Source organism: Rahnella laticis (genome assembly GCF_015644585.1).
In the GTDB taxonomy this organism is placed as follows: Bacteria; Pseudomonadota; Gammaproteobacteria; order Enterobacterales; family Enterobacteriaceae; genus Rahnella; species Rahnella laticis.
Genome location: NZ_JADOBI010000004.1, coordinates 456,770 through 507,060, shown reverse-complemented (window position 1 = coordinate 507,060; position 50,291 = coordinate 456,770). Strand labels below are relative to the sequence as shown.

General features: G+C 52.2%; 47 protein-coding genes and 1 other RNA gene. 25 read left to right on the top strand and 23 right to left on the bottom strand.

Going from position 1 to position 50,291, the window contains the following annotated elements:
- Positions 1-233: 233 nt before the first annotated feature.
- Positions 234-809 carry a DUF3251 domain-containing protein gene (locus IV433_RS11860; RefSeq protein ID WP_101075470.1) on the bottom strand — a complete coding sequence of 192 codons (576 nt, stop codon included), beginning with the start codon at positions 807-809 and terminating at the stop codon, positions 234-236.
- A gap of 161 nt (positions 810-970) precedes the next feature.
- Between IV433_RS11860 and nrdR the strand changes: the two genes are divergently transcribed.
- The 6 genes from nrdR to pgpA all read left to right on the top strand — a co-directional run bounded on the left by nrdR (position 971) and on the right by pgpA (position 5,325).
- Complete coding sequence (nrdR, locus tag IV433_RS11855) at positions 971-1,420, top strand: transcriptional regulator NrdR (RefSeq protein ID WP_104923087.1); 450 nt, start codon at positions 971-973, stop codon at positions 1,418-1,420.
- Between the two features lie 9 nt (positions 1,421-1,429).
- Positions 1,430-2,578: a bifunctional diaminohydroxyphosphoribosylaminopyrimidine deaminase/5-amino-6-(5-phosphoribosylamino)uracil reductase RibD gene (gene ribD / locus IV433_RS11850; protein ID WP_195814323.1), complete on the top strand. Its 1,149-nt coding sequence runs from the start codon at positions 1,430-1,432 to the stop codon at positions 2,576-2,578.
- Between the two features lie 138 nt (positions 2,579-2,716).
- Entirely contained in the window at positions 2,717-3,187 is a 471-nt protein-coding gene (gene ribH, locus IV433_RS11845; RefSeq protein WP_101075472.1) for a 6,7-dimethyl-8-ribityllumazine synthase, read from the top strand.
- 20 nt (positions 3,188-3,207) lie between these two features.
- The gene (gene nusB, locus IV433_RS11840) at positions 3,208-3,621 is read left to right on the top strand and encodes a transcription antitermination factor NusB (protein WP_101075473.1); all 414 of its coding nucleotides are present in this window, start codon (positions 3,208-3,210) and stop codon (positions 3,619-3,621) included.
- Between the two features lie 166 nt (positions 3,622-3,787).
- A complete protein-coding gene (thiL, locus tag IV433_RS11835; RefSeq protein ID WP_101075474.1) occupies positions 3,788-4,774 on the top strand; it encodes a thiamine-phosphate kinase in 987 nt (328 codons plus the stop codon).
- 62 nt (positions 4,775-4,836) lie between these two features.
- Complete coding sequence (pgpA, locus tag IV433_RS11830; RefSeq protein ID WP_101075798.1) at positions 4,837-5,325, top strand: phosphatidylglycerophosphatase A; 489 nt, start codon at positions 4,837-4,839, stop codon at positions 5,323-5,325.
- 82 nt (positions 5,326-5,407) lie between these two features.
- Here the strand turns inward: pgpA and IV433_RS11825 are convergent, their stop codons facing one another.
- The 4 genes from IV433_RS11825 to xseB form a co-directional block, all read right to left on the bottom strand.
- Positions 5,408-6,382 carry an aldo/keto reductase gene (locus IV433_RS11825; RefSeq protein WP_195814322.1) on the bottom strand — a complete coding sequence of 325 codons (975 nt, stop codon included), beginning with the start codon at positions 6,380-6,382 and terminating at the stop codon, positions 5,408-5,410.
- Between the two features lie 151 nt (positions 6,383-6,533).
- Positions 6,534-8,396: a 1-deoxy-D-xylulose-5-phosphate synthase gene (gene dxs, locus IV433_RS11820; RefSeq protein ID WP_195814321.1), complete on the bottom strand. Its 1,863-nt coding sequence runs from the start codon at positions 8,394-8,396 to the stop codon at positions 6,534-6,536.
- Between the two features lie 18 nt (positions 8,397-8,414).
- Positions 8,415-9,344, bottom strand: coding sequence for a (2E,6E)-farnesyl diphosphate synthase (gene ispA, locus IV433_RS11815; RefSeq protein WP_195814320.1), 930 nt, complete (start codon positions 9,342-9,344; stop codon positions 8,415-8,417).
- A gap of 6 nt (positions 9,345-9,350) precedes the next feature.
- Positions 9,351-9,593: an exodeoxyribonuclease VII small subunit gene (gene xseB / locus IV433_RS11810; protein ID WP_013576657.1), complete on the bottom strand. Its 243-nt coding sequence runs from the start codon at positions 9,591-9,593 to the stop codon at positions 9,351-9,353.
- A gap of 275 nt (positions 9,594-9,868) precedes the next feature.
- Here xseB and thiI point away from each other — a divergent pair, with 275 nt between their 5' ends.
- On the top strand, positions 9,869-11,317 hold the full coding sequence (gene thiI / locus IV433_RS11805; protein WP_195814319.1) for a tRNA uracil 4-sulfurtransferase ThiI: 1,449 nt from the start codon (positions 9,869-9,871) through the stop codon (positions 11,315-11,317).
- Between the two features lie 67 nt (positions 11,318-11,384).
- Here the strand turns inward: thiI and yajL are convergent, their stop codons facing one another.
- Genes yajL through IV433_RS11790 form a run of 3 tightly spaced genes read right to left on the bottom strand, consistent with a single transcriptional unit; the run spans position 11,385 to position 13,079 of the window.
- A complete protein-coding gene (gene yajL / locus IV433_RS11800; protein WP_101075479.1) occupies positions 11,385-11,993 on the bottom strand; it encodes a protein deglycase YajL in 609 nt (202 codons plus the stop codon).
- Positions 11,956-12,867, bottom strand: a complete 912-nt coding sequence (panE, locus tag IV433_RS11795; RefSeq protein WP_195814318.1) for a 2-dehydropantoate 2-reductase — start codon at positions 12,865-12,867, stop codon at positions 11,956-11,958. The genes yajL and panE overlap by 38 nt, the downstream gene beginning before the upstream one ends.
- Entirely contained in the window at positions 12,864-13,079 is a 216-nt protein-coding gene (locus IV433_RS11790; RefSeq protein ID WP_157825346.1) for a hypothetical protein, read from the bottom strand. The genes panE and IV433_RS11790 overlap by 4 nt, the downstream gene beginning before the upstream one ends.
- A 48-nt stretch (positions 13,080-13,127) precedes the next feature.
- On the opposite strand from IV433_RS11790, the gene IV433_RS11785 reads away from it, so the two are divergent.
- On the top strand, positions 13,128-13,619 hold the full coding sequence (locus tag IV433_RS11785; RefSeq protein WP_195814317.1) for a YajQ family cyclic di-GMP-binding protein: 492 nt from the start codon (positions 13,128-13,130) through the stop codon (positions 13,617-13,619).
- Between the two features lie 168 nt (positions 13,620-13,787).
- Here IV433_RS11785 and IV433_RS11780 read toward each other — a convergent pair whose 3' ends face one another.
- The 9 genes from IV433_RS11780 to IV433_RS11740 all read right to left on the bottom strand — a co-directional run bounded on the left by IV433_RS11780 (position 13,788) and on the right by IV433_RS11740 (position 24,223).
- Positions 13,788-15,086, bottom strand: coding sequence for a Gfo/Idh/MocA family protein (locus IV433_RS11780; RefSeq protein ID WP_195814316.1), 1,299 nt, complete (start codon positions 15,084-15,086; stop codon positions 13,788-13,790).
- Positions 15,087-15,251: 165 nt separating this feature from the next.
- On the bottom strand, positions 15,252-16,616 hold the full coding sequence (locus tag IV433_RS11775; RefSeq protein WP_195814315.1) for an MFS transporter: 1,365 nt from the start codon (positions 16,614-16,616) through the stop codon (positions 15,252-15,254).
- Between the two features lie 174 nt (positions 16,617-16,790).
- A complete protein-coding gene (gene cyoE, locus IV433_RS11770; RefSeq protein WP_195814314.1) occupies positions 16,791-17,675 on the bottom strand; it encodes a heme o synthase in 885 nt (294 codons plus the stop codon).
- 18 nt (positions 17,676-17,693) lie between these two features.
- Positions 17,694-18,026 (bottom strand): cytochrome o ubiquinol oxidase subunit IV, encoded by a 333-nt coding sequence (locus IV433_RS11765; RefSeq protein ID WP_013576648.1) that lies wholly within the window; start codon positions 18,024-18,026, stop codon positions 17,694-17,696.
- Positions 18,026-18,640, bottom strand: a complete 615-nt coding sequence (locus IV433_RS11760) for a cytochrome o ubiquinol oxidase subunit III (protein WP_195814313.1) — start codon at positions 18,638-18,640, stop codon at positions 18,026-18,028. The genes IV433_RS11765 and IV433_RS11760 overlap by 1 nt, the downstream gene beginning before the upstream one ends.
- Complete coding sequence (cyoB, locus tag IV433_RS11755) at positions 18,630-20,621, bottom strand: cytochrome o ubiquinol oxidase subunit I (RefSeq protein ID WP_195814312.1); 1,992 nt, start codon at positions 20,619-20,621, stop codon at positions 18,630-18,632. Before cyoB ends, IV433_RS11760 begins: the two co-directional genes overlap by 11 nt.
- 3 nt (positions 20,622-20,624) lie before the next feature.
- Positions 20,625-21,584, bottom strand: coding sequence for a cytochrome o ubiquinol oxidase subunit II (gene cyoA, locus IV433_RS11750; RefSeq protein WP_195814311.1), 960 nt, complete (start codon positions 21,582-21,584; stop codon positions 20,625-20,627).
- A gap of 435 nt (positions 21,585-22,019) precedes the next feature.
- Entirely contained in the window at positions 22,020-23,498 is a 1,479-nt protein-coding gene (ampG, locus tag IV433_RS11745; RefSeq protein ID WP_195814310.1) for a muropeptide MFS transporter AmpG, read from the bottom strand.
- Positions 23,499-23,644: 146 nt separating this feature from the next.
- Entirely contained in the window at positions 23,645-24,223 is a 579-nt protein-coding gene (locus IV433_RS11740; RefSeq protein WP_195814309.1) for a lipoprotein, read from the bottom strand.
- A gap of 331 nt (positions 24,224-24,554) precedes the next feature.
- Between IV433_RS11740 and bolA the strand changes: the two genes are divergently transcribed.
- From bolA to IV433_RS11695, 9 genes are all read left to right on the top strand, one after another.
- Entirely contained in the window at positions 24,555-24,869 is a 315-nt protein-coding gene (bolA, locus tag IV433_RS11735) for a transcriptional regulator BolA (protein WP_152327873.1), read from the top strand.
- 447 nt (positions 24,870-25,316) lie between these two features.
- Positions 25,317-26,621 carry a trigger factor gene (gene tig / locus IV433_RS11730; protein ID WP_013576641.1) on the top strand — a complete coding sequence of 435 codons (1,305 nt, stop codon included), beginning with the start codon at positions 25,317-25,319 and terminating at the stop codon, positions 26,619-26,621.
- Between the two features lie 417 nt (positions 26,622-27,038).
- Positions 27,039-27,662 (top strand): ATP-dependent Clp endopeptidase proteolytic subunit ClpP, encoded by a 624-nt coding sequence (gene clpP, locus IV433_RS11725; protein WP_152327874.1) that lies wholly within the window; start codon positions 27,039-27,041, stop codon positions 27,660-27,662.
- Between the two features lie 205 nt (positions 27,663-27,867).
- Positions 27,868-29,142: an ATP-dependent protease ATP-binding subunit ClpX gene (gene clpX / locus IV433_RS11720; RefSeq protein ID WP_112287508.1), complete on the top strand. Its 1,275-nt coding sequence runs from the start codon at positions 27,868-27,870 to the stop codon at positions 29,140-29,142.
- 191 nt (positions 29,143-29,333) lie between these two features.
- Positions 29,334-31,688 (top strand): endopeptidase La, encoded by a 2,355-nt coding sequence (gene lon / locus IV433_RS11715; RefSeq protein ID WP_195814308.1) that lies wholly within the window; start codon positions 29,334-29,336, stop codon positions 31,686-31,688.
- A 216-nt stretch (positions 31,689-31,904) separates the two neighbouring features.
- Entirely contained in the window at positions 31,905-32,180 is a 276-nt protein-coding gene (hupB, locus tag IV433_RS11710) for a nucleoid-associated protein HU-beta (RefSeq protein WP_013576637.1), read from the top strand.
- A 165-nt stretch (positions 32,181-32,345) separates the two neighbouring features.
- Positions 32,346-34,226: a peptidylprolyl isomerase gene (gene ppiD, locus IV433_RS11705; RefSeq protein ID WP_195814307.1), complete on the top strand. Its 1,881-nt coding sequence runs from the start codon at positions 32,346-32,348 to the stop codon at positions 34,224-34,226.
- 138 nt (positions 34,227-34,364) lie between these two features.
- A complete protein-coding gene (locus IV433_RS11700) occupies positions 34,365-34,748 on the top strand; it encodes a ComEA family DNA-binding protein (RefSeq protein ID WP_195814306.1) in 384 nt (127 codons plus the stop codon).
- 118 nt (positions 34,749-34,866) lie between these two features.
- Positions 34,867-35,268, top strand: coding sequence for a YbgC/FadM family acyl-CoA thioesterase (locus IV433_RS11695; protein ID WP_195814305.1), 402 nt, complete (start codon positions 34,867-34,869; stop codon positions 35,266-35,268).
- Positions 35,269-35,342: 74 nt separating this feature from the next.
- Here IV433_RS11695 and queC read toward each other — a convergent pair whose 3' ends face one another.
- Both queC and IV433_RS11685 read right to left on the bottom strand, forming a co-directional pair.
- Positions 35,343-36,041 carry a 7-cyano-7-deazaguanine synthase QueC gene (gene queC / locus IV433_RS11690; RefSeq protein ID WP_195814304.1) on the bottom strand — a complete coding sequence of 233 codons (699 nt, stop codon included), beginning with the start codon at positions 36,039-36,041 and terminating at the stop codon, positions 35,343-35,345.
- Positions 36,042-36,138: 97 nt separating this feature from the next.
- Positions 36,139-37,851, bottom strand: a complete 1,713-nt coding sequence (locus tag IV433_RS11685; RefSeq protein ID WP_195814303.1) for an SgrR family transcriptional regulator — start codon at positions 37,849-37,851, stop codon at positions 36,139-36,141.
- Positions 37,852-38,043: 192 nt separating this feature from the next.
- On the opposite strand from IV433_RS11685, the gene cof reads away from it, so the two are divergent.
- Positions 38,044-38,865, top strand: coding sequence for an HMP-PP phosphatase (cof, locus tag IV433_RS11680; RefSeq protein WP_195814302.1), 822 nt, complete (start codon positions 38,044-38,046; stop codon positions 38,863-38,865).
- Between the two features lie 83 nt (positions 38,866-38,948).
- Here cof and IV433_RS11675 read toward each other — a convergent pair whose 3' ends face one another.
- The gene (locus IV433_RS11675) at positions 38,949-39,992 is read right to left on the bottom strand and encodes a PLP-dependent cysteine synthase family protein (RefSeq protein WP_195814301.1); all 1,044 of its coding nucleotides are present in this window, start codon (positions 39,990-39,992) and stop codon (positions 38,949-38,951) included.
- 120 nt (positions 39,993-40,112) lie between these two features.
- On the opposite strand from IV433_RS11675, the gene IV433_RS11670 reads away from it, so the two are divergent.
- The 5 genes from IV433_RS11670 (at position 40,113) to amtB (ending at position 46,323) form a co-directional block, all read left to right on the top strand.
- Positions 40,113-40,568 (top strand): Lrp/AsnC family transcriptional regulator, encoded by a 456-nt coding sequence (locus tag IV433_RS11670; protein WP_195814300.1) that lies wholly within the window; start codon positions 40,113-40,115, stop codon positions 40,566-40,568.
- Positions 40,569-40,703: 135 nt separating this feature from the next.
- Complete coding sequence (locus IV433_RS11665; RefSeq protein WP_195814299.1) at positions 40,704-42,476, top strand: SmdA family multidrug ABC transporter permease/ATP-binding protein; 1,773 nt, start codon at positions 40,704-40,706, stop codon at positions 42,474-42,476.
- Positions 42,469-44,268: a SmdB family multidrug efflux ABC transporter permease/ATP-binding protein gene (locus IV433_RS11660; protein WP_195814298.1), complete on the top strand. Its 1,800-nt coding sequence runs from the start codon at positions 42,469-42,471 to the stop codon at positions 44,266-44,268. The genes IV433_RS11665 and IV433_RS11660 overlap by 8 nt, the downstream gene beginning before the upstream one ends.
- 341 nt (positions 44,269-44,609) lie before the next feature.
- Positions 44,610-44,948: a P-II family nitrogen regulator gene (glnK, locus tag IV433_RS11655; protein WP_009639071.1), complete on the top strand. Its 339-nt coding sequence runs from the start codon at positions 44,610-44,612 to the stop codon at positions 44,946-44,948.
- 85 nt (positions 44,949-45,033) lie between these two features.
- Positions 45,034-46,323 carry an ammonium transporter AmtB gene (gene amtB / locus IV433_RS11650; protein ID WP_101075501.1) on the top strand — a complete coding sequence of 430 codons (1,290 nt, stop codon included), beginning with the start codon at positions 45,034-45,036 and terminating at the stop codon, positions 46,321-46,323.
- A 128-nt stretch (positions 46,324-46,451) separates the two neighbouring features.
- Here the strand turns inward: amtB and tesB are convergent, their stop codons facing one another.
- The gene (tesB, locus tag IV433_RS11645; RefSeq protein WP_165059308.1) at positions 46,452-47,318 is read right to left on the bottom strand and encodes an acyl-CoA thioesterase II; all 867 of its coding nucleotides are present in this window, start codon (positions 47,316-47,318) and stop codon (positions 46,452-46,454) included.
- 246 nt (positions 47,319-47,564) lie between these two features.
- Here tesB and IV433_RS11640 point away from each other — a divergent pair, with 246 nt between their 5' ends.
- Positions 47,565-48,143: a YbaY family lipoprotein gene (locus IV433_RS11640; RefSeq protein WP_195814297.1), complete on the top strand. Its 579-nt coding sequence runs from the start codon at positions 47,565-47,567 to the stop codon at positions 48,141-48,143.
- Positions 48,144-48,203: 60 nt separating this feature from the next.
- On the opposite strand, the gene IV433_RS11635 is transcribed toward IV433_RS11640, so the two are convergent.
- The gene (locus IV433_RS11635; RefSeq protein ID WP_195814296.1) at positions 48,204-48,512 is read right to left on the bottom strand and encodes an MGMT family protein; all 309 of its coding nucleotides are present in this window, start codon (positions 48,510-48,512) and stop codon (positions 48,204-48,206) included.
- A 194-nt stretch (positions 48,513-48,706) separates the two neighbouring features.
- Between IV433_RS11635 and ffs the strand changes: the two genes are divergently transcribed.
- An RNA gene (gene ffs, locus IV433_RS11630) (signal recognition particle sRNA small type) lies at positions 48,707-48,803 on the top strand.
- Between the two features lie 128 nt (positions 48,804-48,931).
- Here the strand turns inward: ffs and IV433_RS11625 are convergent.
- Positions 48,932-50,281 carry an NCS2 family permease gene (locus tag IV433_RS11625; RefSeq protein ID WP_195814295.1) on the bottom strand — a complete coding sequence of 450 codons (1,350 nt, stop codon included), beginning with the start codon at positions 50,279-50,281 and terminating at the stop codon, positions 48,932-48,934.
- Positions 50,282-50,291: the final 10 nt, after the last annotated feature.

The following is a 50,291-nucleotide window of genomic DNA, read 5'->3' as shown; positions in this document are numbered from 1 at the left end:
ACATGAACGGCACAGCGACCTGCGGATGAACCTGACATAAAAAATGGCTCTTTGAAGCCGTCCGTTTTTTAAGGTTCTGCAGGCGCGGACTTCATCGTGGCGCGGGCAACGTAGTGTTGCCCATCAGACGCCGTATAGATTTAAGCAAGCCCATCATAAATCAAAATCGGTGTTGCAAAAATGGGGGTGACCATAGATTTTTATGTCTGATTTCTAAAACTGAAAGCCTTTTTTTACTTTGCCGGAACCGGTTCTGCGGCCTGAGCGGGTTTCTGCGTGGCGACAATATTATGCAGATGAACAAAGCCCAGCGTTTCAACGGTCACCTGATCGAATTTCACCTCTATCGTTTTCACCGGACCTGGTAATAAATCCGGTTCAACCGTGATGGTCTGCGTTTGCATATCTACAGTCAGCGGCTTACCGGTCACCGGATCCAGCTGGCCCCAGTTCAGTGTGGCGGTAAATGCAGGCAGCGGCTGGCCGGCATTGTTTTTAATCTCTAATACGGCCTGAACGCCGCTGGCATCCGGTGCGACGCGGGTCAGTGCAAGGCTCAGTTCGCCAATTTCACTCTTCACCAGTGCAGCGCTTTTCGCCGCAGGAAGCAAATAGACCCCGTTAGTGGACTGGCGGTTCAGCGTAGTTTGCTGTTCCAGTGCTGTCGCCAGATCGGTCAGGCGGGAGAGCTTTTGGTTCAGCTGGCCGACTTCGGCTTTCAATTCCGGTAATTTGGGATCTTGCTGCGCGCAGCCCGACAGGCTGAACAATACGGCACAGGCCAGTAAGAGGCGGGGAGGTTTTGTCATATCAGAGACTTCCTTTCATCTGCCCGTTGAAACATTCGGTCCGGGCACCAATATAAGATGAGTAAGTTTAACCTGATGTCTATGAAAGTAGCGACAGCCTTTGTTGTCGGCACACTTCGGGGTAAACTGGTGTCCAATTATGCCCGCTGTCAGGAAGTGCTATGCATTGCCCATTTTGTGCCGCTGTTGATACTAAAGTCATCGATTCCCGCCTGGTAGGTGATGGATCTCAGGTCCGCCGACGCCGCCAGTGTCTGGACTGCCATGAACGCTTCACGACCTTTGAAGTGGCGGAACTGGTGATGCCGCGCGTCATTAAAAGCAATGAAGTTCGTGAACCTTTCAACGAAGACAAACTTCGCAGCGGCTTTCTGAAAGCGCTGGAAAAAAGACCGGTCAGCTCCGACGACGTCGAAACGGCCATCAGCCACATTAAATCGCAGTTACGAGCTACCGGTGAACGTGAAATTCCTGCCAAAATGATTGGCAATCTGGTGATGGATGCCCTGAAAGGGCTGGATAAAGTCGCCTACATCCGCTTCGCATCGGTTTATCGCAGCTTTGAAGATATCCGTGAATTTGGCGAAGAGATTGCCCGTCTTCAGGACTAAGGAAAGTTAATGCTCCCCGAACAGCCTGCCGGAACATCGTCTGACGAATTACACCGTGATGAACGTTTTATGGCGCGTGCTTTTGAGCTGGCGCGTCGCGGTCGTTTCACCACCACACCCAATCCGAACGTCGGCTGCGTGATCGTCCTTAATGGCGAAATCGTCGGTGAAGGCTATCATTTGCGTGCCGGTGAACCGCATGCGGAAGTTCATGCCTTACGCATGGCCGGTGAGAAAGCGCGGGGCGCGACCGCGTATGTCACGCTCGAGCCGTGCAGCCATCACGGGCGTACGCCGCCTTGTGCAGATGCATTGCTGGCCGCAGGCGTTGCCCGCGTTGTCGCGGCGATGCAGGATCCCAATCCGGAAGTTGCGGGCCGGGGATTATATCGCCTCAGGCAAAATGGCGTTGAGGTCAGCCACGGGCTGATGCATTCGCAGGCGGAAGCCGTGAATCTCGGTTTCCTCAAACGTATGCGTACCGGTTTTCCTTACGTGCAGCTCAAAATGGGCGCGTCGGTGGATGGCAGAACTGCTATGGCCTCGGGCGAAAGCCAGTGGATTACGTCCGCTGCGGCGCGCGCCGATGTTCAGCGTTTTCGCGCAGAAAGCTCGGCTATTCTGAGCACCAGCGCGACGGTTCTGGCAGACAATCCGTCGCTGACCGTACGCTGGGACGAACTGGGCAGCGATGTGCAGGCGGTTTATCCGCAGGAAAATCTGCGTCAGCCGCTGCGCGTTATTCTCGACAGCCAGAATCGCGTCACGCCACAGCATCAGCTGGTGAATTTACCCGGCAACGTGTTGCTGGCGCGTCTGGACACTGACACACAAATCTGGCCCGAATCCGTCGAACAATGGCGCGTGGCCGGACGCGATAATCGTATTGATCTGGTTCTGCTGATGATGCAACTGGCGAAACGTCAGGTAAATTCCATCTGGGTAGAAGCAGGGCCGCAACTGGCGGGCGCCTTATTACAGGCGGGTCTGGTTGATGAATTAATCGTTTATATGGCACCGAAACTATTAGGTAATAATGGCCGCGCGCTGTGTGAACTGCCCGGCTTAACGCATCTGGCCGATGCTCCTGAATTTGCTTTCAGCGATGTCAGGCAAATTGGCCCGGATTTACGTTTGCGCCTGAAGCCGGTGTACTAAACAACACGTACTGAGAATTTTACGCCTCTCTGTCTGAATGGGTTTGAAAAGCGCGTGTCCAGACTGGGTAATTTTATGATAGAATCCGCCCCCCTGCGGCGGGGGTTAGAAACTCCTGAACCCACTTTAAGGAAAACTATGAACGTTATCGAAGGTGCTGTAGCCACGCCGAACGCGCGCGTAGCGATCGCGATTGCTCGTTTTAATAATTTCATCAACGACAGCCTGCTGTCAGGTGCTGTTGATGCGTTGAAACGTATCGGTCAGGTCAGCGATGACAACATCACCGTAGTCTGGGTCCCTGGCGCATACGAATTGCCTCTGGCAACCCGTGCACTGGCTGAAAGCGGTAAGTACGACGCCGTTGTTGCGCTCGGAACTGTGATCCGCGGGGGCACTGCCCACTTTGAATTCGTAGCGGGCGAATGTAGCTCTGGCCTGTCCAGTGTTGCAATGAACAGCGAAATCCCGGTTGCCTTTGGTGTGCTGACGACAGAAAGCATCGAACAAGCCATCGAACGCGCAGGGACAAAAGCCGGTAACAAAGGTGCAGAAGCTGCACTGACCGCGCTTGAAATGATTAATGTTATCAAGGCTATTAAGGCCTGAATCTAGTTAAGGGGAAATCCGTGAAACCTGCTGCTCGTCGCCGCGCCCGTGAATGTGCCGTCCAGGCGCTTTACTCCTGGCAGTTGTCGAAAAATGACATCGCCGATGTTGAATTAGAATTCCTGACCGAGCAGGATGTCAAAGACGTAGACATTGCCTATTTCCGCGAACTGCTGTCTGGTGTGGCAAACAGTGCAGAGAAACTCGATGCATTGATGGCGCCATACCTGTCCCGCCAGTTGGATGAATTGGGCCAGGTGGAAAGAGCGATTTTGCGTCTGGCTCTGTTTGAGCTGAGCAAACGCCAGGACGTCCCTTACAAAGTGGCGATCAACGAAGCTATCGAACTGGCTAAAACCTTCGGTGCTGAAGACAGTCACAAGTTTGTCAATGGTGTGCTGGACAAAGCGGGCCCGCACATTCGTAAAAAATGATCGTCAGCCAGCGTCAGTGGCATTCACAAATGGCGACAGTCATTTTCGGTGCAATACTGACTCTGTTGATAATCTGGTGATGTCACCTCGCTTATCCTCTGTGTGACACCCCTTTTTAAGGCCGGGCTTCCGGCCTTAAGTCATTCTAACGATTTGGAATTGTACTATGGCATGCGGCGAATTTGATGTAATCACTCGCTACTTCAACAGGTTCAGAACCGCCCGACAGGATGTTCAGTTAGGCATTGGTGATGATTGTGCCTTACTGACGGTGGGCGAGAAGCAACTTTTAGCAGTCAGTACCGATACTCTGGTCGAAGGCATCCATTTTCTCAAAACGATTTCACCGGCTGATCTCGGCTACAAAGCGCTGGCCGTTAACCTCAGCGATCTGGCTGCCATGGGCGCCGATCCTGCGTGGGTTTCGCTGGCGCTGACGCTTCCTGAAGTGAACCCGGACTGGTTGCAGGCCTTCAGTGACAGCCTTTTCGACCAGCTCAATTATTACGGTATGCAGCTGATTGGCGGTGACACCACCCGCGGTCCGCTGAGCATGACGCTGACCATTCAGGGGCTGGTTCCCGCTGGTCGCGCATTAACACGCGGCGGTGCAGGCGTCGGAGACTGGATCTTCGTCACCGGTACGCTGGGCGACAGCGCGGCGGGTCTGGCGATCCTTCTCGAAGAGCTGAATGTCAGTGATATTCCAACCCGAGATTTCTTGCTGAAACGCCATCTGCGTCCGTCACCCCGCGTTTTGCAGGGGCAGGGATTGCGCGATTTAGCGACCTCAGCGATCGACCTGTCCGACGGGCTGATTTCTGATCTTAAACATATACTGAATGCCAGCGAATGCGGCGCGCGTCTGGATCTCGATGCGATCCCGTTTTCCGATGCCATGAAGTCGGTTGCTGACCCTGAACAGGCGCTGAAATGGGCGCTGACGGGCGGTGAAGATTACGAGCTGTGCTTTACCGTACCGGAAATCAACCGTGGCGCGCTGGATGTTGCGCTCAGCCATCTGGGTGTTGATTTTACCTGTGTCGGGCAAATTGCTCCGCTTTCTGAAGGCCTCAAATTTATGCGTTCCGGGGCCGCCGTTGAGCTTGAATGGCAGGGGTTCGATCATTTTGCCGGTAAGGAGTTGTTGTGAATATAAGCCGTAAAAAACGCCCGGCAGGGTACAAAGGAAAAACCGGTGATCCGGTGCAGGACATGGCGGCTGCGAAAAAGCGTCTGAACCTGCGCAATCCGTGGCACTTACTGGCAACAGGTTTCGGCAGTGGTTTGTTTCCTGTCGGGCCGGGCACCGCCGGTTCGATTGCGGCAATTCCGTTTTGGATCGTGATGACTTACCTGCCGTGGCAGGTGTATTCCATGATCGTCATGTTCAGCATCTGTATTGGTGTGTACCTGTGCCGCCAGACGGCGCGTGATATGCGGGTTCATGACCACGGCAGTATCGTGTGGGATGAATTTGTCGGGATGTGGATCACCCTGATGGCAATCCCCGTGAATGACTGGCGCTGGGTGCTGATCGGATTTATCGTTTTCCGCGTGCTGGATATCTGGAAACCGTGGCCAATCCGCTGGTTTGATCGCAACGTTCAGGGCGGGATGGGGATCATGATCGATGATGTGGTCGCCGGTGTTCTGGCAGCCGCGATTATCTATCTGGTGGGGCATCACTGGCCGTTGTTCTGAGCTGATTTGCTGTGATGTAAAAGGCGCTGCCGGTTTCCCGCAGCGCCTTTTTTACGTTTCAACCACTTGTCAGTAACTGAGATTACTTAAAACCGGTGGCCTCGTGCGGCACATACGCCATTTCCAGCTCTGCAATTTCTTCTGCTGATAGCGTGACGTCCAGCGCGCCAATAGCATCTGTCAGATGTGCGGGGCGGGATGCGCCGATAATCGGTGCGGTCACGACCTGTTTGCTGAGGATCCACGCCAGCGCAATTTGCGCCTGCGGCACGCCGTGATCTTCCGCAATTTTGCCTACATGTTCAGCGATTTTACCGTCCGCTTCGTCCGTCGCGTCGTACAGCGTTTTGGCAAAGCTATCCGACACAGAACGCGCGGTGGTTTCGCCCCACGGACGGGTGAGTTTACCGCGAGCCAGCGGGCTCCAGGGCAGAACCGCAATCCCTTTTTCCAGACACAACGGGTACATTTCGTTTTCTTCTTCGCGCTGGATCAGGTTGTACTGGTCCTGCATTGAGACAAAACTCGCCCAGCCATTTTGCGCGGAGACATCCAGCGCCTGCTTAAACTGATGGGCGTGCATGGAAGATGCGCCGATAAAACGTGCCTTACCGGCTTTGACGACGTCATTCAGCGTTTCCAGTGTTTCTTCGATAGGCGTCTCGTAATCCCAGCGGTGAATTTGCAGTAAATCGACATATTCGATGCCGAGACGGCGCAGGCTGTCATCAATAGATTGCAGGATTGAAGCGCGGGAAAGCCCCGGTTTCAGGCCGGTGACGGCGTTGTAAACCTTGGTCGCCACGATAATCTCATCACGCTTTGCAAAGTCCTTCAGCGCGCGGCCGACGATTTCTTCGCTGCTGCCGTCGGAATAGCTGTTGGCGGTATCAAAGAAATTTATTCCCGCCTCAAGCGCCTGTTTGATGATCGGGCGGCTGCTTTCTTCGGGCAGTGTCCATGCGTGGGTTCCGCGATCCGGTTCACCGAACGTCATACAGCCAAGGCACAGGCGTGAGACGTTCAGGCCGGTTTTTCCGAGAATAGTGTATTGCATGACATCTCCTGGTCAGGATGAATTGAAGTCAGAAAGTCGTGAAAATGATTAGCACGCTATAACTGTAGCTTACTGAACGGCAGGATTGGGTGACGGAGGAAAAAGTTAGAAAGGAAAATCCCCTCTTTCAGGCTGAAAGAGGGGAAAAGGATCAGGCCAGCCAGTCGGTGATCTGACGGTCGATGCCTTCAGCATCCAGCCCCAGATCGTGGCGGATTTCGTCCTGTGTGCCTTGCGGAACAAAGCTGTCCGCCAGGCCGATATTAAGCACCGGCACCAGAATGCGTTTGGACATCAGCAGTTCATTCACGCCGCTGCCCGCACCGCCCATAATGGCGTTTTCTTCCAGCGTCACCAGCACTTCATGGCTGGCCGCCAGTTCCTGAATCAGGGCTTCATCCAGCGGTTTGACAAAACGCATATCCACGACGGTGGCATTACGCTTTTCAGCTGCTGCCAGCGCGTCCGGCAGTAAAGTACCGAAGTTCAGGATGGCCACTTTCTCGCCTTCACGGCGCACAACGCCTTTGCCAATTGGCAGCGACGCCAGCGGTTCACAGGTGGCGCCCGTGCCGTTACCACGCGGATAACGCACTGCTACCGGGCCGCTGTTATGGTGATAACCGGTATGCAGCATCTGGCGACATTCATTTTCATCGCTTGGCGTCATGATGGTCATGTTCGGAATGCAGCGCAGGAAGGACAGGTCGAAAGCGCCCTGATGCGTCTGACCATCCGCTCCGACGATGCCGCCACGGTCAATGGCGAACAGCACCGGCAGATTCTGAATGGCTACATCGTGGATCACCTGATCGTACGCGCGTTGCAGGAACGTCGAGTAAATCGCGACAATTGGCTTGTAGCCGCCAATAGCCAGACCGGCGGCAAAAGTCACGGCGTGCTGTTCAGCAATCGCAACGTCGAAATACTGCTGCGGATATTCACGCGAGAAGCGCACCATGCCGGAGCCTTCGCGCATCGCAGGCGTAACCGCCATCAGTTTGCTGTCTTTGGCTGCTGTTTCGCACAGCCAGTCGCCAAAGATTTTGGAATAGGTTGGCAGGCCTTCTTTGCTTTTTGGCAACGTGCCTGAAGCCGGATCGAATTTCGGCACGGCGTGGAAACTGATCGGATCCTTTTCTGCCGGCGCGTAGCCTTTGCCTTTTTTGGTCATGATGTGCAGCAATTGCGGGCCTTTCAGCTCGCGCATGTTTTTCAGCGTTTGCGCCAGCGCCACCACGTCATGCCCGTCAACCGGGCCAATATAGTTAAAGCCCAGTTCTTCAAACAGCGTGCCCGGCACCATCATGCCTTTCAGATGTTCTTCCGTGCGACGTACCAGCTCTTTAATCGGTGGCAGGCCGGACAGCACTTTTTTACCGCCTTCACGCAGACGCGAATACAGTTTTCCGGACAGCAACTGCGCCAGGTGATTGTTCAGCGCACCGACGTTTTCGGAAATCGACATCTCGTTATCATTGAGGATAACCAGCATGTCTGGTTTGATATCGCCCGCGTGGTTCATGGCCTCGAAAGCCATCCCGGCAGTGATTGCGCCATCGCCAATCACGCAAACGGTGCGGCGGCCTTTGCCTTCACGCTCGGCGGCTACGGCCATGCCCAGACCGGCACTGATAGACGTCGAGGAGTGACCCACGGACAACGTGTCGTATTCGCTTTCGCCGCGCCACGGGAACGGATGCAGCCCGCCTTTCTGGCGGATGGTGGAAATGCGTTCCCGACGGCCGGTCAGAATCTTGTGCGGATAGGCCTGATGGCCCACATCCCAGACCACGTGGTCGAAGGGCGTGTTGTAGACATAATGCATGGCGACGGTCAGTTCTACCGTTCCCAAACCGGACGCAAAGTGTCCGCTGGACTGGCTGACGCTGGCCAATAAATATTGACGCAGTTCGTCACAGAGCTTGGGCAAGCTCTCCTTTGGGAGTGAGCGGAGATCTTCGGGATTCTCCGCCAGCGCCAGTGTCGGGTATTTGGCTAATTCAAGACTCATCAGTTGCTCATAGTAAGTTTAATTATCGCGTTCAATGATAAAGCTGGCTAACGCGAGAAGTGGCGCTGTGTTGTAAGAAAGTGCAGCCAGCTGATCCAGTGCGGAAACGGCTTCCTGATACAGATCCATCGCTTTGGCTTTTGCGCCATCCAGGCCCAGCAGGGCCGGGTAAGTACTTTTACCGAGTTGTTGATCCGCGCCCTGACGTTTGCCCAGCGTGGCGGTATCGCCAATCACATCCAGAATATCGTCCTGAACCTGAAACGCTAAACCAATCGCCTGTGCGTAGTTATCGAGGATCGGCAACACGGCGCGTCCGGATTCACCGGCAGCCAGTGCGCCCATGCGCACGGCGGCGCGTATCAGCGCACCGGTTTTGTGGCGGTGGATTTTCTCCAGCGCTTCAAGATTAACCTGCTGACCTTCGGCGGCCAAATCTAAAGCCTGACCGCCGCACATGCCGCTGGCTCCGCTGGCGCTGGCCAGTTCGGAAATCATCGACAGGCGATCTTTCACGGCTACGTCCGGCATATCGCCATCGGCGAGAATCGAAAATGCCAGTGTCTGTAGTGCGTCACCGGCAAGAATGGCATTGGCTTCGCCGAATTTAATGTGACAGGTCGGCTGGCCACGGCGCAAATCGTCGTCGTCCATCGCAGGCAAATCATCGTGGATCAGGGAATACGCATGAACGCACTCTACCGCCGCTGCCGGTGCATCCAGATTTTTCAAATCCAGGCTGAACAGCTGACCGCTGGCATACACCAGATACGGGCGCAGACGTTTTCCGCCCAGCAGCGAACCGTAGCGCATCGCGTCCACCAGCGGTAAATCCGCCAGAGGTTGTGCGCTGACGTAGGCCGTCAGAACGCCATCGACACGCTTTTGCATGGCACGAAGTTCGCCAGTAAAGCTGTCAGAAGAAGATAAGGAGATCGCTTCAGACATGACCAGTTACTCTGCTTCCGGGGTGAAAGGGGTCAGCGGGGCATCATTATCACTGTCGAGCAGGATCTGAACACGTTGCTCTGCCTGCTGAAGTTTTTGCTGTCCCTGACGTGCCAGCTGGACGCCTTGTTCAAATTCGTTCAGCGCATCTTCCAGAGGCAGCTCGCCAGATTCAAGGCGGGAAACGATCTGTTCCAGTTCGGCCAGGGCCGTTTCAAAATTGGCAGGTGGTGCAGATTTTTTTGGCATAATTCTCTTTTGATATCGTTGATCAGAATTGATGATCAGAGGTCTGAGCCGCAGAGCCGGTTTTCAGCCTCGAGAGACATTCCTGTTCAGCATGACATCTGCTGTCGGGTTTTGTGCACAGAGTACGCATTTTAAGTGATATACTCTGCGCCGCAGATATTATTGCTAAGCCCAATGTGACACATAACATACATCTGGCTTAGCAATAATAGGATCCTAGATCCTTATTCAGCGACTTACTACCCCGTTTTTTCACCCGCTAACAAAAGACTGCCATGAAGTTTATCATTAAATTGTTCCCTGAAATCACCATCAAGAGCCAATCTGTGCGTTTGCGCTTCATTAAGATCCTCTCAAGCAGCATTCGCAACGTGGTGCGACCGCATGATGAGACGCTGGCAGTTGTGCGCCATTGGGATCATATCGAAGTTCGCAGCAAAGACGAAAGCAAACACGACCTGATTCAGGAATTACTCTGCCGTATTCCGGGTATCCGTTATGTCGAAGAAGTGGAAGACCGTCCTTACACGGATCTTCACCATATTTTCGAACAAACGCTGGAAGCCTATCGTGCTGAAGTGGAAGGAAAAACGTTCTGCGTGCGTGTCAAGCGTCGTGGTAAACATGATTTTTCTTCGACAGAAGCGGAACGCTACATCGGTGGCGGCCTGAACCAGCACATCGAATCTGCGAAGGTCAGCCTGACCGCGCCGCAAGTGACGGTGAAACTGGAAATCAACGATGACAAACTGGTGCTGGTAAAAAGCCGGCTCGAAGGTCAGGGCGGTTACCCGATTGGCACGCAGGAAGATGTGCTTTCGCTGATTTCCGGCGGTTTCGACTCCGGCGTGTCCAGTTATATGCTGATGCGTCGCGGCTGTCGTGTGCATTATTGCTTCTTCAATCTGGGCGGCGCGGCGCATGAAATTGGCGTGAAACAGGTAGCACATTATCTGTGGAACCGTTTTGGCAGCTCACACCGCGTGCGTTTCATCTCTGTCGATTTCGAACCAGTCGTCGGTGAGATCCTCGAAAAAGTGGAAGACGGCCAGATGGGCGTGGTGCTCAAACGTATGATGGTGCGCGCCGCGTCTTCTATTGCTGAACGTTATGGCGTGCAGGCGCTGGTGACCGGCGAAGCGCTGGGCCAGGTGTCCAGCCAGACGCTGACCAACTTACGCCTGATCGACAACGTGTCTGACACGCTGATCCTGCGTCCTCTGATTTCCCACGATAAAGAGCACATCATCAAGATTGCGCGTGAAATCGGCACGGAAGACTTTGCGAAAACTATGCCGGAATATTGTGGCGTGATTTCCAAAAGCCCGACCGTAAAAGCCGTGAAAGCGAAAATCGAAGCCGAAGAAGCGATGTTCGATTTCAGCGTGCTGGATAAAGTCGTCAGCGAAGCGCGAAATGTTGATATCCGCGAAATTGCAGCGCAAGCCGCAGAAGTCGTGCCGGAAGTTGAAACGGTCGCTGAATTTACGTCAACCGATATCGTGCTGGATGTCCGTGCGCCGGATGAAGTCGATGCGCAGCCGCTGACACTGGAAAACGTTGAGGTTAAACCTTTGGCGTTCTACAAACTGGCGACCCAGTTTGGCGATCTCGACCAGACTAAAACTTATCTGTTGTATTGCGACCGTGGCGTAATGAGCCGTTTACAGGCGCTGTATCTGAAAGAGCAGGGCTTTAACAACGTCAAAGTCTACAGACCTTAACGCGTGTTCCTGATGTAAAAAAAGGGGTTCAGCTATGCTGAGCCCCTTTTGCTTTGCGGCATCCTGACTAGGATTCGCGCGCGCCTTCGTCGGTGTAGTTGTAAATACCCGGCGCGAGGACTAGCTGTGCGGCAATTTCTGCGGCTTTGGTTTTGCCCAGAAGCAGGTCGATAATTTTAAGTGCAAACTCCATGGATGTTCCCGGCCCCTGGCTGGTGAGCAGGTTTACGCGCGGATCGAAAATCACCCGGCGATCGGACCATTTGTTCGGATCGATTTTATCTTTCAGCCCCGGAAAACCGGTCATGTTACCGACAGGGAATAAATCGTGGTATTCCAGTACCAGCGCGGGTGCGGCGCAAATTGCCGCCACGATTTTACCGCTGACGTGCATCTGACGGACTTTCTCCACCAGCAACGGGCTTTCACTAAAACAAGTCGCGCCGCCAAGGCCACCGGGCAAAACAACGACGTCGTGGTCATCATCGGCAACATCCACCAGCGCGGCGTCTGCCAGAATACGCACACCGCGTGAACAGCGGATTTCCAGATTGCCATCCCCCGCAACGCTGGCGGTCGTGACCTGTATACCGGCGCGAACCAGTAAATCAATCACGGTGACGGCTTCAATTTCCTCGCTACCAGGTGCCAGGCAGACCAGAACCGATGCGCTCATAGTCGTTTTCCTTTCTTTTAATTTGTTCAAATAATCGGGTGTTTACCGGCAAGTTGAGTCCGTATTTGCGTCCCCGACGCAGCAGGTAGCCGGTGATGTAATCAATCTCAGTGTGACGCTGATTGCGGATGTCCTGCAACATGGAAGAGTGATTGGCGGCGGTAGAATCAATCACCTGATAAACAAAACTCAGCAGCGATTCGCTGTGAATTTCCACGCCTTCAATCGCCATGACCTGCGCGACTTCCTGACAGATTTGTTCAATCTGGTCGGCATACGCCAGCAAATCCCCGTTGGTACAATCGTAGGTGGCGGTCAGGGGATTAATCACGCAGTTCACCGCCAGTTTATTCCACAACGACGTTTTGATGTTGTCGTGCCATGCGACGTCCGGCAACGCATGATGCAGCACATCTGCCAGTGAACTCAGCGCCGCAGCGCGTGGCGAAACGGGCCCGATATGCGTGGCACCGGTGGCAACGTGGAGAATGGCATTGCCTTCGTGACGCGCCGCGTGTGTGGTTGCGCCCTGCAAAATCGCCAGCCGGTTAGGCGGCAATTCATCGACGGTTCCCATGCCGTTGTGCAGCAATAATATCGCGCAATTATCGTTAAGCATCGGCATCAGCGCGCTGACGGCCCCGGAAACCTGCCAGGCTTTCAGGGTCACGAGCAGTAATTCACTTTGCGCCAGATGCTCAGGATCGTTGGTGGGCAGGTTACGGTTGAAGGCGATGCCTTCGGGGGAAATCACGTTGACGGCACAAAATGGCTGCGGAATACGTATCCAGCCCTGAACGTCGTGGCCTTGCTGATAAAGTGCTGAAAGCCAAAGTTGCCCCAGCGCACCACAACCAAGAACTGTTATTTTCATTGTGCCTCCCGGGGAATGCGGCGAAAACCGCCGTTAAAGCCGGTTGTAGAAAGAATATTCTGCTGTCCGGTTATCTTATTAGTATAGACATTTGTGCTGCACATCACATTTTCACCTGCACTTTTTGACCATCGCGACATTGTGTGGCTGGTTTTTTGTTGCCGTTTGGCATCGACGGTTGAAGGCGGTATTATGCACGCCATCATCGACATTATGCTCGCCATAAAACGTGCAATACAAAACTACAGGGAGAAGCGATTATGCCGTCTTTTGACATTGTTTCCGAAATCGACATGCAGGAAGTGCGCAATGCCGTGGAAAATGCCAGCCGTGAACTGCAAACCCGCTGGGATTTCCGTAACATTCCTGCCAGCTTCGATCTCAACGAAAAGAACGAAAGCGTTAAAGTTGCCAGCGAATCTGATTTTCAGGTGAATCAGCTGGTGGACATTCTGCGTGAAAAGCTGGCCAAGCGTGGCATTGAAGGCGGCGCACTGGAAATTCCTGAGCAGATGGAGCACAGCGGCAAAACCTACAGCCTCGAAGCCAAACTGCATTCCGGAATTGAATCAGCGCTGGCGAAGAAAATCGTCAAGCTGATCAAAGACAGTAAGATTAAAGTGCAGGCTCAGGTTCAGGGCGATGAAGTCCGTATCACCGGTAAAGCCCGCGATGACTTGCAGGCCGTCATGGCGCTGATTCGCAACGGGGATCTCGGCCAGCCGTTCCAGTTCAAAAACTTTCGCGACTAATAGCCTTCGCACTTCGCGCTGTGGATGCGTTGGCTTCTCTCAGGGATCCGAATCACTTACCCGTGTAAGCTCATCGGATCCCTTCGGTTGCCGCCTTCCCACAACACGAATTGCTTGGCTATTCATTATTCAGACAGGGACGCTTATTGCGTCCCTTTTTTACGGGCGCTATTTCTTCTGGCGAAGACGTTTAACCAGTTCGAAGTCTTTGAAGTAAACCGGCCGGTCAGTTTGTATAGACAGGTTTCCGGCGATCCCGGTGAGGATTGACATGGCTCCTGCACGGTGATCGGCGGCGCGTTTTAACGGATCTTCTGTGCGTTCGCCGAAGAGATCTTCCAGCATCGCATTATCGCCGCCGCCGTGGCCGCCTTCTCCCAGCTGGAACTGCGCCTGCCACGGTTTCGCAAACAACGGATAAACCGTGATTTCCGCTTTTTCAATACTGCCTTCGTTCTCCCGTTTACCGCCCGCATTCACGTAAGACATTTCGACAATTTTCATCTCGATACGGCCTTTCGTCCCGTTGAACACCACGTTCAGGCCTTCCCACGGCAGGTAAGCGTTCAGGGAATAGGTCAGCTGTACTTTATTCTGATATTTCACCAGCACCGACAACGTGTCTTCAATACTGATTCCGTCGCCGAAAACGCTCTGGTCGCGGAAATAGTTATCTTCGTGTTCGGCATTGAGATACAGCGCTTTGAGCTGCGGATTGTCCGCCATATGCAGCGCAAAAGGATCGTTCTGCGCCTGTTTGTAGCCGTGAGCGCGCGGATAGAAATCTTTCACGCCGCGCTTCTCGGCGTTTTCCTTGCCGTAAAAACGCAAATCGCCCTGCGCATAAACTTTCTCCGGCGTGCTGTTAAGCCAGAAATTCATCAGGTCAAAGTGGTGTGTGGATTTATGTACCAGCAGACCACCGGAATTGCGTTTTTCGCGATGCCAGCGGCGGAAGTAATCGGCGCCGTGCTCGGTATTGAGCAGCCATTCGAAATGGACAGAAAGCACTTCGCCAATGGTTTCCTGCTGAAGCAATTCGCGGATTTTGCTGTGATGCGGCGCGTAGCGGTAATTGAACGCGACGCGAACCTGATAACCCGTGGCGTCGACGGCGTCGAGAATACGCAGCGCCCGGTTTTCATCAATGGTCATCGGCTTTTCGGTTATGACGTCACAACCGGCGTGCAGGGCGCGCACGATATAGTCGTCATGCGTGCGATCCATGCTGGTGACAATGACGATATCCGGTTTAGTTTCGTCGAGCATCGTATTGAAATCAGAAGCTTTCCAGGTGGAGACCCGGGCAATACCGCTTTGCTCCAGTTGCTGATTCGCATAATCCATTCGCGTCTGGTTGGTGTCGCAGAAAGCGACAAATTTCGCATTGTGGCGATATTTACCGGTAATCGCTTCAATGTATAAACCTGAACGCCCGCCAGTACCGACTAAAGCATAAGTTTTCATAGGATCCTCAAAAGGCCGCAAGGCCGTCATCACTGACAAAATTTTTGTTAAGGAATTCCTGAGGATAACGATTGGGGAAATTTTTTAAGTGAGGGGTATCACAGCGGTGGGCATAAAAATGAAAAGGTGTGCCATTTTCAGCAGCACACCTCTTTGTCACTCAAATCAGGCAAGGCTGACCAGTTGTTCGAGTGCCTTGCGGTTGGTCTGTTTGGTATCGACTTTCACGTAAGCGCTGAACTCTTCCGGAACCACTACGGCTTCAGCCACGCCCGGCTGAGCCAGAATGCGCGCCTGAAGAGCGGAGTCTTTCACGGCCAGTTCAGACAGCGTAATACGCAGGCTGCTGACATACGGCGGCTCGGTCATTGTGGCGCTCACGAACAGCCAGACAACGGCAATCGCAGCGCACACCAGGAAGACCGCACCGGCACCGGCGTGACCGAAAACATATCCGCCCAGACTCCCGCCGATCGCCACACCGATAAACTGGCTGGTGGAATACAGGCCCATCGCGGTGCCTTTGTATCCTGCCGGAGATTCTTTGCTGATAAGCGACGGCAGAATGGCTTCCATCACGTTAAACGCCAGGAAGAACAGCTGAATACCGGCAATCACAGCCCACAAATGCAGACCGGCGGCCCACAGTACAATCTCAGCCAACAGCAGCACGACCACGCAACCCATGAAAACCTGCTTCATGTGGCGCTTTTTCTCGGCGTAGATAATGACCGGAATGACGGCTACGAAAGACGTCAGCATGGTGATCAGGTAAACGCGCCAGTGTTCGCTTGGCGGGAAACCTGCGTGTTCCATCACTTGCGGTAACACCACAAAACTCGACATCAGCAGGATATGCAGACACAGAATGCCGAAATTGAGTTTCAGCAGTTTGGCGTTGCCCAGCACCTTGCCAAAGCTGCCTTTCACCATACTCGATTCACGGTTCAGAATATGCGTGGCAGGGGAGGGGACCACGGCAAGCGTAATAATGATGCCCAGAATAGTCAGCGCAGCAATCGCCCAGAACAGAGCGTGTAAGCCCCATGCATGCGTAATGATCGGGCCGAGAACCATCGCAATTGCAAAAGTAATCCCGAAGCTGATGCCGATAAACGCCATCGCTTTGGTGCGGTTCTGTTCACGCGTCAGGTCAGAGAGCAAAGCCATGACGGCTGCGGCAATCGCGCCGGAACCTTGCAGGGCACGGCCAATGATCACGCCCCAGATGGATTCGGTGGAGGCGGCAACAATGCTGCCAATACAAAAGATGACCAGACCAAAAACGATCAGGGGTTTGCGGCCAACGCGGTCAGAAAGCAGCCCGAATGGGATCTGGAAAACGGCCTGTGCCAGCCCGTAAATACCGATGGCGATACCGATCAGTGTTTCGCTGGCGCCGGAGAGCTTCATACCATAGGTGGTTAAGACCGGCAGGACCATGAACATGCCAAGCATGCGTAAAGAAAATACTGTCCCTAGCCCCCATGTCGCCCGACTTTCCTGCGGGGTCATCTGGTTATCGTTCACATTACTACCTCAAAATAACAATCCGGCTATTGTAGTGCTTTTAGCCAGTTTGGGTAAAACGATGGATCTTTAGCAGATATTACGGGTTTTGCCTGACCGGCTCACCAAAAGAAAAGGCCAGTATCGCTACTGACCTTTTAATGTGATTTCAGCGGGTTAGGCTTCCGGCTTGTGTTACCAAACGTAGGTCAGTAATGATGCCGGTGCAGAGTTAAAATCCACAGACATCATGAAGCTGAGCGACATGATTGTGATGATGGAGAAACCAAACAGTTTTCTCGCCCAGACCACGTCGTTTTCCGTTTTATAACCTCTCAGTGCCATGCCCAGCCACCAGATACTGACCGCCGCTGCCACAATCAGGTATTTATACCCTGCGTAGCCGCTCAGCGTCAGCATCAGCGTAGCAATCATAAACGCCAGAATGTAGACGGTAATATGATGCTTGGCGACAGAGATGCCTTTCACCACCGGCAGAACCGGGATGCCTGCTGCCTGATAATCCTTGAAGCGGAAGATGGCAATCGCATATGAATGCGGCATCTGCCACAGGCTGAAAATCAGAAGCAGGATCAGCGCACCGGTATCAAACTGGCCGGAAACGGCACAGTAACCAATCACTGGTGGCGCTGCGCCAGACAAGCTGCCGATCAGCGTGCCGTAAACCGAGTTGCGCTTCATGTACAGGCTGTAAACGCCGACATAAATCACAAAGCCCATAACCGCCAGCCACATGGCCAGCGGATTGGCTCCGATATACAACAACGCAAAGCCCGCAATACCCAGAATGGTCGCGTAAACCAGGGTTGTTTTCGGCGGAATAAGCCCTTTCACCAGGACCCGGTTCTTCGTTCTTTCCATGATCCGGTCGATGTCGCGGTCGATGAAGTTGTTAAATACACAACCCGATGCAACGACCAGCGATACGCCCACCAGCGTGGAGAGAAAGAGTGGGAAGTCGATGCTGCCTTTAGCAGCAAGGAGGAATCCCCCGATGACAGAAATTAAGTTGCCGAAAATAATTCCTGGTTTCGTTACTTGCAGGTATTGCTTAATCATCACGTGCAGCTCGGCTCTTTAACTGACCATCATATTGAGGTTGAGGTTATACATAATCCACAATGAGCCCACAACGACGATAAAGATAATCACAGCGGTGAACAGAAGCGCCACCAGGTTCCAGCGCTCTTCCGACGACGTATTCATGTGCAGGAAGAACACCAGATGGACAACGATCTGGATAATAGCGGATGCAACCACTGTACCCAGGATCAGTGAATGTGATGCTGTGTCAGTCATGACCATAGCAAACGGGATCACCGTCAGGATAACCGACAGGATGAAGCCAATTGCATATGACTTCAGGCTGCCGTGGCTTGCACCACCATGGGAAGTAGCAGAATGACTCATTACATCGCTCCCATCAGATAAACAACGGTAAACACGCAGATCCACACCACGTCCAGGAAGTGCCAGAACAAGCTCAGGCACATCAGGCGGGTTTTGTTAACGTCTGTCAGGCCGCGACGTGCAACCTGAACCATCATGGTCAGGATCCAAATCAGACCACAGGTCACGTGCAGACCGTGGGTGGCGACCAGGGCAAAGAAGCCAGACAGGAAACCGCTGCGCTGCGGGCCAAAGCCCTCAGCAATCAGGTGATGGAATTCATAGAGTTCCATCCCGATGAAGCCTAAACCGAACAGGAAAGTCAGGAACAACCAGCCGTTAACGCCTGCTTTGTTACCCTTATTCATGGCCAGCATTGCAAAGCCGTAAGTGATACTACTGAACAGCAGGCAGAAGGTTTCTACCAGCACGAACGGCAGTTCAAAAATGTCTTTACCAGAGGGACCGCCAGCGGTCCCGTTTACCAGTACTGCATACGTTGCGAACAGGCTCGCAAACAGGATGCAGTCACTCATCAGGTAGATCCAGAAGCCGAAGACTTTGGTTGCACCTGCGTCGTGGTGCCCATGCTCAGCATGGGCCTCATCGTGGTGAGTCAGAGTATCAGTTGCCATGTTTCACACCTGCTTTACGGATTTGTTCATAATGTTGGTTTTCAATACGTTCCACTTCTTCAACTGGCACGTAGTAATCAACATCTTCGTCGAAGCTTTTCGCAATCCAGGTCGCAGCCAGCGCGATGAAGCTCACTGCCGCCAACCACCAGATATCCCAGATTAATGCGAAACCACAAACCAGACTCAGCATAGCGATGATGAAACCGGCGCCGCTGTTACGTGGCATATGAATCGGTTCATATTTAGCAGGCTGTTTGTAAGCAGTGCCTTTCTCTTTCATGTCCCAGAACTCATCGCGGTCGTGAATTTGCGGCACGATAGCGAAGTTGTAGAACGGAGGAGGAGAAGAGGTTGCCCACTCCAGAGTACGTGCACCCCACGGGTCACCGGTCAGGTCACGGTTCTGGTCACGGTCGCGAACAGAAACGAAGATCATGATCAGCTGGCACAGGATACCGATAGCAATCAGAGCAGCACCGCACGCAGCAACAACCAGCAGCGGGTGGAACTCAGGATCGATATTCTGGCTGACGCGACGGGTCATACCCATGAAGCCCAGTGCATACAGTGGCATGAACGCAACGAAGAAGCCGATGATCCAGAACCAGAATGAACGCACACCCCATTTTTCGTTCAGCGTGAAGCCGAAGGATTTAGGGAACCAGTAAGTCAGACCTGCGAAGCAACCGAAGACCACACCACCGATGATAACGTTATGGAAGTGGGCAATCAGGAACAGGCTGTTGTGCAGCACGAAGTCAGCACCCGGAACCGCCAACAGAACGCCGGTCATACCACCCACAGAGAAGGTGATGATGAAGCCAACGGTCCACAGCATTGCGGCGTTGAGTGTGATACGGCCCTGATACATGGTGAACAGCCAGTTGAAGATTTTTACCCCGGTCGGGATAGAAATGATCATCGTCATGATGCCGAAGAAGGCATTGACGTTAGCGCCTGAACCCATGGTGAAGAAGTGGTGCAGCCAAACGATGAACGACAACACAGTGATGGCGATGGTTGCCCATACCAGCGAGGTGTAACCGAACAGACGTTTTCTGGAGAAGGTCGCGGTAACTTCCGAGAACACACCAAAGACTGGCAGAACCAAAATGTACACTTCCGGATGGCCCCAGGCCCAAATCAGGTTGATGTACATCATCATGTTGCCGCCCATATCATTCGTGAAGAAATGGGTGCCCAGATAACGGTCTAAAGTCAGCAGTGCAATGGTCACGGTCAGAATCGGGAAGGACACGATAATCAACACGTTGGTGCACAGTGCGGCCCAGGTAAATACCGGCATTTTCATCAGCGGCATACCAGGAGCGCGCATCTTCAGGATGGTCGCAAAGAAGTTAACACCGGTCAGCAAGGTACCAATACCGGATATCTGGAGACTCCAGATCCAGTAATCGACCCCGACCCCCGGACTGTATTCCTTACCGGACAACGGCGGATAGGCCAACCAGCCGGTCTGCGCGAACTCACCCACACCCAGAGAGATGTTGATCAGGACCACAGCAGCAGCGGTGAACCAGAAGCTGACGTTGTTCAGGAACGGGAATGCCACGTCGCGTGCGCCGATTTGCAAAGGAACTACGACGTTCATCAGACCGATTACGAAAGGCATCGCCATGAAGAAGATCATGATTACGCCGTGCGCGGTAAAGATTTGGTCGTAGTGATGAGGCGGCAGGAAGCCAGGTTCACCCGCAGAAGCAAGCACCTGCTGGCTACGCATCATGATGGCATCGGCAAAGCCACGCAACAGCATGACGAAAGCCAGAATGATGTACATGATACCTAATTTTTTGTGGTCGACGGAGGTCAGCCACTCGGTCCACAGATATTTCCATTTGCCGAAATAGGTGATGCCGGCAACTACTGCCAGGCCACCAATAATAATCGCGGCAACGGTGACCATGATAATCGGTTCATGATACGGAACCGAATCAAGCGTTAATTTTCCGAACATCGTTTATTCCTCGGCTCCGGCTGCGTGAGACTGTCCACCCATATCCATGCCTTTCATGTCGCTGCCTGCAGGCATTGGCATGGTATGACCTTCTGGTGCGGCCTTCATGTCATGCATGGAGTATTTGCCAATGATTTCTTTGAACAGACCTGGTTTCGCAACAGAGAAGTATTCGACCGGGTTGTCGATGCTCTGTGCAGCCAGTTTGTTGAAGTCATCAGTGGTTGCCAGCTGGTTCGGTGCGCTTTTCACTTTCGCTACCCAGGTGTCGAAATCGGCACGGGTTGGGGTCGCGATGGTGTTGAACTTCATGCCAGAGAAACCGCGGCCACTGAAGCTTGCTGAGATGCCTTTATAGGTACCGGCCTCATTTGCAATCAAGTGCAACTGAGTCTGCATACCGGCCATCGCATAAATCTGTCCGCCGAGCTGAGGAATGAAGAACGAGTTCATGACAGAGTCTGAAGTGACTTTGAACTGAACAGGCACATCTTTAGGAATAACCAGTTCGTTAACGGTCGCGATGCCCTGTTCCGGATAAATGAACAACCATTTCCAGTCCAGAGAAACGACTTCAACCGTCATCGGTTTTTGGTCAGTCACGATTGGCTTGAACGGGTCAAGCGCGTGGGTGGTCTTCCAGGTAATCGTTGCCAGAATGGCAATGATAATAATTGGAACTGTCCAGACGACGGCTTCAATTTTGTTGGAGTGGGACCAATCAGGACTGTACTTTGCATTGGTATTGGAAGCGCGATACTTCCAGGCAAATGCGAAAGCCATGATAATAACTGGTATAACGACGATCAGCATTAAACCAATCGCTGTTAAAATCAGCGTTCTCTGCTCAAGTCCAATTGCTCCCTTGGGATCCATCAATGCCGTATTGCAACCGCTCAACATTAACGCGGAGGCAAATAAGGACAACATCCCAATACTTTTATTGTATTTCTTAAGTCTCATCTAACGACCTCAATAACTAGGGCTCTATTGTCGCTTCAGGTGTGCGGGCATTTTACGGGAAGGTTGCAGGACTGTAAACACGCTTAAACAAGTGTCAAAGCGCTGTTGACACTTTATGTTAACGCAGTCACACATGTCACGGATCGTGACAATTTACAGTGGGCAACAATATGTTGCGTATAGATTTTTTTCTATAGTGATGAAAAACAAGGGGTGATACATTTTCAAATATTTATGGCCGTCCATAATCCCGGCGATAGGTTTAATTAATGTTAAATTAATGTAGAAACCAAGTGAAATAAAACACACAAAAAGAACCGGAGAAAAATTATCCCAACAAATATAATTTTTCCTGAATTTAATTTATTGGGTGATATTTATAGATCATTTGTTAAATGAAACGCGCCATTCATTTTGATAATGAATGGCGGTAAATCAGGAACGTGCAGTCCTGCGCAGTGAGAGAAAATCGAGCAAACTGCCTAAAATAATACCGATAAGACAAACGAAAACGCCCGCCTCCAGCAAAAATCCGGTAAACCCGTGCCAAGACGCCCAGCCTAAACTGTTCACAATCAGCATCACCAGCCACACCACCAGCAGCAAACTCCCGCCCAGCATGCAGCGTAACGCCCAGCTGTAAGGTTTGGCGAAGTGAATGCGTGGCAGGAAAGTGTCCGTTTTCTGGGTGTATTCGAGCGTCTGGCGACAAACCGCTAACAGCAACAGCCCCGGAACACCGGCGACAATCGAGAAAAGATAGAACCACGGCCAGCCATAAGCTTCCACGAACCAGCCGGCAATCGGGCCCACATAGACACGGCCCACCGCAGAAAGTGCAGAGAGCAGGGCGAACTGGGTTGCTGAGAATGAACGGTTGCAAAGTGTCATCAGCAGGGCCACAAACGCCGCCGTTCCCATCCCGCCGCACAGGTTTTCGAAGAAAATCGCCGCGCCCATGGTATACAAATCTTTATCGGTAATGGCGAGCATCCAGTAGCCCGCGTTTGAAACGGCCTGCAAAATACCAAATAGCATCAGCGCGCGGAACAGGCTCAGACGCTGCATCAGCATTCCGCCAAAAAGCGCGCCAATAATCGTGGCCATCAGACCGAGCGTTTTGTTCACCAGCCCGACTTCCCCGGCGTCAAACCCGACACCGCGTATTAAGAATGTGGTGCTCAGACTGCCCGCAAACGCGTCGCCCATTTTGTACATCACGATGAGAAGCAAAATCAGCCAGGCGTTGTTGCGGCCAAAGAAGTCTTTCAGCGGCGCCACGACGGCCATTTCAATCGTGCGCGGTGCAGGCTGAGAATTTTGCGGTTCCGGCGATATCAGCGTGGCGAAAACGCCCATCAGCATCAGCACCGCCATCAGCCAGTACATGTGCTGCCAGCCGAGATAACGATCTGCCAGCCATAACGCCAGCCCGCCGGAAACCAGCATCGCCAGACGATAGCCCAGCACGGAAACTGCGGCCCCGTTTCCGCGTTCTTCAGGCGGCAGTAGATCCGTTTTATACGCGTCGAACACGATGTCTTGCGAAGCAGACGCGAAAGCAATCAGCACCGCCAGCGCCGCCAGCCAGAACAAATCTTTACCGGGATCCATAAAGCCCATGGCGAAAATCGCCGCGACCAGCAGCAATTGCGTCAGGATCAGCCAGCCGCGACGGCGTCCGAGAAATGACGGGGTATAGCGGTCCATCATCGGCGACCACAGAAATTTGAACACGTAGGCCTGGCCGACCAGCGAGAAAATCCCAATAGTTTTCAGATCGACATTTTCGACGGTCATCCACGCCTGCAAGGTGCCGGACGTCAGCGCCAGCGGTAAGCCGGAAGCAAAGCCCAGAAGCAGCAAAATGACGGTGTTGCGTTGCGTGAAAATCTTAAAGTACTGACTGATCATGAAAATGTGTTCCTGCGAACCGGTGAGAGAGTGACGCAGGGGCATAATAAAGGAAGCGGGGAGAATAAAGGAAGGAATGCTTGTTCTGAAAAGCATTCTGCCCGGACTGGCCGGGCAGAATAGGTCACACAGATTTCAGCCGGAGCTTATCGGGCGTTAGCCTTGATGAAGTCGCTGATGCTGGTGTCGGAAGCCATGTCGCTGATGACATCACCCAACGTGGTGTTAACCGCGTTGGTGATTTTGGCGTTGGTAGCGGAAAGCGCGCCCTGAACGTTGTACGTTGAGCGGTAATTTTTCACCTGCTTGCTGCCATTTTTCGCTGTAGCGATGATAGAAATATCGGCTTTGGTGGTGATGTTGTAGCGCAGGTTACCTTCCTGAACATCCGCATACAGGTTGTTGACGACAATTTGGAGATCAACTGCGCCGTCGGCACCGACCATGTAACCGCGTGCGGTCATTTGTTTTTCCAGAGATTCCTGCAACAGGAAACGCAGATCGCGTGAAGGCGTCAGGGAAATCAGCTGGCCGTCACGGTTAACTTTGGCCAGAGCCTGATCCTTGCGCTGGTCTGCACCGTTGATGCTGATAGTGATGCCCTGAAGCGTAGGGTCTTGTGAAGGCAGAACAATTTTCGGGGAAACATCCAGCGTGTTAGTGCTGGTGGCGCATCCGGCCAGCATGAACAGTGCCAGCACAGGGAAAATGATTTTTTTTAACATGTGTGTTTTCTCAATATTAATAAAGGAGTAATGCTCAAAAATTTGCCGACATCATAACATCGCCATTTGCGGGTGGAAGTCCCAACAATCTGTAAAAACGGATATTTAGCGTTTTTTTTCAGCAAGCCTGCGGTATCACCGACTCCGGCGTAGCGAAGCCGCGATTTCTTTGACAGACTGAGCGCCATTTTTATCAATCAACTGCATAAATTTTTTAATGTGATTAACGTAGAGCTGTAAAGCAGCCTATTATTTAAATGTAGAGAGTTTTAAATAGATAGGTGTACCAGACAGGCGCGGTTCTCTGCAGATGCGGTGTGAGGAGATTGCTATGATTCGTGAGCAAATAGAAGCAAAATTAGCTGAGGCATTCGACCCTGCGTTCCTGGAAGTGACTGACGAAAGCTATCGTCATAATGTACCGGCAGGCTCAGAAAGCCATTTCAAAGTCGTGATGGTGTCCGATAAATTCGTCGGCGAACGCTTTTTAGCACGTCATCGTGCCATTTACGGGCGTTTAACCGAAGAACTGGCGGGCAGCGTGCACGCACTGGCTCTCCATACTTACACGCAAAAAGAATGGGAAGGCTTACAGGACACCGTCCCCGCTTCACCGCCTTGCCGCGGTGCGGGAACAATGGCCTGATAGTGACGATCTGATTCACAAAAGGCACAAATATCAGCATTTGATACGGTAAAACTGGAACTTTCCTTATCAGATGCGGTATTAGTAGAGGCGAATTTCAAGAAACGGCCCGCGGGCCGTTTTTGTTTTTCCCCTGACAGGCAGACGACAAGGTGGTTTACGCCTTTGCATCGACCGCATTTTTCGAAGGATCGAGTCCCGTGTGAGTTTCCCTCCCGCGCGTAGAGATACCGTCCTCGACTCAGTGCGTATGCGTCGCTATAATGTCGCGTCTAATTTTTCCGGAATGGTTTCGGACGCTCTCGAATACAGGGCTACGTTCTGATAACAGAACTGTCCCGGTTCTTAGAAGTCGTTTTCAAGGTAAGTTTGCGCGATTGTGCTTCTCATCTTGAGAACGACTTCTGGAGTTGACCGAGCACTGTGATTTTTTTTTGAGGTAACAAGATGCAAGTTTCTGTTGAAACCACTCAAGGCCTTGGGCGCCGCGTAACGATTACTGTTCCTGCTGAAAGCATTGAAAAAGCAGTGAGCAGTGAACTGATCAACGTCTCTAAAAAAGTACGTATTGACGGCTTCCGTAAAGGCAAAGTACCAAGCCACATCATCGAACAGCGTTATGGCGCGTCAGTACGTCAGGACGTACTGGGTGATCTGATGCAACGCAACTTCGTTGATGCGATCATCAAAGAAAAAATCAATCCAGCTGGCGCACCTAACTACATCCCGGGTGAGTACAAGCAGGGTGAAGACTTCAATTTCTCCGTAGAATTCGAAGTGTACCCGGAAGTTGAGCTGAAAGATCTGGAAAACATCGAAGTTGAAAAACCTGTTGTTGAAGTTAACGACGCTGATGTTGATACCATGCTGGAAACTCTGCGCAAGCAACAAGCTGACTGGAAAGAAACTGACGCTGCAGCGACTGCTGAAGACCGCGTTACCGTTGATTTCTCCGGTTCTATCGACGGTGAAGAATTCGAAGGCGGCAAAGCCTCTGATTTCGTACTGGCTATGGGCCAGGGCCGCATGATCCCAGGCTTCGAAGACGGTCTGGTGGGTCACAAAGCCGGTGAAGAATTCACCATCGACGTAAACTTCCCTGAAGATTACCACGCTGAAAACCTGAAAGGTAAAGCGGCTAAGTTCGCGATTACCCTGAAGAAAGTTGAAGAGCGTGAGCTGCCAGAACTGACGCCAGAATTCATCAAACGTTTCGGCGTGGCTGATGGTTCTGTTGAAGGTCTGCGTGCAGAAGTGCGTAAAAACATGGAACGTGAACTGAAAGGTGCTGTACGTAACCGCATCAAAACTCAGGCAATCGACGGTCTGGTCAGCGCTAACGAAATCGACGTGCCATCTGCACTGATCGATGGCGAAGTTGACGTTCTGCGTCGCCAGGCTGCACAGCGTTTTGGTGGCAACGAAAAACAAGCGCTGGAACTGCCACGCGAGTTGTTCGAAGAGCAAGCTAAACGCCGCGTCGTTGTGGGTCTGCTGTTGGGTGAAGTGATCAGCCAGCACGAACTGAAAGCTGACGAAGATCGCGTTAAAGCGCTGATCGAAGAAATGGCTTCTGCGTACGAAGATCCACAGGAAGTTGTTGAGTTCTACAGCAAAAATAAAGAGCTGATGAACAACATGCGTAACGTCGCGCTGGAAGAACAAGCGGTCGAAACTCTGTTGTCTAAAGCGAAAGTGACTGAAAAAGCCACCACCTTTACTGAGCTGATGAACCAGACTCAACCTGCATAATCTGAATGCATGTTGCTGAACCTGTTTACAGGTTCGACGCTGAAGCCCGCAGTTTTTACTGCGGGCTTTTTATTTCCTGAAAATCAGATATTTTTGTTTTTGGCTGTTGTTTTTGCACTATATTTATCAATATAAGGCACAGCTCACGTAGACCTGTTCATTCCATTTCACCAATATGGCCTTTCATCCACCCGGTCGGGGTGAAAGAGAAAAGAAATTTTCCGTCAGGCTTGAAAAAAGGGCGTAAATCCCCCAATTGATAATGACGAACCCAGGTAAATTTGCAGTTAAAATCTGACTGATAACGACCGTCAGACGTGTAAATGGCGACTTGGCCGCTTGAGCATAGTCATGTGTGCCTATCTCAAGTAGAATCGGTTTTAAATAGCGCCAAACAGAATCTATTAGGAGACGGTTATGTCATACAGTGGTGAAAGAGAGCAATTTGCACCAAACATGGCGTTGGTACCCATGGTGGTTGAGCAAACTTCACGGGGCGAGCGTTCATACGACATCTTCTCCCGTCTGCTTAAGGAACGAATCATCTTCCTGACGGGTCAGGTTGAAGACCATATGGCTAACCTGATTGTTGCCCAGATGCTGTTCCTGGAAGCAGAAAGCCCGGAAAAAGACATTTACCTATATATCAACTCACCGGGTGGCGTGATCACTGCGGGGATGTCGATTTACGACACCATGCAATTTATCAAACCGGACGTCAGCACCATTTGTATGGGCCAGGCGTGTTCAATGGGTGCGTTCCTGTTGACTGCCGGAGCTGAGGGCAAGCGTTTCTGCCTGCCAAACTCCCGTGTGATGATTCACCAGCCGCTGGGTGGTTTCCAGGGGCAGGCAACAGATATCGAGATCCACGCGAAAGAAATTCTGAAAGTGAAATCCCGCATGAATGAGTTGATGGCGAAACATACGGGCAAAACTCTTGAAGAAATAGAGCGTGACACTGAACGAGATCGTTTCCTGTCTGCGAACGAGGCTGTAGAGTACGGGTTAGTCGATTCCGTATTTACCCATCGCGCCTGACGGCTTAGTTCTGCCGGGCTGATGGTCTATAGTTATACTCATACGGATGTCTCAGGGGCAGCGTTTGCCAATTAAACAAACGTTGCTCACTTTGAGTGATAACGGGAACGAACAGACATCAGCCAATCATGCGGCTGTTGTGTAATAGGGTCGTGCCGTAGCGTTTGTTACGCTGCGGGACTGATATTAAAGAAGAGGTTTACTGATGACAGATAAGCGCAAAGACGGTTCAGGAAAGCTGCTGTACTGCTCTTTTTGCGGCAAAAGCCAGCATGAAGTTCGTAAGCTGATTGCCGGGCCGTCAGTGTATATCTGCGATGAGTGTGTCGACTTATGTAACGACATTATTCGCGAAGAGATCAAAGAAGTCGCGCCACACCGTGAACGCAGCGCGTTACCGACACCGCATGAAATTCGTCAGCATCTTGACGATTATGTTATCGGTCAGGAGCCTGCGAAGAAAGTGCTGGCAGTGGCAGTTTACAACCACTACAAGCGCCTGCGTAATGGCGATACCAGCAACGGTATCGAATTAGGCAAGAGCAACATTCTGCTGATCGGGCCGACTGGTAGCGGTAAAACGCTGCTGGCTGAAACCCTGGCGCGTTTCCTGGATGTGCCATTCACGATGGCCGATGCCACCACGCTGACCGAAGCCGGTTATGTGGGTGAAGACGTTGAAAACATCATCCAGAAACTGCTGCAGAAATGTGATTACGACGTCCAGAAAGCGCAACGCGGTATTGTTTATATTGATGAAATCGACAAGATTTCCCGCAAATCTGACAACCCATCGATCACGCGTGACGTGTCCGGTGAAGGTGTTCAGCAGGCGCTTTTGAAACTGATTGAAGGGACTGTGGCTGCCGTACCTCCGCAAGGCGGACGCAAACACCCCCAGCAGGAATTCCTGCAAGTTGATACTTCTAAAATCCTGTTTATCTGTGGTGGCGCGTTTGCCGGCCTGGATAAAGTGATTGGTCAGCGTATCAATACCAACACCGGTATCGGTTTTGGTGCAGAAGTGAAAGGCAAAGAGCAGAAAGCAACAGAAGGTCAGTTGCTGGCGCAGGCTGAACCAGAAGATTTGATCAAATTTGGTCTGATCCCTGAGTTCATTGGTCGTTTGCCTGTCGTTGCAACACTGAGCGAACTGAATGAAGAAGCTCTGATTCAAATTCTGAAAGAGCCGAAAAATGCCCTGACTAAGCAATATCAGGCATTGTTCAATCTGGAAGGCGTTGAGCTGGAATTCCGTGATGAAGCGCTGGTCGCGATTGCGAAAAAAGCCATGGTCCGTAAAACCGGTGCCCGTGGTCTGCGTTCAATCGTTGAAGCCGCATTGCTGGATACGATGTATGATCTGCCATCTCTTGAAGATGTCGAGAAAGTGGTGATTGATGAGTCCGTGATTGCGGGCCAGTCAGAACCTCTGATGATTTATGGCAAACCAGAAGCACAACAAGCATCTGGCGAATAATTAGCCAATCTATCCAGAGAGTTAGCCACGAAATGGGGGATTTTGTCCCCCATTTTTTTTTCGCACATTCTTATCGTTGAATGTCGGACATTCATCCCCATATACTCAGTTAACGACTTGCTGAAACCCGTCTGACTCGTGTTTCACGAGATTTCCTTAACCTGGCGGAAGCTAAACTAAGAGAGAGCTCTATGAACCCTGAGCGTTCTGAACGCATAGAAATCCCCGTATTGCCTCTGCGCGATGTGGTGGTTTATCCGCACATGGTGATCCCGTTGTTTGTTGGCAGGGAAAAATCGATTCGGTGCCTCGAAGCCGCGATGGATCACGACAAAAAAATCATGCTGGTGGCGCAGAAAGAAGCGTCAACCGATGAGCCGGGCGTTAACGATCTCTTCTCCGTGGGTACGGTAGCCTCAATATTACAAATGCTGAAGCTCCCGGACGGCACTGTAAAAGTGCTGGTGGAAGGGTTACAACGCGCGCGCATTACGACGCTTTCTGACAGTGGCGAGCATTTTGCTGCCCAGGCGGAATACCTTGAATCTCCGGCCGTGGACGAACGCGAGCAGGAAGTTCTGGTTCGCACAGCGATTAATCAGTTTGAAGGTTATATCAAACTGAACAAAAAGATCCCGCCGGAAGTGCTGACTTCGCTTAACAGCATTGAAGATGCCGCACGTCTGGCTGACACCATCGCTGCACATATGCCGCTGAAACTCGCTGACAAACAATCCGTGCTGGAAATGTTTGATATCACCGAGCGTCTGGAATATCTGATGGCGATGATGGAATCGGAAATCGACCTGTTACAGGTTGAAAAACGCATTCGTAATCGTGTCAAAAAACAGATGGAAAAAAGCCAGCGCGAGTACTATCTGAATGAGCAAATGAAAGCGATTCAGAAAGAACTTGGCGAAATGGATGACACGCCTGATGAGCATGAGGCGCTGAAACGCAAAATCGAAGCGGCCAAAATGCCGAAAGAAGCGCGTGAAAAAACTGAAGCTGAGCTGCAAAAGCTGAAAATGATGTCACCAATGTCCGCCGAAGCCACGGTTGTTCGTGGTTATATCGACTGGATGCTTCAGGTGCCATGGAACGCCCGCAGCAAAGTGAAAAAAGACCTGCGTAAAGCCCAGGAAGTTCTGGATACCGATCACTTTGGCCTCGAACGTGTCAAAGACCGTATCCTTGAATATCTTGCGGTGCAGACGCGCGTCAGCAAAATCAAAGGGCCAATCCTGTGTCTGGTTGGGCCTCCGGGTGTGGGTAAAACCTCACTGGGCCAGTCCATCGCGCGTGCGACGGGCCGTCAGTATGTGCGTATGGCGCTGGGTGGTGTACGTGATGAAGCGGAAATCCGCGGTCACCGTCGTACCTACATAGGTTCTATGCCGGGCAAACTGATTCAGAAAATGGCGAAAGTTGGGGTGAAAAACCCGCTGTTCCTGCTGGATGAAATCGACAAGATGTCATCTGACATGCGCGGTGACCCGGCTTCAGCGTTGCTGGAAGTGCTGGATCCTGAACAGAACGTGGCGTTCAACGATCACTATCTGGAAGTCGATTACGACCTGTCAGACGTGATGTTTGTGGCGACCTCGAACTCGATGAACATTCCTGCACCTTTGCTGGATCGTATGGAAGTGATCCGTCTTTCCGGTTATACCGAAGACGAAAAACTGAACATCGCCAAACAGCACCTGTTGCCAAAACAGCTTGAACGTAATGCGCTCAAGAAGAATGAACTGACTGTTGATGACAGCGCGATTATCGGCATTATTCGTTTCTATACCCGTGAAGCGGGTGTACGTAGTTTAGAACGTGAGTTATCTAAACTTTGCCGAAAAGCGGTTAAACAATTGCTGATGGATAAAGACATCAAGCACATTGAAATCAATGGCGACAACCTGAAAGATTTCCTCGGCGTGCAGAAGGTCGATTACGGCCGTGCTGACACCGAAAACCGTGTAGGCCAGGTCACCGGTCTGGCGTGGACCGAAGTGGGCGGCGAACTGCTGACCATCGAAACGGCCTGCGTTCCGGGTAAAGGAAAGCTGACTTACACCGGTTCTCTGGGCGAAGTCATGCAGGAATCTATTCAGGCTGCGCTGACCGTTGTACGTTCGCGTGCGGACAAACTGGGTATCAACCCTGACTTCTACGAAAAACGTGATATTCACGTTCACGTACCTGAAGGGGCAACGCCAAAAGATGGTCCAAGTGCAGGTATCGCAATGTGTACCGCGCTGGTGTCTTGTCTGACGGGCAACCCGGTGCGTGCGGATGTGGCAATGACCGGTGAGATCACTTTACGTGGTCTGGTTCTGCCAATCGGTGGTTTGAAAGAAAAACTGCTGGCAGCACATCGTGGCGGCATCAAAGTGGTTCTGATCCCAGATGACAACAAACGCGATCTGGAAGAAATTCCGGCGAACGTGCTGGCAGATCTTGAGATCCATCCGGTTAAACGCATTGATGATGTTTTGAACATCGCACTGCAAAATCCGGCCTATGGCGCCTTACCGGTTGCAGCAAAATAGTGACCGCGACAGACACAGTTGAATAAAACTCAGGCTGGCAGGTGAAATCTCACTTGCCAGCTTTTTTTTGTGCCGTTAAGTTAGTCAACTGTCAGAAGGTTTCAGGCTGCTTTCAGTCGCTTGCATAGCCCTGACAAGATTGATATAACAGCAGCGCGGTCACGTCCGTAGGGAAAATGCGCCGTGATGATCGAATTTTAAGAGGGGATGAAAAGAGTGAATAAGTCACAATTGATCGACAAAATTGCTGCCGGTGCTGATATTTCTAAAGCCGCAGCGGGACGTGTTTTAGATGCTGTTCTTGCATCTGTCACTGACACCCTGAAAGCTGGGGATGAAGTAGCTCTGGTTGGTTTCGGTACTTTCTCAGTGCGTGAACGTTCAGCACGTACCGGCCGTAACCCACAGACCGGTAAAGAAATCAGTATTGCAGCGGCTAAAGTACCTGGCTTCCGTGCAGGTAAAGCGCTGAAAGATGCCGTTAACGGTTAATTACCTGCTGACTGACGTCGAAACTGTGTGAGGGGCATTACTGATGCTTTTTCATTCAGGTCTGGTTGTTAAACAATAACCTGACGTCATCGGGCTGGTAAGGTAAGATATAAGGCGCATCGAAAACGGTGCGCTTTTTTTATTACAGCGGAGTGTTGCCTCACTATGATGGACAATTTACGCGCGGCTTCCAATAACGTCGTGCTCAAAATCATTCTGGCCCTGATTATTCTGTCCTTTATTTTGACAGGGGTGGGCAACTACCTGGTCGGCGGTTCAGGCGACTATGCAGCGAAAGTGAATGGTCAGGAAATCGGGCGTGCTCAGTTAGAGCAGGCGGTGCAGAATCAGCGGAACCGTCTGCAGCAACAGCTCGGTGATCAATTCTCTGCGCTGGCAGGCAGCGAAGGTTATATGCAGCAGTTGCGTCAGGAATCCCTGAGCAATCTGATTGACGTCACTTTGCTGGATCAGTATTCCAAAAAATTAGGCATTGCCGTCAGCGATCAGCAGATCAAAGACGCGATTTTTGCGACCCCACAATTCCAGACTGATGGCCGTTTCGATAACGCTAAATATCTGCAAAGCATCCAGAGCATGGGTTACACCGCGGATAACTTTGCACAGCTGATGAAACGCCAGCTGATCAGCCAGCAGCTCGAACAAGCCTTCGGTCAGTCCGATTTTGTTCTGCCAGTAGAAAGCAAATCGCTGGGTGAACTGATCCTGCAAAGCCGCGATGTACAGACGGCTACGCTGGACACAAACGCTCTGGCGGCCAAGCAGCAGGTCACTGACGCAGAGTTACAGGCCTTCTACGACCAGAACAAAAACAGCTTTATTTCCCCTGAGCAAGTCAAGATCAGCTACATCGAAATGGATGCAGCGGCGATGCAGGGCAAAACTGACGTGACTGACGCGGATATCAGCGCTTACTACGATCAGCACAAAAATGAATTCGGTCAGCCGGAACGTCGTCGTTACAGCGTTATCGTCCTGAAAACTCAGGCTGATGCCGACGCTGTGGCAGCAGAGCTGGCGAAAGGAACTGATTTCGCAGCGCTGGCAAAAACCAAATCGACCGATGCACTGAGTGCAAAACAAGGCGGTGATCTGGGTTGGATGGAACCTGAAACAACTCTGCCAGAATTTAAAAACGCGAATCTGACCACGAAAGGTCAGGTGTCTGGCGTCATTAAATCTGACAGTGGTTTCTTCATCTTGCGCCTTGAAGATGTGACGCCTGAGAAGGTGAAACCTTTGGCTGAAGTCCGTAACACGATTACAGACAAGCTGAAGCAGGAAAAATCACTGGATGCTTACTACGCGCTGCAACAAAAAGTCAGCGAGGCCGCGACCAATGATAACGAATCTTTAGCTTCTGCTGAGCAGGTTGCAGGAACCAAAGCGGTTCATACCGACTGGTTCACTCAGAATCAAATCCCCGCAGGTATTAATTTTAAACCTGTTGTGCAGGCGATTTTTGAAGGCGGTCTGATTGGTCAGGACGGTTCACCGGGCAGCAACTCTGACATCATCACCGTAGACGGCGATCGCGCCTTCGTGGTGCGTGTCGATGCGCATAAAGCTGAAGGGGTTAAACCGTTCGCTGATGTGAAAGATCAGGTGACGGCGATGCTTAAACATCAAAAAGCACAGGATCAGGCGCGTGATGATGGTGAGAAACTGCTGACCGCTCTTAAAGACGGTAAAGGCGATGACGCGATGAAAGCCGCAGGTCTGAGCTTTGGCGCAGTACAGAAAGTACAGCGCAGCCAGCAGCCTTCTGCGTTCGAAGAAAATGTCTACGCGTTACCGCACCCGCAAAAAGACCAGCTGGTTTATGGCCTGTCTCAGGATGACAAAGGTAACAGCGTTCTGGTCAAACTGACTGGCGTGACACCTGGCGTTGTGCCTGAAGCCGATGTGGCACGTTTCACGCAGGAGATGCAACAGACCTCCTCGAACGTGACCTTTGATGCGCTGCTGACAAATCTTCGTCAGGAAGCAAAAATCAAATACGGTTCAGCCGCACAAAACCAGTAAACGCCGCAAAGTTTTGCAACGCGTTGCAACAAACAAAGGCCGCTTTCGCGGCCTTTTCCATATTTGAAAGTTGCCCATTGTTCGCTGTTTCGCCCTGATGCACTCTCTCCGTGCTGTCAAACACATGGAGGATACAGCATGAAAAAATTAGGCATTACTTCACTTTCGTTGGCGCTGGCTTTGGGGCTTTCTACTTTACCGGTGATGTTGCAGGCGGCACCGAATGCCGCCAGTAGCGTGGCAACCACGACGGCTGCGCCCGTGACAGCAGCGGGCAAAGTCTCAGGCCCGCAGGTGAAAAAGGAACAGGTGGCGGTGACAGATGAAAGTACCGTCAAAATCAATACCGCAACAGCGGAAGAGTTTGCCAAAGTGATGAATGGCGTAGGGATGAAAAAGGCGCAGGCCATTATCAGCTACCGTGAGGAACTTGGGCAATTCACCGACATCGAACAGCTGCGCGAAGTGCCGGGGATCGGCGCTGCACTGTTTGAACGTAACAAGGACCGTCTGAAACTGTGACGGATGTCGCGGCGGCAATTCCTGAACGGTTGCCGCCGTTTTCTTCTGCTAATCTCTAAAAACATCTGACCAGTTTGGTTGTATGCCTCAGGCGATTATCAGGAGTTTTTTAACCACTATGCATACGTTTATTAAAGTTCGCGGTTTTCACATTGATGTTTACCAGCACGTTAACAACGCACGTTACCTTGAATTTCTGGAGACCGCGCGCTGGGAATGGCTGGATAACCAGTCCGGTTTCCAGTGGATGAGCGAAAACAAAATCGCTTTCATCGTAGTGAATATCAATATCAATTACCGCAAACCCGCGGTGCTCGGTGATGTTCTGCGTATCGACAGCAGCCTGCAGCAACTCAACGGGCGAAGCGGGGTTCTCGAACAAGTGTTGACCTGTGAAGGTGAAGTGGTGGCAGATGCCACGCTGACGTTTGTGTGTATCGATCTGCAGACACAAAAAGCGTTGCCACTGGAAGGTGAGTTACTGGAAAGACTACGCGAGCTGGAACTGGAGAACGACTGATTCGCGGATGTATAGTGAAAAACAAAAACGGGCAGCTTTCAGGCCGCCCGTCATAAAACTCTGCCGTCTGGCTGTTAACGCAGACCGGTCTTCTTCTTCAGGCTGGCGGTAACGCCGTCCTTATCCTGATGATATTGTTGCAGGCCGTTAGCGCGTAAATGGCAGGCCGCACATTCACCGCAGCCATCACCCGCAATGCCGTTATAGCAGGTCAGCGTTTGGTGACGCACCAAATCCAGTTGCTGATAGTAATCTGCCAGCGCCCAGGTCTCGGCCTTATTGAGCCACATCAGCGGGGTTTCAAAACGCACATCGCGCGCCAGACCCAGCGAGACGGCCGTATTCAGCGCTTTGACAAACTCATCCCGGCAATCCGGATAACCGGAGAAGTCAGTTTCACAAACGCCGGTAATCACGGCTTCTGCCTGGATCTGATAGGCATAAATTGCTGCCAGTGTCAGGAACAAAATATTACGGCCGGGAACAAAAGTGCTCGGCAGGCCGCCGTCATTTTCATCACCAAAGTTAGGAACGGGGATGTTATCGCGCGTCAGGCTGCTGACCGCCAGTTCATTGAGCAAATTCACATCCAGCACTTTGTGTGCGCGGGCATCTAATTCTACGGACAGCTTTTGTGCAATCTCAATTTCAGCACGATGGCGCTGGCCGTAATCAAACGTGACGCAATGAACTTCGTCATACTGCTTCAATGCCTGAATCAGGCAAGTTGTTGAGTCTTGTCCGCCGCTGAAAACCACCACTGCTCTTTTCATTCTGTTTACCTGTATTACGAAACCGACTGCGTCCGGCGCAGTAAAATTAGGTTAATGGTACTTTTCTTTAACGTCAGAGTGTAGCTAAACAGCTCGGTCACGCGTTTTCGGATAACAAAGGCGGCGGAACCCAGGCCTGACAAAAATCAAACCAGCCCCACGCCGTGAGCTGAACGCCGCTGATCCGCGGCGGTGCGCTGACCTGATACTGATAATTAAATAAAGGCGTCACGATGCCGGTTTGCATCCACTGATAAAAATGATCGCGTAGCTCATCGGCGCGACGGTTTTCGAGTGGAATTTGCTGAATATGCAGGAGGCGCTGTTGCTGATTGTGCAGATCATCTTCGCGCAAAATTTCCAGCCAGAGCGGATCCTGCTGCAACCAGTTTTCCAGCGTGGCTTCCGGCGATTCACCGATCAGACGATCGCCGAGCAGCAGATCGGCAGATTTCAACAGTTCACCGTCTTCCCACAAACGCCCCTCGTGATAAACGACTTCCAGCGCGCAGCCCTGAACAGCCAGCTTTTGCTGCAAAGCCTGAGCGACCAGTTCAAATTCCACCGGCGGATGAAACAGGAGTCTCAGCTTTTCCGGCAGGGGAACGTCGGTATCGTCATGCAAAGGAATGGGCCAGCCAGGCAGCATTTCTTTGCTGGCTTTCACCAGATCATGATCAATCGGAAGATTATCCAGCATGCCGCTGCGCTGGATCAACCGGACAATTTTCCGTGCCTGAGCTTCATTCAGAACGCCCCGCCGCAGATTGGTGGCGATATAACAAAACCCCAGGCTGGTGCTGCGTCTGACCGGTTTGACGCGCGACAATTCTTCCTCTTCTCCCAGAATGATCCTCACCGGATGCTGACAGCTCACATTATTCTTTTGCGCGAATAACTGCGGCGTGATCCAAAATTCTATCGCCGCAAGATAAGGATGTTGCAGGGTATAAAGCGTGTGCTGTTCCAGCCTGACCAGTTCGGGAGAAAAATGCGTCAGCCGGAAAGGACCCGCGCCGATATGCGGATTTTCAGGATGTGAGAGCAGACAATTGAGATCGGCAAACCGGTGCGCCAGCCAGTAATCGGGGGTGTCGAGATCAAATTGCAGGCACTGCGCGTGTGGCTGAGATATTTGGATCACAGATGCCAGATTGTGTTTTCCCCGTGCTGAATGGCGCAATTGCTCAAAGCGGGTCAGCAGTTGCGATGTTTTCAGCGGTTCTCCGTTGTGCCAGAAAAGCTGACTGCGCAGAAAGAACTGCCAGGTTTTGCCGTCATTGCTGATTTGCCAGTGATGGGCCAGATCCGGCTGCGGCGTCGGGTTCCCGGGGACAAAGTGCGTCAGACCTGCATGAATGGTATGCGCCAGGTGTTGTTCTGCGCGGCCGGTCAGCGTCAAGGGATCCAGAAACTGGAGAGGGCGGTAATACGGGATCCGCAACGTGGGCGCATCTTCCTGCCATTGTCCGCCAAGGTGCGGCGCAAGCAGGGTATTCAGATGTGTCGGGTCCAGCTGACTGAGTTGCAAAGCCGCTGAATGCTCGCCGTTTTTGAGCAACTCCTGCAGATAAGCACCGCGTAAATCTTCAGGAGATTTCAGGCAGCACAACGACGCGCGTTTTCCGCGACCGGACTGTGAGCGCCAGTTTATCCACCCCGCATCTTTAAAATGGCTCAGCAATGTCCGCGTGTGGCGTTCGCTGCAGCAGAAAATATCGGCCAGTTCAGTCACAGTAAGTAAAACGGGTTCCTGCCCGGTTTTCACGTACAGGCGCTGATACTGGTTAAGCCGGTTTTGCAATCGCATGGAAAATACGGAACCTTATTTTTCTGGTACGGGATTCACTTCAGCATATCGCAGACTTTTACTGATGGCGCGGGGCCGAAAACCAAAGTGTGAACTAAACCCGGAAGAGTATTCATAAACTGTTCACTATTAGTTCCGCAAATCGCAGTCCATACTTTGAACGTGAAAATCATTCCCGCCCAGAGAGGAAATATGTACCGTTTAGCTGCATTCGATATGGATGGCACACTTCTTTTACCCGACCATACCCTGGGCGAGAAAACGCTGGCAACCCTGAGCCAGCTGGCAGAAAAACCCATGCGTCTCACCTTTGCCACCGGACGCCATTATCTTGAAATGAAAGATATTCTGGCCAATATAGGCATGGAAGGTTTTCTGATTACCGGCAATGGCACACGTATTCATGACTTGTCGGGGCATTTACTGCACGCCAGTGATTTACCGGAAGATTGTGCGCATGAATTGCTGCACACGGCCTGGGATACACCGGCGAGTCAGCATGTTTTTCGTGACGACGGCTGGTTTACCGCTCTGGACGATCCCGACTTGCTGATCCCGCATCAGTTCAGCGGTTTCCGTTATCATTTGCAGGATCTGCGCACATTGCCCGATGCAGGCAACAGCAAAGTGTGTTTCTGCGCACCGCATGAAACCCTGCTTAAACTGGTTCCGCAGTTGAAAGCGCATTTCGGCAATCGTCTGGACCTGTGTTTTTCGGCGCATGATTGCCTGGATGTACAGCCTGCGGGCTGTAACAAAGGCAGCGCGCTGGCACTTCTGACGGCGGGGCTTGAGATCAAAATGTCTGAATGCATGGCCTTTGGCGATGCGATGAATGACAGGGAAATGCTGGAAAGCGTAGGAATGGGGCTGATCATGGGCAATGCTTTGCCTGTGCTGAAAGAACAATCGCCGCATCTGCAAGTTATCGGGCATTGCCGGAATCAGGCGGTGTCTCACTTTTTGCAACACTGGCTGCACACACCAAACCTCACCTATTCCCCCGAATATTAAGGTTTTGCAGCAAGCCGGGATTATCTGTCCCGGCTTTTTTCCTTCATAATTCAAGCTGCTGGTGCGTTGGCTAATCTAAAACCTCAGCTAAGACCTTCAAGCTGCTGTGTGTACACCGAAATATCCCCGATGTTCTTCGCGACCCAGTTCTCGTCAAAATAGGTATTCAGATAACGTTCTCCACTGTCGCAAAGTAACGTGACGATTGAACCTGTCTCGCCATTTTCTCGCATTTGTTTAGCAAGTTGCAGCGCACCCCAGACATTTGTTCCGGTTGAACCGCCCACTTTACGGCCAAGTACTTTTTCCAGCCAGTGAAGCGTCGCGACGCTGGCCGCATCAGGCACCTGCATCATGCTGTCGATGACGCTGGGTATAAAAGAAGGCTCGGCGCGCGGGCGGCCAATCCCTTCGATACGGCTGCTGCATTGCGCGGTTACGCTGGCATCACGTTGCTGATAGTAATCATAAAATACTGAGTTTTCCGGATCGACCACCACCAGTTCGGTGTTATGTCCCTGATATCGGATGTAACGTCCCAGAGTGGCGGAGGTGCCGCCTGTTCCGGCGCTCATCACCAGATATCGCGGCACCGGATGCGGCTCACGGGACATCTGGCGGAAAATACTGTCAGCGATGTTATTGTTTCCCCGCCAGTCGGTCGCGCGCTCAGCAAAGGTAAACTGATCCATGTAATGCCCGTTCAGTTCACGGGCAAGCTGTTCGGAAGCGGCATAAATCTGACCGGAGTTTTCAACAAAGTGGCAGCGGCCGCCATAAAATTCTATCTGCTGAATTTTCCGAGGCGCGGTACAGGAAGGCATCACGGCAATAAAAGGCAGGCCGAGCAGGCGCGCGAAATAGGCCTCAGAAATAGCTGTACTGCCCGAAGAGGCCTCAATGATCGGCGTATTTTCACGTATCCAGCCGTTGCACAGACCATACAAAAACAGGGAGCGCGCCAGACGGTGTTTCAGGCTGCCGGACGGATGCGTGCTCTCATCTTTCAGATACAGCGAAATTCCGGGGAAATCATTCAGGGCGAGACGAATTAAATGTGTATCGGCTGAACGCTGAAAATCCGCGTCGATTTCTTTGATAGCGTGATTAACCCAGGCGTTTTGCATAATGAGAGCTCGCAGAAGAAGTTTTGTGGGATTAAGAATAACGCAAGCGGCAGAGAAATAAGTTACCCTTTAACCCATGAACTGGGCGTGTTGTAGAAAAATATTCTCCTGGAGTGCCTTATGGTAGATAAAATTGACCTCAGACTGTTGTCGTTGTTGCAGAAGGATTGCACGCTTTCTCTGAATGAACTGGCTGAGGCGGTGAATCTCACCACAACGCCTTGCTGGAAACGGATAAAACGTCTCGAAGACGACGGCATTATTTGTGGAAAAGTCGCCCTGCTGGATGGTGAAAAACTCGGGCTGAGCCTGACGGCGTTCGTCCTGATTAAAACTCAGCATCACAACAGCGAGTGGTATCAGCGATTTGTACAGCAGGTGGAAGCCTTTCCCGAAGTGCTGGGATTTTACCGTATGGCAGGGGAATACGATTATTTACTCCAGGTTCAGGTTTCCGATATGAAAAGCTACGACAACTTTTACAAGCGGCTTGTGAACGGCATTCCAGGACTGAACGATGTGACCTCAAGTTTTGCGATGGAACGCATAAAATCGACCACCGTATTGCCAATTTAATGCAAAAGTTGCAGTAAAAAGTTTCATCAGAAACGCATGTTAACTCTGGTATCCTTGTCGTCCTGAAGAGAAAACAGGGTTTCTGAAACCTGTTTAACTCAATAAAATCATTATTATTTGTATGGAAAACGCTGCGTGAGATTGTTTGCACAATTAGGCTGGTACTTCCGACGCGAATGGTGCCGGTATCTGGGTGCCGTTGGCTTGCTGATCATTATTGCCATCCTGCAATTACTGCCACCCAAGCTGGTTGGCGTAATTATTGATGGCGTAACGTCAAAACAAATGTCTGCCAGTGTGCTTTTCGCGTGGCTTGGCCTGATGCTGGGCACGGCTGTTGTGGTGTATTTGTTGCGATACGTCTGGCGCGTGCTGTTATTCGGAGCCTCCTATCAGCTTGCGGTCGAACTGCGACAGGATTTCTTCCGGCAGCTCAGCCGCCAGCATCCGGCCTTTTATCTGCGTCATCGTACTGGCGATTTAATTGCCCGGGCGACCAACGACGTTGACCGCGTGGTCTTTGCAGCCGGCGAGGGCGTTCTGACGCTGGTGGATTCGCTGGTCATGGGGCTGGCGGTGCTGATTGTAATGGCAACGCAGATTAGCTGGGAACTGACGCTACTTTCTCTGGTGCCAATGCCGGTGATGGCGATCATCATCAAACGTTATGGAGACCAGTTGCATTCCCGTTTTAAAACGGCGCAGGCGGCGTTCTCCTCACTAAACGATCAGGCGCAGGAAAGCCTCACCAGTATCAGGATGATCAAAGCTTTTGGGCTGGAAAATCATCAGTCTTCGCAGTTTGCCGATGTTGCGGCAGATACCGGTGCTAAAAACATGCGCGTTGCCCGCGTTGATGCGCGTTTTGATCCGACCATTTATGTGTCTATCGGCATGGCAAACCTGCTGGCGATTGGCGGCGGGAGCTGGATGGTGGTCAACGGTCACCTGACGCTCGGCGAATTAACCAGTTTTGTGATGTATCTCGGGCTGATGATCTGGCCGATGCTGGCGCTGGCCTGGATGTTTAATATCGTGGAACGCGGAAGTGCGGCTTACAGCCGTATACGCAGTTTGTTGCAGGAAGCCCCTGCGGTGGCTGACGGAACAAAACCGTTACCGGCTGGCCGGGCCGTACTCGAGACTCAGATAACCCGATTCCAATATCCTGAAAATAGTCAGTCTGCACTGAATGCTGTTGAATTCACCCTGGAGCCGGGCAAAATGCTCGGGCTGTGCGGCCCGACCGGCTCCGGAAAGAGTACGCTTCTGGCTCTACTCCAACGTCAGTTTGACGTCACAGAAGGGGACGTGCGCTATCACGGGTTATCTCTTAAAGAAATTCAGCTCGACGACTGGCGCGCGCGCCTGGCGATTGTCAGCCAGACACCTTTCCTGTTCTCCGACACAGTGGCGCAAAACATTGCGCTGGGTCGTCCGGAAGCTACTCAGGAAGAAATTGAAGAAGCGGCGCGGCTTGCCAGTGTACATGACGATATTTTGCGATTGCCCCAGGGATATGAAACCGAAGTCGGTGAGCGCGGGGTAATGCTTTCCGGCGGGCAAAAACAACGTATTTCCATCGCCCGTGCGTTGCTGATGAAAGCAGAAATCCTGATCCTTGACGATGCGCTGTCGGCAGTTGATGGCCGTACGGAACATCAGATCCTGCATAACTTACGGCAGTGGGGAAGTGACCGCACGGTGATTATCAGCGCACACCGCCTTTCAGCCCTGACCGAAGCAAGCGAAATTCTGGTCTTCAGCCATGGAAGTATTTCGCAACGTGGCGATCACGATCAGCTTGTTGCGCAGCCCGGCTGGTACCGGGATATGTTCCGCTATCAGCAGCTTGAAGCAGCGCTGGACGACGTGCCGCAGGAAATGGAGACGGAACAACGTGGCTGAACCAAAAACGAATAAAATTCAGAAGTTGTGGCCAACGCTTAAACGACTTCTCAAATACGGAAAACCCTACAGCAAGCCACTTTCCTATGCTGTCGTGATGTTGTGGGTTGCCGCCGCGGCGGAAGTGACCGGGCCTATTCTGATCAGTTTCTTTATTGATCACTATGTCGCGAAAGGGGAGTTGCCGTGGGGGAAAGTCAGCTTGCTGGCACTTTGCTTTATCTTCCTGCAATTTCTTGCCGCAAGCCTGCACTATTTTCAGGCGTTATTGTTTAACCGTGCCGCCGTGGGGGTGGTCCAGCGTTTACGTACCGATGTTATGGACGCCGCACTCCGGCAGCCGCTCAGCGCGTTCGATACCCAGCCGGTCGGGCAGCTCATTTCCCGCGTAACTAATGATACCGAAGTGATCCGCGATTTATACGTGACCGTGGTGTCGACAGTGTTGCGCAGCATCGCCCTGATTGGCGCAATGTTGATCGCGATGTTCAGCCTCGACTGGCGGCTGGCTTCCGTGGCTATTTGTATTTTCCCGGCAGTATTTGTCGTGATGGGGCTGTATCAGGTCTACAGCACGCCGGTTGTCCGCAAGGTGCGCGCTTATCTGGCGGACATTAATGACGGGTTTAACGAAGTCATTAATGGCATGAACGTCATCCAGCAATTTCGTCAGCAGAAAAGATTCGGCGAACGCCTCACGCGCGCCAGCCAGTCGCACTACATGGCGCGTATGCAAACGCTGAGGCTGGAAGGTTTTCTGCTGCGGCCATTGCTCAGTCTGTTCTCATCGCTGATTCTGTGCGGTTTGTTGCTGCTTTTCGGATTCAGTGCCGAAGGCTCAATTGGTGTGGGCGTGTTGTATGCCTTCATTAACTATCTCGGGCGTCTCAACGAACCGCTGATCGAACTGACTTCGCAGCAATCCATTTTGCAACAGGCGGTCGTTGCCGGTGAGCGTATTTTTGATTTGATGGACAGAACCCAGCAGCAATACGGTCCGGACGACAAATTACTCACCAGCGGAGAAATTGAAGTCAGGGACGTCAGCTTCGCTTATCTTCCCGATAAATGGGTGCTGGAAAATATCTCCCTGCACGTTCCGTCGCGCGGGTTTGTGGCGCTGGTCGGGCATACCGGTAGCGGGAAAAGCACGCTTGCGAATCTGCTCATGGGATATTATCCGCTCAATAAAGGTGAGATTCGCGTGGACGGACGCAATCTTGCTGACCTGTCGCATACCAGCCTTCGTAAAGGTATCGCAATGGTTCAGCAGGATCCGGTGGTGCTGGCGGAATCGGTGTTCGCCAATGTGACTTTGGGGCGCGACATTGATGAAGCTCAGGTCTGGCACGCGCTGGACATCGTGCAGCTTTCGCCGCTGGTGCGTGAAATGCCGGAAGGGCTGAATACGCGTCTGGGTGAGCAGGGGAATAATCTTTCCGTGGGCCAGAAACAGTTGCTGGCGATGGCGCGCGTTTTGGTGCAGGCGCCTGAGATTCTGATCCTTGACGAGGCAACGGCCAATATTGATTCAGGAACCGAGCAGGCAATTCAGCGTGCGTTGCGGGCTATCCGTCAGCAAACCACTCTGGTGGTGATTGCCCACCGTCTTTCAACGATTGTCGATGCCGATAATATTTTGGTATTGCATCGGGGGCAGGCGGTTGAACAAGGTAACCATTTCCAGCTTCTGGCTGAAAAAGGCCGTTATTATCAGATGTATCAGTTGCAGCTCGCAGGGCAGGAACTGGCGTCCACCGGTGCGGTTATTTCAGCAACAGAAAACGTATAATCTTCAGCTGGCGCAGCCTGATTGCTGCGCCAGTTCATTTCTTCTTGTTCTATTAATCCCTCCTTTTCGCGTCTCACGCACCTGATTCATGCATCCAAAATGTTCCGCTGGCTTCCTCTGCACTAAAAAGCAGCGACGGGCACTTAAATGGTGCGTATGGGGTCAGGCTGAATACGGCCCCACAACTGTGCGCCGGGTCACGAATAATCTGAAAATGCCGTATGACGCGGGAATCGCATGAATATTTACGTGATTTCAACTCTGGCACACCCTTTGCTTTAACCATTCCGTATCGGGCGCGAGGTTTCTCGCGGCAAGCCCTTAATTCGAGGAGTGGCAATATGAAGCTGGTTACTGTGGTGATCAAACCTTTTAAGCTGGAAGACGTGCGTGAAGCACTGTCTGCTGTTGGAATTCAGGGGCTGACCGTAACGGAAGTTAAAGGTTTCGGCCGTCAGAAAGGTCACGCTGAGTTGTACCGCGGTGCGGAATACAGTGTGAACTTCCTGCCAAAAGTAAAAATCGACATTGCTATCGCTGACGATCAGCTGGATGAAGTGATCGACGTGATCAGCAAAGCGGCCTACACCGGCAAGATCGGCGATGGCAAAATTTTTGTTGCAGAATTGCAACGCGTCATCCGTATCCGTACGGGTGAAACTGACGAAGCAGCACTGTAATTTCAGGCCTTTATCTCTGATATAAATCGCTTTGATATAAATCAGGTTAGAAAAAACAGTTTTGAGAAACAGGGGTGGGTTAATAATGAAAAAACTTTTATCCATGATGGGGCTTGGCGCGGTTGCATTGCTGCCTTCGCTTGCCATGGCAGCAGCACCGGCAGCCGCAAACGGTGCTGACAACGCATTTATGATGATCTGTACTGCCTTGGTACTGTTTATGACCGTACCTGGCGTGGCATTGTTCTACGGCGGCTTACTGCGTTCTAAGAACGTTTTGTCCATGCTGACTCAGGTTATCGTGACCTTCGCGCTGGTTTGTGTTCTGTGGATCCTTTATGGCTACAGCCTCGCATTCAGTGAAGGTAACGCCTTCTTCGGCGGCTTCAGCAATGTGATGATGAAAGGCATCGGCCTGGATTCTGTCACAGGCACCTTCTCCCAGATGATTCACGTTGCGTTCCAATGCTCATTCGCCTGCATCACTGTCGCGCTGATTGTGGGCGGTATCGCTGAACGTGTTCGTTTCTCTGCGGTGCTGATTTTCACTGTGATCTGGCTGACCTTCTCTTACATCCCGATGGCTCACATGGTCTGGGCTGGCGGCTTCCTGGCGGCTGATGGTGCGCTGGACTTCGCGGGTGGTACGGTTGTTCACATCAACGCCGCTATCGCAGGTCTGGTGGGTGCATATCTGCTGGGCAAACGCGCAGGCTTTGGTAAAGAAGCGTTCAAACCACACAACCTGCCGATGGTCTTCACCGGCGCTTCAATCCTGTACGTGGGCTGGTTCGGTTTCAACGCGGGTTCTGCAAGTGCGGCGAGCTCCATTGCAGCCCTGGCATTCCTCAACACCGTTATTGCGACCGCAGGTGCAATCCTGTCCTGGACGCTGGTTGAGTGGATGGTTCGCGGTAAGCCTTCTCTGCTGGGCGCAAGCTCCGGTGCTATCGCAGGTCTGGTTGCTATCACCCCGGCGTGCGGTACTGTCGGCGTGGGCGGTGCTCTGATTATCGGTCTGGTAGGCGGCATCACCGGTCTGTGGGGTGTGGTTACCCTCAAAAAATGGCTGCGTGTGGACGATACCTGTGACGTTTTCGGTGTTCACGGCGTGTGCGGTATCGTAGGTTGTCTGCTGACTGGCGTATTCACTTCCAGCTCTCTGGGCGGTGTGGGTTATGCAGAAGGCGTCACCATGGGCCATCAGGTCTGGGTTCAGTTCTTCAGCGTCTGCGTTACGCTGGTCTGGTCTGGCGTTGTGGCCTTCATCGGTTACAAAGTGGCTGACATGATTGTAGGTCTGCGTGTTCCTGAAGAGCAGGAACGTGAAGGCCTGGACGTGAACAGCCACGGCGAGAATGCTTACAACCAGTAAGCTGATTTCAGAGAAAGTAGTGCGCTAACTCTCTAATTAAGAAGTACAAAATAATAAAGATGAAAAAACAGAAGGGGCGATATCACTATCGCCCCTTTTTTTATGTCTGCTTTTTGTGAAAAGCGAGGTTACTCGACCGGTCTTTGGCGGATCACGCCTTCCTGCACCGTAGAGGCCACTAAAACCCCTTCGCGCGTATAGAACTGGCCGCGAACAAAACCGCGGGCGCCGGAAGCTGAGGTGCTTTCAACGGCGTACAGCAGCCAGTCGTCCATGCGGAAAGGGCGGTGGAACCACATCGAATGGTCGATGGTCGCCACCTGCATTCCCGGTTCCAGGAAGCCAATACCGTGAGGTTGCAGCGCGGTGGGAAGGAAATTGAAATCAGACGCGTAGCCCAGCAAATACTGATGGATCCGCAGATCGTCAGGCATTTCGCCGTTCGCGCGGAACCACACGGCGCGGTGCGGCTCTTCAACACTACCTTTCAGCGGGTTATGGAATTTTACCGGGCGCATCTCGATTGGCTTATGGCCGATGAATTTTTCGCGGAATTTTTCCGGAATAAGGTGCGCCAGATTTTTAGCAATATCGGATTCCGACACCAGTGATTCCGGTGGTGGCACGTCCGGCATCGTATTCTGGTGCTCAAAACCTTCTTCCTGACTCTGGAAAGAAGCCGTCATATAAAAAATTGGCTTGCCGTGCTGAACGGCTTTCACCCGACGGGCGCTGAAACTGTTGCCATCACGCAGGATTTCAACGTCATAAATAATCGGCTTGCTGCTGTCGCCCGGACGCAAAAAGTAACTGTGAAACGAGTGAATACCACGATCGACCGGTACGGTTTGTTTGGCGGCATACAGCGCCTGACCGACAACCTGACCACCAAAGACCTGACGTAAACCCAGATCTTCACTTTGACCACGAAACAGCCCTTCTTCGATTTTTTCCAGATCTAAAAGATCCAGCAGATTTTTTAATGCCTGACTCATAGTGGCCTCATGAAAGTTACCGGTTGATGCATGCCGGGCGGAAAAAAAACGCGGTCTCCGGCACAGGTCTAACCTGTTAATCATAGTGGATCTTCCTGATGCTCAGAAGCCCTGTTTTGTCGTCGGGAGGAAAACTTCAGATTTTTGTGCCATGATTAATGGGTAAGCTGGTTAAAGTCACTAAATTCATCGTCGGCGTTTATTACAGCTTGTCGACAAGCGACTAATAAAAAGGGAGTACGATCAATGAAACTTTGGCAGATAGTAGGTGGAACCGCGCTGTCTCTGACTCTTGCCGGGTGCGCACCGCACCACCAGGACCCAGCGCAACAGCCCCCTGTTAATACGGCGGCCAGTCCGTCGACCGAACCTGCGATCACCGGCCCAAATGTGTCTGGTAGCGTGTTCATCAATCAGAGAGTGGCTTTACCGCCTGATGCGGTTCTGACCGTCACATTGTCTGATGCGTCTCTGGCGGATTCGCCTTCGCGCGTGATTTCACAGAAAGTCGCAAGAACCCAGGGTAAACAGGCGCCGTTTACGTTCATCCTGCCGTATAACCCGCAGGAAATTGCGCCAAATGCCCGCGTTCTGCTGAGCGCAGCGGTGACCGTTAATGGTCAGATGACCTTCGTCACCGACAGCATTAAGGAAGTGATTAACCATGGTCAGGGCACCCGTGCCGATCTGCAACTTGTGCCGGTTGTCGCCGTACCGGTTGCCACTAAGCCGGATGCTTCAGGTCCGCTGAGCAACCCGTCTAATCCGGGGCTGGGCACTTCGCCTGCACCGATCAGCGCAGTGCCATCACAGTCAACTTACTGATGTAAAGGCTGTCTGCGCACTCAGGCACCGCTCCGGCGGTGCTTTTTTATGGACGCAGTTCTACCATTTCCAGCCGTATTTCTCTAAATCGACTTTGCCTTTCTTAAAGACAATCCCTTCAGCCAGTAACGCCTGACGCTGACGTTTAAAATCTTCGCCCTGCAGGGAAATCTCGCCGTGATGGTTAATCACGCGATGCCAGGGAAGGGTGCTGCCTTCCGGAAGTTTCTTGAGTACGCCGCCGACCTGACGTGCCGCACGCGGAGATCCTGCGAGCTGCGCCACGTTACCGTACGTAGTGACTTGTCCGGTTGGGATGGCGGCGATAATCTGGAATACGCGCTGGCGAAAGTTATCGGGTTCAGACATGACATCCTCCTCAATGTTTGCCGGACAGTATGGCGTAAAAATCGGGGTTCTGTCCGGCCTGATTCAGGCGTATTGTTTAAGAAAACAACGGTTGTCGGCGGTTAACTTGCTTTTGCTCTGGTCATCACAGATAATGCCCACCGCTTCGATTCTCTTGTGCAGAGACCCGGAGCCAACAACGACAATGGGGGCCCTGTTGGTTCTCCCGCAACACTAACTTGTTAACTCGGTCAGGTCCGGAAGGAAGCAGCCATGGCAGGTGTCGTGTGTGCCGGGATGTAGCTGGCAGGGCCTCCACCAATTTCAGGCCCTTCCGTTTTACCTCTTCTGCAATCCCGTTCACTCATCAAGATAAACTTTGCGTCTGCCTGAAAATAACAGGCACGGTATTTCCGCGCCCGTTATTGGGTGAAATGAAATCAGTGATGCACCAGCGTGGCGAAGTAGTACACCAGCGGAACAGCCAGAATATACAACCCCAGCGGGACTTCGCGCCCTTTTCCGGCCACGATTTTAATGATGATGTAAAACAGTAAGCCGCCGGCAATACCGGTACCGAAGCTGTTCGAAATCAGCGTGATCATGACCATCATCAGCACCGGTAACGCATCGGTGAAATTGCCCAGATCAACTTTTCTCAGATTACTGAACATATTCAGGCCGATCAAAATCAGCGCTGGCGCCGTAGCTTCCTTGGGGATCATCAGCGCGACCGGCGTGAATAACAGCATCAGCAGGAACATGACCGCCGCGGCCAGCGCCGTCAGACCGGTTTTGCCACCCGCTTCGGCTGCGGCGGAAGATTCAATCAGCGCCGTCGCCGCAGGAATGCCGACAACCGGCCCCAGTGCGGCAGCAATGGAATCCACCATGAAGGGCCGGTTGATGTGTTTCATGTTGCCATGTTCATCCAGCAATCCGGCCTCGCCGCCGACGGCCAGCGTAGTGCCCATCGTTGAAAAGAATTCAGATGCAAAAAAGATAAACAGGAACGGCAGGAAAGCGATATTGATTGCGCCTGCCAGATCAACTTTACCGAAAAGCGGTGCAACAGAGTGTGGCAGGGAAAGCCAGTGTTCAGGCAGATGCGTGACGCCAAAGGGAATACCCGCAACTGTCGCCAGTAAAATGGCCCACAGAATGGCACCCGGCACTTTTCTCGCCTGTAATCCGATGGCAACCAGCAATCCAAGCAGGGCAATCAGCGCACCCGGCGCAGTAAAATCACCCAATCCGAGAGCCGATGTCTTTGCGTTCGCCATCACCAGCCCGGCATTACGAAAGCCGAGAAGGGCGACAAAAATCCCGATGGATGCCGTCAGCCCTAATTTGATCGACTGCGGAACCGAGCGGGTGACAATTTCGCGCAGGCCGAACACGGTCATGATAAAAAACAAAATTCCAGACCAGCAGGCGATACCCAGCGCGACCGGCCAGGTGACGCCGTCCCCAGCCAGCGTAATGCCGACCAGAACCGAGCCACCAATTCCCGGGCCGACCATAAACGGCAGGTTGGCGTAAAAGGCCATCAGCAAAGAACCGAGAACAAACACTACAATCACGCCAGTAGTAGCCGCGCCTTTGTCCATTCCGCCCACGGCCAGCAACCCCGGGATAACGACCAGCAGATACGCCGCGGCCAGAAATCCGGTTATTCCGGCCAGACATTCCGTTTTGACTTTGGTCTGGCGCTGGCGTAACTGAAAGCGGCGTTCCAGCCAGCCGCCTTCAGTCGCAGGTGCAACATTTTTTACCGAACTTTCACTCATACAAACTCCC

Bases quoted from the DNA above. Each gene is read 5' to 3' on its own strand.
- tesB (WP_165059308.1), bottom strand. From the start codon at position 47,318: ATGAGTCAGGCATTAAAAAATCTGCTGGATCTTTTAGATCTGGAAAAA.
- yajL (WP_101075479.1), bottom strand. From the start codon at position 11,993: ATGAGCGCATCGGTTCTGGTCTGCCTGGCACCTGGTAGCGAGGAAATT.
- lon (WP_195814308.1), top strand. From the start codon at position 29,334: ATGAACCCTGAGCGTTCTGAACGCATAGAAATCCCCGTATTGCCTCTG.
- ampG (WP_195814310.1), bottom strand. From the start codon at position 23,498: ATGATCAGTCAGTACTTTAAGATTTTCACGCAACGCAACACCGTCATT.
- thiL (WP_101075474.1), top strand. From the start codon at position 3,788: ATGGCATGCGGCGAATTTGATGTAATCACTCGCTACTTCAACAGGTTC.
- ribD (WP_195814323.1), top strand. From the start codon at position 1,430: ATGCTCCCCGAACAGCCTGCCGGAACATCGTCTGACGAATTACACCGT.
- cof (WP_195814302.1), top strand. From the start codon at position 38,044: ATGTACCGTTTAGCTGCATTCGATATGGATGGCACACTTCTTTTACCC.
- IV433_RS11860 (WP_101075470.1), bottom strand. From the start codon at position 809: ATGACAAAACCTCCCCGCCTCTTACTGGCCTGTGCCGTATTGTTCAGC.
- xseB (WP_013576657.1), bottom strand. From the start codon at position 9,593: ATGCCAAAAAAATCTGCACCACCTGCCAATTTTGAAACGGCCCTGGCC.
- ppiD (WP_195814307.1), top strand. From the start codon at position 32,346: ATGATGGACAATTTACGCGCGGCTTCCAATAACGTCGTGCTCAAAATC.
- IV433_RS11740 (WP_195814309.1), bottom strand. From the start codon at position 24,223: ATGTTAAAAAAAATCATTTTCCCTGTGCTGGCACTGTTCATGCTGGCC.
- queC (WP_195814304.1), bottom strand. From the start codon at position 36,041: ATGAAAAGAGCAGTGGTGGTTTTCAGCGGCGGACAAGACTCAACAACT.
- glnK (WP_009639071.1), top strand. From the start codon at position 44,610: ATGAAGCTGGTTACTGTGGTGATCAAACCTTTTAAGCTGGAAGACGTG.
- ispA (WP_195814320.1), bottom strand. From the start codon at position 9,344: ATGTCTGAAGCGATCTCCTTATCTTCTTCTGACAGCTTTACTGGCGAA.
- IV433_RS11780 (WP_195814316.1), bottom strand. From the start codon at position 15,086: ATGAAAACTTATGCTTTAGTCGGTACTGGCGGGCGTTCAGGTTTATAC.
- IV433_RS11760 (WP_195814313.1), bottom strand. From the start codon at position 18,640: ATGGCAACTGATACTCTGACTCACCACGATGAGGCCCATGCTGAGCAT.
- cyoE (WP_195814314.1), bottom strand. From the start codon at position 17,675: ATGATTAAGCAATACCTGCAAGTAACGAAACCAGGAATTATTTTCGGC.
- IV433_RS11675 (WP_195814301.1), bottom strand. From the start codon at position 39,992: ATGCAAAACGCCTGGGTTAATCACGCTATCAAAGAAATCGACGCGGAT.
- IV433_RS11700 (WP_195814306.1), top strand. From the start codon at position 34,365: ATGAAAAAATTAGGCATTACTTCACTTTCGTTGGCGCTGGCTTTGGGG.
- IV433_RS11625 (WP_195814295.1), bottom strand. From the start codon at position 50,281: ATGAGTGAAAGTTCGGTAAAAAATGTTGCACCTGCGACTGAAGGCGGC.
- IV433_RS11695 (WP_195814305.1), top strand. From the start codon at position 34,867: ATGCATACGTTTATTAAAGTTCGCGGTTTTCACATTGATGTTTACCAG.
- IV433_RS11785 (WP_195814317.1), top strand. From the start codon at position 13,128: ATGCCGTCTTTTGACATTGTTTCCGAAATCGACATGCAGGAAGTGCGC.
- panE (WP_195814318.1), bottom strand. From the start codon at position 12,867: ATGAAAATAACAGTTCTTGGTTGTGGTGCGCTGGGGCAACTTTGGCTT.
- IV433_RS11765 (WP_013576648.1), bottom strand. From the start codon at position 18,026: ATGAGTCATTCTGCTACTTCCCATGGTGGTGCAAGCCACGGCAGCCTG.
- IV433_RS11640 (WP_195814297.1), top strand. From the start codon at position 47,565: ATGAAACTTTGGCAGATAGTAGGTGGAACCGCGCTGTCTCTGACTCTT.
- IV433_RS11670 (WP_195814300.1), top strand. From the start codon at position 40,113: ATGGTAGATAAAATTGACCTCAGACTGTTGTCGTTGTTGCAGAAGGAT.
- IV433_RS11790 (WP_157825346.1), bottom strand. From the start codon at position 13,079: ATGTCGATGATGGCGTGCATAATACCGCCTTCAACCGTCGATGCCAAA.
- ribH (WP_101075472.1), top strand. From the start codon at position 2,717: ATGAACGTTATCGAAGGTGCTGTAGCCACGCCGAACGCGCGCGTAGCG.
- IV433_RS11825 (WP_195814322.1), bottom strand. From the start codon at position 6,382: ATGCAATACACTATTCTCGGAAAAACCGGCCTGAACGTCTCACGCCTG.
- cyoB (WP_195814312.1), bottom strand. From the start codon at position 20,621: ATGTTCGGAAAATTAACGCTTGATTCGGTTCCGTATCATGAACCGATT.
- clpP (WP_152327874.1), top strand. From the start codon at position 27,039: ATGTCATACAGTGGTGAAAGAGAGCAATTTGCACCAAACATGGCGTTG.
- amtB (WP_101075501.1), top strand. From the start codon at position 45,034: ATGAAAAAACTTTTATCCATGATGGGGCTTGGCGCGGTTGCATTGCTG.
- cyoA (WP_195814311.1), bottom strand. From the start codon at position 21,584: ATGAGACTTAAGAAATACAATAAAAGTATTGGGATGTTGTCCTTATTT.
- tig (WP_013576641.1), top strand. From the start codon at position 25,317: ATGCAAGTTTCTGTTGAAACCACTCAAGGCCTTGGGCGCCGCGTAACG.
- nrdR (WP_104923087.1), top strand. From the start codon at position 971: ATGCATTGCCCATTTTGTGCCGCTGTTGATACTAAAGTCATCGATTCC.
- clpX (WP_112287508.1), top strand. From the start codon at position 27,868: ATGACAGATAAGCGCAAAGACGGTTCAGGAAAGCTGCTGTACTGCTCT.
- IV433_RS11685 (WP_195814303.1), bottom strand. From the start codon at position 37,851: ATGCGATTGCAAAACCGGCTTAACCAGTATCAGCGCCTGTACGTGAAA.
- pgpA (WP_101075798.1), top strand. From the start codon at position 4,837: ATGGCGGCTGCGAAAAAGCGTCTGAACCTGCGCAATCCGTGGCACTTA.
- dxs (WP_195814321.1), bottom strand. From the start codon at position 8,396: ATGAGTCTTGAATTAGCCAAATACCCGACACTGGCGCTGGCGGAGAAT.
- bolA (WP_152327873.1), top strand. From the start codon at position 24,555: ATGATTCGTGAGCAAATAGAAGCAAAATTAGCTGAGGCATTCGACCCT.
- thiI (WP_195814319.1), top strand. From the start codon at position 9,869: ATGAAGTTTATCATTAAATTGTTCCCTGAAATCACCATCAAGAGCCAA.
- IV433_RS11635 (WP_195814296.1), bottom strand. From the start codon at position 48,512: ATGTCTGAACCCGATAACTTTCGCCAGCGCGTATTCCAGATTATCGCC.